The sequence below is a fragment of the Streptomyces sp. NBC_01257 genome (assembly GCF_035917255.1).
In the GTDB taxonomy this organism is placed as follows: domain Bacteria; phylum Actinomycetota; class Actinomycetes; order Streptomycetales; family Streptomycetaceae; genus Streptomyces.
On the sequence record NZ_CP108472.1, the window covers coordinates 6,097,673 to 6,152,372 of the forward strand.

Annotated in this window: 53 protein-coding genes, 3 pseudogenes and 1 riboswitch (2 of these 57 cut by a window edge); of the genes and pseudogenes, 30 read left to right on the plus strand and 26 right to left on the minus strand. The window is 70.9% G+C overall.

Annotated elements, in window-relative coordinates; genetic code table 11:
• A protein-coding gene (def, locus tag OG408_RS26655) for a peptide deformylase (RefSeq protein ID WP_266782684.1) crosses the window boundary here: on the plus strand, window positions 1-202 show its 3' end. Its footprint begins 437 nt before the window's first position; only the last 202 of its 639 coding nucleotides appear in the window; its start codon lies beyond the left edge, outside the window; the stop codon is at window positions 200-202.
• Between the two features lie 166 nt (window positions 203-368).
• Window positions 369-1,100, plus strand: coding sequence for a D-Ala-D-Ala carboxypeptidase family metallohydrolase (locus OG408_RS26660; RefSeq protein WP_266782686.1), 732 nt, complete (start codon window positions 369-371; stop codon window positions 1,098-1,100).
• A gap of 45 nt (window positions 1,101-1,145) precedes the next feature.
• On the opposite strand, the gene OG408_RS26665 is transcribed toward OG408_RS26660, so the two are convergent.
• Window positions 1,146-3,062: a family 20 glycosylhydrolase gene (locus OG408_RS26665; protein WP_326672356.1), complete on the minus strand. Its 1,917-nt coding sequence runs from the start codon at window positions 3,060-3,062 to the stop codon at window positions 1,146-1,148.
• Between the two features lie 92 nt (window positions 3,063-3,154).
• Window positions 3,155-4,129 carry a helix-turn-helix domain-containing protein gene (locus tag OG408_RS26670; protein WP_266782690.1) on the minus strand — a complete coding sequence of 325 codons (975 nt, stop codon included), beginning with the start codon at window positions 4,127-4,129 and terminating at the stop codon, window positions 3,155-3,157.
• Between the two features lie 81 nt (window positions 4,130-4,210).
• Between OG408_RS26670 and OG408_RS26675 the strand changes: the two genes are divergently transcribed.
• Window positions 4,211-4,423 (plus strand): hypothetical protein, encoded by a 213-nt coding sequence (locus OG408_RS26675; protein ID WP_326672358.1) that lies wholly within the window; start codon window positions 4,211-4,213, stop codon window positions 4,421-4,423.
• A 14-nt stretch (window positions 4,424-4,437) separates the two neighbouring features.
• Here OG408_RS26675 and OG408_RS26680 read toward each other — a convergent pair.
• The 6 genes and pseudogenes from OG408_RS26680 to OG408_RS26705 form a co-directional block, all read right to left on the minus strand.
• A pseudogene (locus OG408_RS26680) lies at window positions 4,438-5,454 on the minus strand (ribonucleotide-diphosphate reductase subunit beta); the annotation flags it as partial.
• A complete protein-coding gene (locus OG408_RS26685; RefSeq protein ID WP_266782696.1) occupies window positions 5,454-7,832 on the minus strand; it encodes a ribonucleoside-diphosphate reductase subunit alpha in 2,379 nt (792 codons plus the stop codon). The gene OG408_RS26685 and the pseudogene OG408_RS26680, both read right to left, overlap by 1 nt.
• Before the next feature lie 141 nt (window positions 7,833-7,973).
• Window positions 7,974-8,097: riboswitch (cobalamin riboswitch) on the minus strand.
• Between the two features lie 65 nt (window positions 8,098-8,162).
• Complete coding sequence (locus OG408_RS26690; RefSeq protein ID WP_326672361.1) at window positions 8,163-8,675, minus strand: GNAT family N-acetyltransferase; 513 nt, start codon at window positions 8,673-8,675, stop codon at window positions 8,163-8,165.
• 122 nt (window positions 8,676-8,797) lie between these two features.
• Window positions 8,798-10,432, minus strand: coding sequence for a monocarboxylate uptake permease MctP (gene mctP, locus OG408_RS26695; protein ID WP_266782700.1), 1,635 nt, complete (start codon window positions 10,430-10,432; stop codon window positions 8,798-8,800).
• The gene (locus OG408_RS26700; protein WP_442806068.1) at window positions 10,429-10,641 is read right to left on the minus strand and encodes a DUF3311 domain-containing protein; all 213 of its coding nucleotides are present in this window, start codon (window positions 10,639-10,641) and stop codon (window positions 10,429-10,431) included. The genes mctP and OG408_RS26700 overlap by 4 nt, the downstream gene beginning before the upstream one ends.
• A gap of 299 nt (window positions 10,642-10,940) precedes the next feature.
• The gene (locus OG408_RS26705; RefSeq protein WP_266786426.1) at window positions 10,941-11,711 is read right to left on the minus strand and encodes a GntR family transcriptional regulator; all 771 of its coding nucleotides are present in this window, start codon (window positions 11,709-11,711) and stop codon (window positions 10,941-10,943) included.
• 281 nt (window positions 11,712-11,992) lie between these two features.
• On the opposite strand from OG408_RS26705, the gene OG408_RS26710 reads away from it, so the two are divergent.
• The 4 genes from OG408_RS26710 (at window position 11,993) to OG408_RS26725 (ending at window position 16,738) form a co-directional block, all read left to right on the plus strand.
• Window positions 11,993-13,276: an extracellular solute-binding protein gene (locus tag OG408_RS26710; RefSeq protein WP_266782704.1), complete on the plus strand. Its 1,284-nt coding sequence runs from the start codon at window positions 11,993-11,995 to the stop codon at window positions 13,274-13,276.
• Window positions 13,277-13,374: 98 nt separating this feature from the next.
• Window positions 13,375-14,367, plus strand: coding sequence for a carbohydrate ABC transporter permease (locus OG408_RS26715; protein WP_326672364.1), 993 nt, complete (start codon window positions 13,375-13,377; stop codon window positions 14,365-14,367).
• The gene (locus tag OG408_RS26720) at window positions 14,364-15,194 is read left to right on the plus strand and encodes a carbohydrate ABC transporter permease (protein ID WP_266782708.1); all 831 of its coding nucleotides are present in this window, start codon (window positions 14,364-14,366) and stop codon (window positions 15,192-15,194) included. The genes OG408_RS26715 and OG408_RS26720 overlap by 4 nt, the downstream gene beginning before the upstream one ends.
• 8 nt (window positions 15,195-15,202) lie before the next feature.
• The gene (locus OG408_RS26725) at window positions 15,203-16,738 is read left to right on the plus strand and encodes a glycoside hydrolase family 3 protein (protein WP_326672366.1); all 1,536 of its coding nucleotides are present in this window, start codon (window positions 15,203-15,205) and stop codon (window positions 16,736-16,738) included.
• 221 nt (window positions 16,739-16,959) lie between these two features.
• On the opposite strand, the gene nagB is transcribed toward OG408_RS26725, so the two are convergent.
• A complete protein-coding gene (gene nagB / locus OG408_RS26730) occupies window positions 16,960-17,745 on the minus strand; it encodes a glucosamine-6-phosphate deaminase (protein WP_326674596.1) in 786 nt (261 codons plus the stop codon).
• A 220-nt stretch (window positions 17,746-17,965) separates the two neighbouring features.
• On the opposite strand from nagB, the gene OG408_RS26735 reads away from it, so the two are divergent.
• Both OG408_RS26735 and OG408_RS26740 read left to right on the plus strand, forming a co-directional pair.
• Complete coding sequence (locus OG408_RS26735) at window positions 17,966-19,036, plus strand: SIS domain-containing protein (protein WP_326672368.1); 1,071 nt, start codon at window positions 17,966-17,968, stop codon at window positions 19,034-19,036.
• Window positions 19,037-19,397: 361 nt separating this feature from the next.
• Complete coding sequence (locus tag OG408_RS26740; protein ID WP_266786430.1) at window positions 19,398-20,864, plus strand: sensor histidine kinase; 1,467 nt, start codon at window positions 19,398-19,400, stop codon at window positions 20,862-20,864.
• Window positions 20,865-21,043: 179 nt separating this feature from the next.
• On the opposite strand, the gene OG408_RS26745 is transcribed toward OG408_RS26740, so the two are convergent.
• Together OG408_RS26745 and OG408_RS26750 are read right to left on the minus strand one after the other, a co-directional pair.
• Window positions 21,044-21,301, minus strand: coding sequence for a WhiB family transcriptional regulator (locus OG408_RS26745; protein WP_003953983.1), 258 nt, complete (start codon window positions 21,299-21,301; stop codon window positions 21,044-21,046).
• Between the two features lie 320 nt (window positions 21,302-21,621).
• A complete protein-coding gene (locus OG408_RS26750) occupies window positions 21,622-22,590 on the minus strand; it encodes a diacylglycerol/lipid kinase family protein (protein WP_266782714.1) in 969 nt (322 codons plus the stop codon).
• Between the two features lie 234 nt (window positions 22,591-22,824).
• Between OG408_RS26750 and OG408_RS26755 the strand changes: the two genes are divergently transcribed.
• Window positions 22,825-23,217: a hypothetical protein gene (locus OG408_RS26755; RefSeq protein ID WP_326674597.1), complete on the plus strand. Its 393-nt coding sequence runs from the start codon at window positions 22,825-22,827 to the stop codon at window positions 23,215-23,217.
• A 36-nt stretch (window positions 23,218-23,253) separates the two neighbouring features.
• On the opposite strand, the gene OG408_RS26760 is transcribed toward OG408_RS26755, so the two are convergent.
• The 3 genes from OG408_RS26760 to OG408_RS26770 all read right to left on the minus strand — a co-directional run bounded on the left by OG408_RS26760 (window position 23,254) and on the right by OG408_RS26770 (window position 25,138).
• Window positions 23,254-24,207 carry an RNA polymerase sigma factor SigF gene (locus tag OG408_RS26760; protein WP_266786434.1) on the minus strand — a complete coding sequence of 318 codons (954 nt, stop codon included), beginning with the start codon at window positions 24,205-24,207 and terminating at the stop codon, window positions 23,254-23,256.
• 23 nt (window positions 24,208-24,230) lie between these two features.
• Window positions 24,231-24,644, minus strand: coding sequence for an anti-sigma regulatory factor (locus OG408_RS26765; RefSeq protein ID WP_067163834.1), 414 nt, complete (start codon window positions 24,642-24,644; stop codon window positions 24,231-24,233).
• 233 nt (window positions 24,645-24,877) lie between these two features.
• Window positions 24,878-25,138 carry a UBP-type zinc finger domain-containing protein gene (locus OG408_RS26770; protein ID WP_266782717.1) on the minus strand — a complete coding sequence of 87 codons (261 nt, stop codon included), beginning with the start codon at window positions 25,136-25,138 and terminating at the stop codon, window positions 24,878-24,880.
• A gap of 35 nt (window positions 25,139-25,173) precedes the next feature.
• Here OG408_RS26770 and OG408_RS26775 point away from each other — a divergent pair, with 35 nt between their 5' ends.
• Window positions 25,174-26,772 (plus strand): Na+/H+ antiporter, encoded by a 1,599-nt coding sequence (locus tag OG408_RS26775; RefSeq protein ID WP_266782719.1) that lies wholly within the window; start codon window positions 25,174-25,176, stop codon window positions 26,770-26,772.
• Here OG408_RS26775 and OG408_RS26780 read toward each other — a convergent pair.
• From OG408_RS26780 to OG408_RS40195, 3 genes and pseudogenes are all read right to left on the minus strand, one after another.
• Entirely contained in the window at window positions 26,751-27,677 is a 927-nt protein-coding gene (locus tag OG408_RS26780; protein WP_266782721.1) for a 1-aminocyclopropane-1-carboxylate deaminase/D-cysteine desulfhydrase, read from the minus strand. The genes OG408_RS26775 and OG408_RS26780 overlap by 22 nt on opposite strands.
• A gap of 42 nt (window positions 27,678-27,719) precedes the next feature.
• Entirely contained in the window at window positions 27,720-28,310 is a 591-nt protein-coding gene (locus tag OG408_RS26785; protein ID WP_266782723.1) for an N-acetylmuramoyl-L-alanine amidase, read from the minus strand.
• A gap of 158 nt (window positions 28,311-28,468) precedes the next feature.
• Window positions 28,469-28,593: pseudogene (locus OG408_RS40195) on the minus strand (hemin transporter); the annotation flags it as partial.
• Between the two features lie 123 nt (window positions 28,594-28,716).
• Between OG408_RS40195 and OG408_RS26790 the strand changes: the two are divergent.
• From OG408_RS26790 to OG408_RS26810, 5 genes are all read left to right on the plus strand, one after another.
• Window positions 28,717-30,123, plus strand: coding sequence for a family 2B encapsulin nanocompartment shell protein (locus OG408_RS26790; RefSeq protein ID WP_266782725.1), 1,407 nt, complete (start codon window positions 28,717-28,719; stop codon window positions 30,121-30,123).
• A 137-nt stretch (window positions 30,124-30,260) separates the two neighbouring features.
• On the plus strand, window positions 30,261-31,307 hold the full coding sequence (locus OG408_RS26795; RefSeq protein WP_285564629.1) for a family 2 encapsulin nanocompartment cargo protein polyprenyl transferase: 1,047 nt from the start codon (window positions 30,261-30,263) through the stop codon (window positions 31,305-31,307).
• Window positions 31,308-31,815: 508 nt separating this feature from the next.
• The gene (locus OG408_RS26800; RefSeq protein ID WP_266782729.1) at window positions 31,816-32,484 is read left to right on the plus strand and encodes a DUF6304 family protein; all 669 of its coding nucleotides are present in this window, start codon (window positions 31,816-31,818) and stop codon (window positions 32,482-32,484) included.
• Window positions 32,485-32,695: 211 nt separating this feature from the next.
• Window positions 32,696-33,694 (plus strand): DUF1648 domain-containing protein, encoded by a 999-nt coding sequence (locus OG408_RS26805; protein ID WP_326672375.1) that lies wholly within the window; start codon window positions 32,696-32,698, stop codon window positions 33,692-33,694.
• 2 nt (window positions 33,695-33,696) lie between these two features.
• Window positions 33,697-34,056: a GntR family transcriptional regulator gene (locus OG408_RS26810; RefSeq protein WP_266782733.1), complete on the plus strand. Its 360-nt coding sequence runs from the start codon at window positions 33,697-33,699 to the stop codon at window positions 34,054-34,056.
• A gap of 79 nt (window positions 34,057-34,135) precedes the next feature.
• Here the strand turns inward: OG408_RS26810 and snpA are convergent, their stop codons facing one another.
• On the minus strand, window positions 34,136-34,810 hold the full coding sequence (snpA, locus tag OG408_RS26815) for a snapalysin (protein WP_266782735.1): 675 nt from the start codon (window positions 34,808-34,810) through the stop codon (window positions 34,136-34,138).
• Window positions 34,811-35,068: 258 nt separating this feature from the next.
• Between snpA and OG408_RS26820 the strand changes: the two genes are divergently transcribed.
• The 6 genes from OG408_RS26820 to OG408_RS26845 all read left to right on the plus strand — a co-directional run bounded on the left by OG408_RS26820 (window position 35,069) and on the right by OG408_RS26845 (window position 40,487).
• The gene (locus OG408_RS26820; protein ID WP_326672377.1) at window positions 35,069-36,019 is read left to right on the plus strand and encodes a LysR family transcriptional regulator; all 951 of its coding nucleotides are present in this window, start codon (window positions 35,069-35,071) and stop codon (window positions 36,017-36,019) included.
• A 90-nt stretch (window positions 36,020-36,109) separates the two neighbouring features.
• Window positions 36,110-37,123, plus strand: coding sequence for an NAD-dependent epimerase/dehydratase family protein (locus OG408_RS26825; RefSeq protein ID WP_326672379.1), 1,014 nt, complete (start codon window positions 36,110-36,112; stop codon window positions 37,121-37,123).
• A gap of 128 nt (window positions 37,124-37,251) precedes the next feature.
• Window positions 37,252-38,571 (plus strand): choice-of-anchor A family protein, encoded by a 1,320-nt coding sequence (locus tag OG408_RS26830; protein ID WP_266782739.1) that lies wholly within the window; start codon window positions 37,252-37,254, stop codon window positions 38,569-38,571.
• 9 nt (window positions 38,572-38,580) lie between these two features.
• Window positions 38,581-38,937 (plus strand): DUF952 domain-containing protein, encoded by a 357-nt coding sequence (locus OG408_RS26835; protein ID WP_285564633.1) that lies wholly within the window; start codon window positions 38,581-38,583, stop codon window positions 38,935-38,937.
• Window positions 38,934-39,866 carry an SDR family oxidoreductase gene (locus tag OG408_RS26840; protein WP_266782743.1) on the plus strand — a complete coding sequence of 311 codons (933 nt, stop codon included), beginning with the start codon at window positions 38,934-38,936 and terminating at the stop codon, window positions 39,864-39,866. Before OG408_RS26835 ends, OG408_RS26840 begins: the two co-directional genes overlap by 4 nt.
• A gap of 6 nt (window positions 39,867-39,872) precedes the next feature.
• The gene (locus tag OG408_RS26845) at window positions 39,873-40,487 is read left to right on the plus strand and encodes a nucleotidyltransferase domain-containing protein (RefSeq protein ID WP_266782745.1); all 615 of its coding nucleotides are present in this window, start codon (window positions 39,873-39,875) and stop codon (window positions 40,485-40,487) included.
• 58 nt (window positions 40,488-40,545) lie between these two features.
• Here the strand turns inward: OG408_RS26845 and OG408_RS26850 are convergent, their stop codons facing one another.
• A complete protein-coding gene (locus tag OG408_RS26850; RefSeq protein WP_326672383.1) occupies window positions 40,546-41,166 on the minus strand; it encodes a TetR/AcrR family transcriptional regulator in 621 nt (206 codons plus the stop codon).
• Between the two features lie 101 nt (window positions 41,167-41,267).
• Between OG408_RS26850 and OG408_RS26855 the strand changes: the two genes are divergently transcribed.
• Window positions 41,268-42,737, plus strand: coding sequence for an MFS transporter (locus OG408_RS26855; RefSeq protein ID WP_326672385.1), 1,470 nt, complete (start codon window positions 41,268-41,270; stop codon window positions 42,735-42,737).
• Between the two features lie 88 nt (window positions 42,738-42,825).
• Here OG408_RS26855 and OG408_RS26860 read toward each other — a convergent pair whose 3' ends face one another.
• A complete protein-coding gene (locus OG408_RS26860; protein ID WP_326672387.1) occupies window positions 42,826-44,001 on the minus strand; it encodes a serine hydrolase domain-containing protein in 1,176 nt (391 codons plus the stop codon).
• Between the two features lie 265 nt (window positions 44,002-44,266).
• Here OG408_RS26860 and OG408_RS26865 point away from each other — a divergent pair, with 265 nt between their 5' ends.
• The gene (locus tag OG408_RS26865; RefSeq protein WP_266782753.1) at window positions 44,267-45,073 is read left to right on the plus strand and encodes an alpha/beta fold hydrolase; all 807 of its coding nucleotides are present in this window, start codon (window positions 44,267-44,269) and stop codon (window positions 45,071-45,073) included.
• A gap of 58 nt (window positions 45,074-45,131) precedes the next feature.
• Here the strand turns inward: OG408_RS26865 and OG408_RS26870 are convergent.
• Window positions 45,132-45,314 (minus strand): annotated as a pseudogene (locus OG408_RS26870) (NUDIX domain-containing protein); the annotation flags it as partial.
• Between the two features lie 144 nt (window positions 45,315-45,458).
• Window positions 45,459-45,854, minus strand: a complete 396-nt coding sequence (sodN, locus tag OG408_RS26875) for a superoxide dismutase, Ni (protein ID WP_219567071.1) — start codon at window positions 45,852-45,854, stop codon at window positions 45,459-45,461.
• A 181-nt stretch (window positions 45,855-46,035) separates the two neighbouring features.
• On the opposite strand from sodN, the gene sodX reads away from it, so the two are divergent.
• The gene (gene sodX, locus OG408_RS26880; RefSeq protein WP_266782759.1) at window positions 46,036-46,494 is read left to right on the plus strand and encodes a nickel-type superoxide dismutase maturation protease; all 459 of its coding nucleotides are present in this window, start codon (window positions 46,036-46,038) and stop codon (window positions 46,492-46,494) included.
• Here sodX and OG408_RS26885 read toward each other — a convergent pair.
• On the minus strand, window positions 46,398-47,027 hold the full coding sequence (locus OG408_RS26885; RefSeq protein ID WP_266782761.1) for a CGNR zinc finger domain-containing protein: 630 nt from the start codon (window positions 47,025-47,027) through the stop codon (window positions 46,398-46,400). The genes sodX and OG408_RS26885 overlap by 97 nt on opposite strands.
• 209 nt (window positions 47,028-47,236) lie before the next feature.
• Here OG408_RS26885 and OG408_RS26890 point away from each other — a divergent pair, with 209 nt between their 5' ends.
• The 3 genes from OG408_RS26890 to OG408_RS26900 all read left to right on the plus strand — a co-directional run bounded on the left by OG408_RS26890 (window position 47,237) and on the right by OG408_RS26900 (window position 49,335).
• Window positions 47,237-47,926 (plus strand): class I SAM-dependent methyltransferase, encoded by a 690-nt coding sequence (locus OG408_RS26890; protein WP_285564696.1) that lies wholly within the window; start codon window positions 47,237-47,239, stop codon window positions 47,924-47,926.
• Between the two features lie 147 nt (window positions 47,927-48,073).
• Window positions 48,074-48,562, plus strand: a complete 489-nt coding sequence (locus OG408_RS26895) for a SigE family RNA polymerase sigma factor (protein ID WP_266782763.1) — start codon at window positions 48,074-48,076, stop codon at window positions 48,560-48,562.
• On the plus strand, window positions 48,559-49,335 hold the full coding sequence (locus tag OG408_RS26900; RefSeq protein ID WP_326672390.1) for a hypothetical protein: 777 nt from the start codon (window positions 48,559-48,561) through the stop codon (window positions 49,333-49,335). Before OG408_RS26895 ends, OG408_RS26900 begins: the two co-directional genes overlap by 4 nt.
• Before the next feature lie 67 nt (window positions 49,336-49,402).
• On the opposite strand, the gene OG408_RS26905 is transcribed toward OG408_RS26900, so the two are convergent.
• From OG408_RS26905 to OG408_RS26915, 3 genes are read right to left on the minus strand one after another with little or no spacing between them, the layout of a single operon-like run.
• Window positions 49,403-50,164, minus strand: coding sequence for an amino acid ABC transporter ATP-binding protein (locus tag OG408_RS26905; RefSeq protein ID WP_285564637.1), 762 nt, complete (start codon window positions 50,162-50,164; stop codon window positions 49,403-49,405).
• Window positions 50,161-51,111 carry an amino acid ABC transporter permease gene (locus tag OG408_RS26910; RefSeq protein WP_266782767.1) on the minus strand — a complete coding sequence of 317 codons (951 nt, stop codon included), beginning with the start codon at window positions 51,109-51,111 and terminating at the stop codon, window positions 50,161-50,163. The genes OG408_RS26905 and OG408_RS26910 overlap by 4 nt, the downstream gene beginning before the upstream one ends.
• Window positions 51,112-51,139: 28 nt before the next feature.
• On the minus strand, window positions 51,140-52,108 hold the full coding sequence (locus tag OG408_RS26915; RefSeq protein ID WP_266782769.1) for an ABC transporter substrate-binding protein: 969 nt from the start codon (window positions 52,106-52,108) through the stop codon (window positions 51,140-51,142).
• Between the two features lie 523 nt (window positions 52,109-52,631).
• On the opposite strand from OG408_RS26915, the gene OG408_RS26920 reads away from it, so the two are divergent.
• Window positions 52,632-53,843 carry an NAD(P)-dependent malic enzyme gene (locus OG408_RS26920; protein WP_266782771.1) on the plus strand — a complete coding sequence of 404 codons (1,212 nt, stop codon included), beginning with the start codon at window positions 52,632-52,634 and terminating at the stop codon, window positions 53,841-53,843.
• A 159-nt stretch (window positions 53,844-54,002) separates the two neighbouring features.
• Window positions 54,003-54,700, plus strand: the 5' portion of a protein-coding gene (locus tag OG408_RS26925) for a zinc-binding dehydrogenase (protein WP_266782773.1). It continues 268 nt past the right edge of the window; the window shows 698 of its 966 coding nt (coding positions 1-698); it begins with the start codon at window positions 54,003-54,005; its stop codon lies beyond the right edge, outside the window.

A 54,700-nucleotide genomic window follows, 5' to 3' on the forward strand; every position in this document is an offset into this window, starting at 1 on the left:
CGCGGTGGTGCGCGGCCAGGACGCCGCGGGCAAGCCGGTCAAGGTGCGGGGCAACGGCTACTTCGCCCGCTGCCTCCAGCACGAGACCGACCACCTGTACGGCTACCTGTACATCGACCGGCTGTCCAAGCGCGACCGCAAGGACGCGCTGCGGCAGATGGAGGAGAACACCCCGCGCTACGAGGTCGTCCCGAACGACTGATCCGGCCGGGCACGCGCAGCCGCCAGGGGCCCGTCCCGGTACGCCGGGGCGGGCCCCTGGCGCGTCTTGTGACCGTCAACAGGCTTTCTTCAACGCGTAGTTGACGCGCGTCGACCCGTCCGACAGGCTCTCACTCCACACCTTCACTCGCGGTAGGGAGCCCCCCATGCTCAGACGTTCCGCACGACTCCTGCTCGGCCTTGTCATGACCATGGCATTCGCCTTGGGCGGGGCGGTGGTGACCGCAGGCACCGCCCAGGCCGACGGCTGCTACACCTGGTCGCGCACCCTGGCCCCGGGCGCCACCGGCAACGATGTCGTCCAGCTCCAGATCCGGGTGGCCGGCTACCCGGGGTACAACTCCGTGCTCGCCGTCGACGGCTCCTACGGCCCGGCCACCACCGCGGCGGTCAAGCGCTTCCAGGCCGCCTACGGACTGGCCGCCGACGGTGTCGCCGGCCCCGCCACGCAGTCGAAGCTGTACGCCCTCCAGGACAACGACTGCACGCCCGTCCACTTCACCTACGCCGAGCTCAACCACTGCAACAGCACCTGGGCGGGTGGTGCCGTCGCGGCGGGCACGGCCAAGGCCAACGCGCTGAGCACCATGTGGAAGCTGGAGGCGCTGCGGCACGCGCTCGGCGACCGCCCCATCACCGTCAACAGCGGCTTCCGCTCCACGTCCTGCAACAGCGCGGCCGGCGGGGCCTCCAACAGCCGCCATCTGTACGGTGACGCGGCCGACCTGGGCGGGATCGCCTTCTGCACCCTGGCCCAGCAGGCCCGCAACCACGGGTTCAACGGGATCCTCGGCCCGGGCTACCCGGACCACAACGACCACGTCCACGTGAACCAGGGCCCCAGCCACTACTGGTCGGCGCCCAACTGCGGCATCTGACACGACTGTGGGGCCCGCCGGTGCCGGCGGGCCCCACAGCCTCGATCAGGCGGACTTCGCTGTCAGGCGCGCCCCGCCCGTCGTCTGCACCGCGGCCCCGTCCGAGGTCCGCTCCGTCAGCCCGAGCTGCGAGACGGCGTTGCGCAGGACCAGGGCCCCGGCTCCGGCGTCCAGCTGCCAGCGCTGTGTGCGCGTGCCCGCAGCGCAGGTCCCGAGCGACAGCTCGGCACCCACCTCCAGCGGGGCACCCAGGTACTTCTTCCCACGCACCGCGTCCAGACACAGGCCGCTCTCCGCGGACTTCACGGTGTAGTACCCGTCGGCGGTCGCCGTCAGCGTCCAGGCGGCCTTCGCACCCCGGGTCAGCGCGACCCCGGCGTCCGCGCCGGGCGCCAGCGCCTTCGCGCCCGCCGTCAGCCGGTAGGTGCCGTCGGCCAGCGGGGCGCGGTCGGTGTTGTCCCAGCCGGGAGCGTGCCCGATCCGCCGGGCCAGCGCCTCGAAACCGGCGTACGTCCCGCTCGGCTTCGGGCCGCCCCAGGTGGCCTGCGCGATGAAGCGCAGCGGCATGAAGACCTTCGCCTCGACCTCGTTCTCGGTCTCGGCCGCCGCGCTGTCCGGCCACAGGCTGATCTTCGCGCCGGTCAGGTTCGCCGCAGTGGCCGGCAGCGTCTGGCCCTCGAAGCGCAGGGGCGTCCAGTCGCTCTCGTACAGCTCCTGGGTCTTCATGGTGTAGCCGCCGCGCACCAGGTAGAGCGCGTAGGCGGAGTTCATCACCGGGCGGCCCTCGGCCAGCAGTGCGGACGGCTGCTGGATGGCGCCGCCGCCCAGCCAGTGCTCGACGGTGATGTCACGGTCCAGCGGCACGAGGCCGTTGTGGCCGGCCAGTCCGTCGTTCCAGATCCGCAGCGACCGGCCGCCGGCCTTCACATGCGCGTTGACCTGGTTGATGAAGTCGACGAAGAGGTCGTCGGGGGTGGCCGGGGCGCCGAACTTCGCGGTCGCCGCCGCCTGGAGCTGCGGGTAGTCCGGGTACGAGGAGCCGATCATGTACTCGTCGGCGCCCATGTGCCAGGTGCGGGTGCCCCACACCTCCAGGGCCTCGTCCACCATCGAGGTGTAGTACGCCAGTGCCTCGGGCCGCGAGATGTCCAGCCGGGGCGGGGAGGCGACGCCGTCCTTGTCCTTGAGCTGGAGCTCCGGGTGGTTCTCCAGGTAGGTGTCCATGTGTCCGGGGGAGTTGATCTCCGGCACCAGGTCGATGTGGTACTTCTTCGCCATCGCGACCAGCGCACGGACCTGCGGCTTGGTGTAGTAGCCCCAGAACGCGGACGCCGGGTCGGTGTCGCTCCGCACCTTCGCCTCGATCCAGAGCTGGTTGAGCTTCTGGGAGGCCATGTCCTTCATCAGCCGCTCGAACCAGGGGAGCGAGACGTTGATGTAGCAGGCGCACACCCCGACCCCGCGCTCGCGGTACGCGGGCACGTCGGTCGCCGAACCGCGCGCGGCCCGGCCGTCGTCGTTCAGCAGCTGGAGCACCGTGCGCGAACCGTAGAACACGCCCGTCGACGTCGCCGCGGTGACCGTGACCCGGTCCCCGACGTCGAGGCGGTAGCCCTCCGCACCCAGCGAGCCCTTCAGGGACGGGTCCTGGCGCAGCACGATGTCGCCGGACCGGGCCCGGCCCCGCGACACCGGCGCCTTCCCGGCCAGTTCGCCGGCGAACCGCGCCGCGTCGGCCGCCGTGCGCTGCTCCCGCACCCCGTCCAGCACGATCCTGGCCCGGTCGGTGAGCGTGAACTCCCCCTCGCCGGGCTGCCACTGCCGCAGGGAGGGCAGCACCTCGGGCGGCGGCGCGGCGGCGGCCGTGTCCTGTGCCGTGGCGCTCTGCAGGGGCAGCAGAGTGGCGGCGAGCGCGGCCACCACGGCCCCGATGGTCCTTCGTCCAGTCTTCCGGATGTCCATGCGCCCGACCCTGACGCGCCGACGGCGGCCGGGTCCATGGACAGGTGAAGGAATCGGTTGGACGAATGATCCGACGTAAGACCTGTGGGTGGTCAGGCGACCTCGGTCAAATCGGTCGGGCCGCGGAAGGTCCGGCGGTAGGCGTTCGGCGTGGTTCCCAGGGAACGTACGAACTGGTGGCGGAGTGCCGCGGCATTACCGAAACCTGTCCGGCCGGCGATCGTGTCCATTGTTTCATCGGATGTCTCCAGGAGGTGCTGGGCCAGCAGCACTCGCTGACGCAGCAGCCAGCGGTACGGCGTGGTGCCCGTCTCCTGCTGGAAACGGCGGGCGAAGGTGCGCGGTGACATGTGCGTCTGGGCGGCCAGCTGCTCGACGGTCATCTCCTGGTCGAGATTGCGCTCCATCCAGGCGAGCGTGTCGCCGACCGTGTCGCAGCGGGTACGGGGCAGCGGGCGCTGGATGTACTGCGCCTGCCCGCCGTCGCGGTGCGGCGGCACCACCATGCGGCGGGCGATGGTGTTGGCGGCGGCCGTCCCGTACTCCTGGCGCACCAGGTGCAGACAGGCGTCGATCCCCGCTGCCGTGCCCGCCGATGTGATGACGGAGCCCTCGTCCACGTACAGCACGTCCGGCTCGACGGCCGCGCGCGGGAAGCGGCGGGCCAGCTCGTCCGCGTGGCGCCAGTGGGTGGTGCAGCGGCGGCCGTCCAGCAGGCCGGCCGCGCCCAGCACGAACGCCCCGGAGCAGACGCTGAGGACCCGGGCGCCGCGCTCCACGGCCCGGCGCAGGGCGTCCAGGACCTCTTCCGGGTACTCCCGGTCGATGAAGTGGCTGCCGGCCGGGACCGCGATGAGGTCGGCCTCCTCCAGGCGGTCGAGGCCGTAGGGGGTGCTGATGGTGAACCCGGCGTGGGTCTGCAGGACCGGTCCCTCGGCGGAGACCGCGGCGAAATCGAGCACCGGCAGCCCCTCCTCGCTGCGGTCGAGTCCGAACACCTCGCAGAGCACGCCGAGTTCGAAGGGGTTGACCTCGTCGAGCAACAGGGCGGCGACATTCTTCAGCATGACCCCAGTGTGGCAGTAATTCGATGCTCTATGACAGTCCTGCCACTGCCCGGATCGGCCGGAACCGACGACAGTAGAGGCATGAACACATTCCAGAACGTCCTGGGCATATCAGCCGTTTTCGCTCTCGTCCTGCTGCCGGCCCTGATCGGCATCGCCCGCGAACGCCGTATCGACCGCCGGCTGCGGGAGGCGGAACGGGCCCGGAGCACCGAACCCCCGCGGACGGCGGACGCCGCACGGCCGGTGAGGGCCGCACGGCGTCCGTACGTCAGGAGCTGGGCGAGGATCTAGCGGATCCGCAGGGCCTAGAAGTCGTCGTCGAAGCCGACCGTGCCCTCGACGGCCACCTGGTAGGCGGACGGGCGGCGCTCGAAGAAGTTCGTCAGCTCCTGGACGCCCTGCAGCTCCATGAACGAGAACGGGTTCTCCGAGCCGTACACCGCCGGGAAGCCCAGCCGGGTGAGCCGCTGGTCGGCGACGCACTCCAGGTACTGGCGCATCGACTCCGTGTTCATGCCGGGCAGGCCCTCGCCGCACAGGTCACGGCCGAACTGCAGCTCCGCCTCGACGGCCTCCTTCAGCATGTCGGTGACCTGCTGCTGGAGGGCGTCGTCGAAGAGCTCCGGCTCCTCCTTGCGGACGGTGTCCACGACCTCGAACGCGAAGTTCATGTGCATGGTCTCGTCCCGGAAGACCCAGTTGGTCCCGGTGGCGAGGCCGTGCAGCAGACCGCGCGAGCGGAACCAGTACACGTAGGCGAAGGCGCCGTAGAAGAACAGCCCCTCGATGCACGCCGCGAAGCAGATCAGGTTCAGCAGGAAGCGGCGGCGGTCGGCCTTCGTCTCCAGCCGGTCGATCTTCTCGACCGAATCCATCCACTTGAAGCAGAACTGCGCCTTCTCACGGATCGACGGAATCTCCTCGACCGCGTCGAACGCCGCCGCCCGGTCGTCCGGATCGGGCAGATAGGTGTCCAGCAGCGTCAGATAGAACTGGACGTGCACGGCCTCCTCGAAGAGCTGCCGCGAGAGGTACAGCCGCGCCTCGGGGGAGTTGATGTGCTTGTACAGCGTCAGCACGAGGTTGTTGGAGACGATCGAGTCACCCGTCGCGAAGAACGCGACCAGCCGGCCGATCATGTGCTGCTCGCCCGGCGAGAGCTTGGCGAGGTCCGCGACGTCGGAGTGGAGGTCGACCTCCTCCACCGTCCAGGTGTTCTTGATCGCGTCCCGGTAGCGCTCGTAGAAGTCCGGGTAGCGCATCGGCCGCAGGGTCAGTTCGAAGCCCGGGTCCAGCAGGTTCTTGTCGTCGTTGGTGCTCATTACTGGCAGGCCTCGCAGGACTCGGGGTTTTCGAGCGAGCAGGCGATGGCGTCCGCGTCGGGCGCGGGTGCCTGCTCGGGAATGGGTGCCGCGGACGCCGCGCGGGCGATCCGGGTCGCCGGGCGGGAGCGCAGGTAGTACGTCGTCTTCAGCCCCTGCTTCCAGGCGTACGCGTACATCGAGGAGAGCTTGCCGATCGTCGGCGTCTCCAGGAACAGGTTCAGCGACTGGCTCTGGTCGAGGAACGGCGTACGGGCCGCCGCCATGTCGATCAGTCCGCGCTGCGGGATCTCCCACGCCGTGCGGTAGAGCGCCCGCACCTCCTCGGGGATCCAGGCGAAGCCCTGCACCGAGCCGCTCGCCTCGCGCAGCGCCTCACGGGTCCGCGCGTCCCACACGCCGAGCCGCTTCAGCTCGTCCACCAGATAGCCGTTGACCTGGAGGAACTCACCGCTGAGCGTCTCGCGCTTGAAGAGGTTGGAGACCTGCGGCTCGATGCACTCGTACACGCCCGCGATCGAGGCGATCGTCGCCGTCGGCGCGATGGCCAGCAGCAGCGAGTTGCGCATGCCGGTCTTCGCGACCCGGGCCCGCAGCGCGTCCCAGCGCTCCGGCCAGTTCAGCTCGGTGTCGTAGTGGTCCGGGTGCAGCACACCGCGGGCGGCACGCGTCTCGGACCAGGCGGGAAGGGGACCCGAGCGCTCGGCGAGCTCGCAGGACGCCTCGTACGCCGCGAGCATGATGCGCTCGGAGATCTTCGTCGACAGGGCGCGGGCCCCGGGGGAGTCGAACGGCAGCCGCAGCTGGAAGAAGACGTCCTGGAGCCCCATCGCGCCCAGGCCCACCGGCCGCCAGCGGGCGTTGGACCGGCCGGCCTGCTCGGTCGGGTAGAAGTTGATGTCGACGACCCGGTCGAGGAAGGTCACGGCGGTACGCACGGTGGCGTCCAGCCGCTCCCAGTCGATGGTGCCGTCGGCGACGAACGCGCCGAGGTTGACCGAACCCAGGTTGCAGACGGCCGTCTCGCCGTCGTCGGTGACTTCGAGGATCTCGGTGCACAGGTTCGAGGAGTGCACGACCCGGCCCGGCTCGGCCGTCTGGTTCGCGGTCCGGTTGGAGGCGTCCTTGAACGTCATCCAGCCCTGGCCGGTCTGCGCCAGCGTGCGCATCATGCGGCCGTACAGCTCACGGGCCGGCATGGTCTTGCGGGCCAGGCCCTTGGCCTCGGCCGCCCGGTACGCGGCGTCGAACGCGTCGCCCCACAGGTCGACCAGCTCGGGCACGTCGGCCGGGGAGAACAGCGACCAGGCGGAGTCCGCGTCGACCCGGCGCATGAACTCGTCCGGGATCCAGTGCGCCAGGTTGAGGTTGTGCGTGCGCCGCTGGTCCTCGCCCGTGTTGTCGCGCAGCTCCAGGAACTCCTCGATGTCCGCGTGCCAGGTCTCCAGGTAGACGGCGGCGGCGCCCTTGCGCCGGCCGCCCTGGTTGACCGCGGCGACGGAGGCGTCGAGCGTCTTAAGGAACGGCACGATGCCGTTGGAGTGCCCGTTGGTGCCGCGGATCAGCGAACCGCGGGCGCGGATGCGGGAGTACGAGAGGCCGATGCCGCCCGCGTGCTTCGAGAGGCGCGCCACCTGGTGGTAGCGGTCGTAGATCGAGTCCAGCTCGTCCAGCGGCGAGTCCAGCAGGTAGCAGGAGGACATCTGCGGGTGGCGGGTGCCGGAGTTGAAGAGCGTGGGGGAGGACGGCAGGTAGTCCAGCCGGCTCATCAGCCCGTACAGCGCGGCGACCTCGCCGAGCGCGCGCTCGGAGGTGTCCTCGGCGAGCCCGGCGGCCACGCGCAGCATGAAGTGCTGCGGGGTCTCGACGACCTGGCGGGTGATCGGGTGGCGCAGCAGGTAGCGGCTGTGCAGGGTGCGAAGGCCGAAGTAGCCGAAGCGGTCGTCGGCGCCGTCGGCGAGCGCCTGCTCCACCAGTGCGTCGAGCGCGGCCGCGTGGAGCGTCACGAACTCGGCGGTGCGGTCCGCGATCAGGCCCTCGCGGTGCCCGACGGCGACCGACGCGGAGAACGACGTCGCGCCCTGCCCGGCCGCCTCGTCCGCGATGGTGCGGGTGAGGAGACGGGCGGCGAGCCGGGAGTAGGCGGGGTCCTCGGAGATCAGACCCGCGGCGGCCTCGGTGGCCAGCGAGCGCAGCTCCGCCTCGTCCGACCGGGCGTTGCGGCCGCGCAGCGCGGCGGCGGCGACACGGCCGGGGTCGGTGTCGGGCAGATCGGCGGTGAGGTCGGTCAGGGTCCGCAGCAGTGCGGTCCCGGGCCCGTCGCTCGTGGTTCCCGTTGATTCGGCCGCTGTCACCGGATGGGCTGGCGCGATGGTCACCTGGTGCTCTCCCTCGCTCGGCTCGGGGCCGGCGGAGGGGCGGGGGCAGCCGGGCGGAGGGGCGCCCGGGCAGGGCAGCTCTCCGTGCGGCGTCCACCGGCCCATCCACGAGGCCCGGACGTCTGGGCATCCGGTTCGGTCGAGCCGGATGCGCTGTCGGCAGGTCCTCGGACTTGGGGGTGCGCAAAAGCACACCGAACACACCGTTGCGGGACAGTTCCGGATTCGCACCGGATTTCCCTGCGGCGACAGCGAGCACGAGCATACATGTGGGGGCCGCCGCTTGCGGCAGCCCCCACATGTTGTGTCGCGCGAGATATCGGTACGCCCTTACGCCCCGGGCCGGAGCTCCAGACGGTACGTCAGCAGCCTGAGGTCGCCGATGGGATTCCAGTCCCGCTCGGGGGTCCGCACGAAGCCGAGGCGCCCGTAGATCCGGTGGGCCCCGTGCATGGCCGGCTGGGTCGACAGGACGATCCCCGTGACCCCCGCGGTGGCCCGTGCGCGCTCGATACAGGCCCGCACGAGCGCCTCGCCCGCCCCGGCCCCACGAGCCTGACGGGAGACCGCCAGCATCCGGAACTCGGCCTCGTCGGCCGCCGCTATGTCGGCCCACGGATTGCCCGGGGGCGCGTAGGTGACCCCGCCCAGGACGTGGCCCCGGGCGTCCGTCGCCACCAGCACCTCGGCCTCGGCGGCCCGGCGGGGGACGTCGCGCAGCTGCACCAGATAGGGGTCGTCGGCGCCGAAGTCCAGCAGTCCGTCGCCGAGGTAGGCCTCGGCGGTGATCTCGCCGAGCGCGGCGTACTCGGCGGGCTCGGCCGGCCGGATCGTCATGTCCATACCCGGCAGTCTGCCGCACGCGCGGGCCGTGGCCGCAAGGGGTTTTCCGCCGGACGCACGGACGGGCCGCCGCACCCTCCGGGGAGGATGCGGCGGCCCGTGCCCGGTGCCCGTGTCTGCGGTCAGTGGCCGCCCGGCGCCCCGGCCGTGGCCGGCGGGAGCTCCGTCTTGACGCCCGGGTCGCCCGCGTCCGCGGTGTAGTCGCCCGGAGCGGTCTCGTCGATCCCGGCGGGGGCCTTCACGGCGTTCAGGACGAAGGTCAGGACAATCGTGACCACGACGTTCAGCACGAAGGCCGTCAGACCGATGTAGCCGATCTCGCCGAGGCCGGGGATCTCCTTGGAGGACCCGCCGAAGTGCTTCTGCGTCGGGCTCGCGACCCCGTACGCGGCGAGCGTCCCGTAGAGCATGCCGACCGCCCAGCCGGCCAGCAGTGCCCAGCGGTGGAACCACCGGGTGAACAGACCGCCGACCAGGGCCGGCATCGTCTGGAGGATCCAGATCCCGCCGAGCAGCTGGAAGTTGATCGCGACCGTCTTGTCCATGGTGAGGACGAAGGCGAGCGCGCCGACCTTCACCAGCAGCGACACCAGCTTGGAGACCTTGGTCTCCTGCGCGGGCGTCGCGTCGGGCTTGATGAAGTCCTTGTAGATGTTGCGGGTGAACAGGTTGGCCGCGGCGATCGACATGATCGCGGCGGGCACCAGGGCGCCGATGCCGATGGCGGCGAACGCCACGCCCGCGAACCAGTCGGGGAACATGTTCTCGAACAGCTGCGGGATCGCCAGCTGGCCGTTGTCCACCTTGACGCCGGCGGCGATCGCCATGAAGCCGAGCAGTGCGAGCAGGCCCAGCATCAGCGAGTACAGCGGCAGGATCGTCGTGTTGCGGCGGATCACGTTGCGGCTGCGGCTGGAGAGCGTCGCCGTGATCGAGTGCGGGTACATGAAGAGCGCCAGCGCCGAGCCCAGGGCCAGGGTGGCGTAACCCCACTGTCCCGCCTCGCCTGGCGCGAGTCCGGCCACCGGTTTGCCGGCTGCCTCGTTCTTCGCGGAGAACGCCTCGCCAGCCTTGGCGAAGATGTCGTCGAAGCCGCCGAGCTTGATCGGGATGTAGATGATCGCCACGGCGATGACCAGGTAGATCAGGCCGTCCTTGACGAACGCGATCAGCGCGGGGGCGCGCAGGCCGGAGGAGTACGTGTAGGCGGCGAGCACCGCGAACGCGATCAGCAGCGGCAGGTCCTTGATGAACCAGTGGGTGTTCTCGCCGCCGCCGACGCCCATCACGTCCAGCACCGCCTGGATGCCGACGAGTTGGAGCGCGATGTACGGCATGGTGGCGAGGATGCCGGTGACGGCGACCGCCAGCGACAGCCCCTTCGAGCCGAAGCGGCCGCGGACGAAGTCCGAGGTGGTGACGTAGCCGTGCTTGTGCGACACCGACCACAGCCGCGGCAGGAAGGTGAAGATCAGCGGGTACACCAGGATGGTGTAGGGCACCGCGAAGAAGCCGGCCGCGCCGGCCGCGTAGATCGCCGCGGGTACGGCGACGAAGGTGTACGCGGTGTAGAGGTCGCCGCCGAGCAGGAACCAGGTCACCCAGGTGCCGAACGACCGTCCGCCCAGGCCCCATTCGTCGAGGCTGGCCTCGTTCTCGGCCTTGCGCCAGCGGGCGGCCATGAAGCCGATGACCGTGACGGCCAGGAAGAAGAAGATGAAGACGCCGAGTGCGACGCCGTTCACGCCGTCCTTCATGCCGACGCACCCCCCTTGCGGGCGCGCTGGTCACGCTGCCACAGCTTGTACGCGATCATCGTGAGCGCGGTGGAGATCAGCACCCAGAGCATCTGGTACCAGTAGAAGAACGGGATTCCGATGAAGGTCGGGTCGACCTTGGCGTACGAACTCACCCAGAGCATCGCCACGAACGGCGCGATGAGGCAGAGAGCGATGACCACGCGCATCGGTGTGACGATGGGTGGTTTTCCTTCTGGTTCTTCCGGCATGGCGGCGACTCCGTCCCCTCACTGATCACCTGGTGTAATGCGCAGGAAATCTAGGCGAGGGTTCCGCCCACCGTCACCCCCTGTCCGCATTGCGGTCCGGCAACGGTCCTGTGGGGTCGTACGTCTGGCCGAAATGGCAGCAAACGTCGGGCGGTTGGTCCAGGCCAATGCCGGATTCCGGGTGCTCGGGACAGCGGACAGCCCCCGTGGGAAGGCTCCCACGGGGGCTGTCCGGGCGTCCGGCCGGCGTGGCCGGATCAGTCCAGCGGCCGCTTCAGGCGGGCCACGAACTTGTAGCGGTCGCCGCGGTAGACCGAGCGCACCCACTCGACCGGCTCGCCCTGTCCGTCCAGCGAGTGCCGGGACAGCATCAGCATCGGCAGGCCCACGTCCGTGCCGAGCAGTCCGGCCTCGCGCGGGGTGGCGAGGGAGGTCTCGATGGTCTCCTCGGCCTCGGCCAGCCGCACGTCGTACACCTCGGCCAGGGCCGTGTAGAGGGAGGTGTACTTCACCAGGGACCGCCGCAGCGCGGGAAAGCGCTTGGCCGACAGGTGCGTGGTCTCGATCGCCATCGGCTCGCCGCTCGCCAGCCGCAGCCGCTCGATCCGCAGCACCCGCCCGCCCGCGCTGATGTCGAGCAGTCCGGCGAGCGTGTCATCGGCCGTCACATAGCCGATGTCCAGGAGCTGGGACGTCGGTTCCAGTCCCTGGGCGCGCATGTCCTCGGTGTACGAGGTGAGCTGCAGGGCCTGCGAGACCTTCGGCTTGGCGACGAAGGTGCCCTTGCCCTGGATGCGCTCCAACCGGCCCTCGACGACCAGCTCCTGGAGCGCCTGGCGCACGGTGGTGCGCGAGGTGTCGAACTCGGCGGCCAGGGTCCGTTCCGGGGGGACGGGGGTGCCGGGCGGCATCGTGTCCGTCATGTCGAGGAGATGTCGCTTCAGCCGGTAGTACTTCGGGACGCGCGCGGTGCGCGTGCCCGCGCCCGCGCCCGTCTCGTTCTCCGCACTGCCCCCGTCGGCACCCATGGCCCGCCTTCCCGACTGCTGCGTTGCTGCCGTCACCGGCTCCTCCGTCTGTCGCGGCTCACATGGTGGCACGGTCCGGTCACGGCTCGTCGCCCTCCCTCAGGTGTCGGTCCTATAACGGACGCGAGTGCACTTCTTATACACCCTTGACACCCCTAAAGGTCTAGGCCAAGCTCCCGGTACTGGTCTAAACCATTAAAGACCAGGTTCCAGCCCCAGCAGTACTCGTCGACGTTCTTCGCGCGGTGGGCGGGGGTTGCAGCATCCCTGAGGAGGGTGGCGTGAAGCGCAAGCTCATCGCGGCGATCGGCGTCGCGGGCATGGTTTTCGGCATGGCGGCCTGTGGTTCTGACGACGACAGCGGCGACGGCAAGAAGGCCGGTGCGGAAGGATACGCGGGCCAGACCCTGACGGTCTGGACGATGTCCGGCTCGAACCCGCCCGGTTGGACCAAGACGGTCACCGAGGAGTTCGAGAAGAAGACCAAGGCCAAGCTGAAGATCGAAGTCCAGGAATGGAACGGCATTCAGCAGAAGGTCACCACTGCCCTCTCCGAGTCCAACCCGCCCGACGTGCTGGAGATCGGTAACACCCAGACTCCGGCGTACGCCAAGACCGGCGGCCTCGCCGAACTCGCGGACGTGAAGAAGGAGATCGGCGGCGCCTGGCCCGACTCGGTCAACGCCCCCTCCGTCTTCGAGGGCAAGCAGTACGCCCTGCCGTGGTACTTCGGCAACCGCGTCGTCATGTACAACAAGAAGGTCTTCAAGGACGCCGGTATCACCGAGACGCCGAAGACCCGCGCGGACCTCTTCAAGGCCTTCGACGCCATCAAGAAGAAGGGCGACGCCGAGCCGATCTACCTGCCCGGCCAGAACTGGTACTTCTTCGACGGTCTGCTCGTCGGCAAGGGTGTCGAGCCGGTCAAGAAGGAAGGCGACAAGTACGTCTCCAACCTGGCCGACCCGAAGGTCGCCGAGGCCATGGACGTCTACAAGCAGTACCAGTCCTACTCCAAGGCCCCCAAGGACAAGGACGAGGCCACCCCGCAGCAGGCCGAGGTCTTCGCCAAGGGCAAGACCGGCGCGATCATCGCGATGGGTTACGAGGCCGGCACGGCCATCAAGGCCAACCCGAAGCTGGAGAAGGACATCGGCTTCTTCACCATCCCCGGTGAGACCGCCGACAAGCCCGAGGGCGTCTTCCTCGGTGGCTCCAACTTCGCGGTCGCCGCGGGCAGCAAGAAGCAGGACCTCGCCAAGGAGTTCCTGCGGATCGCCCTCAGCGAGGCGAACGACGGCGCTCTCGTCAAGGAGGCCGGCTGGACCCCGAAGTCCGACGCCATGCAGAAGTTCGCGGTGGGCCAGCCCGCCGCCGAGGCCGCCGGTCCCGCCGCCGCCAAGTCCGGTGGCACGACGCCGCTGATCCCGGAATGGGCGCCCGTCGAGAACCCCCCGAACCCGATCAAGACCTACATGACACTGGTCCTGCAGGGTAAGTCGTCCGCAGACGCCGCCAAGCAGGTCGAGGGCGAGCTCAACAAGCGCCTCAGCCAGCAGCAGTAGTAGCAGCAGCGCGACACACTCCGGGGCGGCGGGCATCCACCCGCCGCCCCGGCTGTACGCACCGTTCCTGTAGGGCTCTGTTGGAAGTGATGACGAGCATGGCAGTAGAGACCAATCCGTCGGACGTGGCTAAGACAGCCGCAGGCCGGGGGCACGGCGGGCAGCCACCCGCCGGACCGCGCGCGGGGCGCAAGCGGAAGCCGGGCGCGGGGGCCGTGGCCTATCTGCTGCTCCTCCCCGCTCTCGCCGTGACGGCGATCCTCCTCGGCTATCCCCTGGTGAAGAACGGCATGCTGTCGTTCCAGAACCTCAACATGGGACAGCTGATCCAGCACGTCACCGAATGGAACGGGTTCAAGAACTACCAGGAGATCCTCGGCGGTGAGGACTTCTGGCGCGTCACCGTCCGCACCATCGTCTTCACCTGCGTCAACGTCGCGCTGATCATGCTGCTCGGCACGCTGATCGGACTGCTGCTCGCCCGCCTCGGCAAGAGGATGCGGCTCACGCTGCTGCTCGGCCTCGTGCTCGCCTGGGCCATGCCCGTCGTCGCCGCGTCCACCGTCTACCAGTGGCTCTTCGCCTCCCGGTTCGGCGTCGTGAACTACGTGCTCGACAAAATCGGCTTCCACTCCATGGCCGAGTACAACTGGACCGGCTCGCAGCTCTCCACCTTCTTCGTGGTCACCCTGCTGATCGTCTGGCAGTCGATCCCCTTCGTGGCGATCAACCTCTACGCCGCCACCACGACGATCCCCAAGGAACTGTACGAAGCCGCCGCGCTCGACGGGGCCGGCGTCTGGAAGAGCTTCACCCAGGTGACGTTCCCGTTCATGCGGCCCTTCCTCTACGCCACGACCTTCCTCGAGGTCATCTGGGTGTTCAAGGCGTTCCCGCAGCTCTTCACGATCAACGAGGGCGGCCCCAACCGCCTCACCGAGACCCTGCCGATCTACGCCTTCGTCGAAGGGGTCGGAAACCAGCACTACGGCATGGGCGCCGCCATCTCGCTGCTCACCATCCTGATCATGCTGGGGCTGACCTCGTACTACCTCCGCATCGTTCTCAAGCAAGAGGAGGACGAGCTGTGAAGCGCTCACTGCTCGGCCGCATCTGGCCCAACGCAACGGCGATCTTCCTCTTCGCCGCCTTCGTCTTCCCCGTCTACTGGATGTTCAGCACGGCGTTCAAGCCGACCGGTGACATCATCACCGAGACGCCGGTCTGGTTCCCGACCGACGTCACGTTCGAACACTTCAAGACGGCGTACCACGCGCCCGACTTCCTCACGCTGGTCAGGAACTCGCTGACCGTCACGATCCTCGCGGTCGTCTTCTCGCTGATCATCGCGCTCTTCGCGTCGTTCGCCCTGGCGCGCATGCGGTTCAAGGGCCGCAAGAGCATGATCCTGGTCTTCATGATCGCGCAGATGGCCCCGTGGGAAGTCATGGTCATCGCGATCTACATGCTGGTCCGCGACGCGGACATGCTCAACAGCCTGGTCCCGCTGACCCTCTTCTACATGGTCATGGTGCTGCCCTTCACCATCCTGACGCTGCGCGGCTACGTCGCCGCCGTGCCCAAGGAGCTGGAGGAGTCCGCCATGGTCGACGGATGCAGCCGCCCGCAGGCGTTCATCAAGGTGATCCTGCCGCTGCTCGCCCCCGGTCTGATGGCGACCTCGCTCTTCGGCTTCATCACCGCGTGGAACGAGTTCCCGCTCGTCCTCATCCTCAACAAGGACCCCGAGTCCAAGACGCTGCCGCTGTGGCTCTCCCAGTTCCAGAGCCAGTTCGGCGACGACTGGGGCGCCACCATGGCGGCGGCCTCGATCTTCGCGATCCCGATCCTGATCCTCTTCGTCTTCCTGCAGCGTAAGGCCGTCAGCGGTCTCACCGACGGCGCCGTGAAGGGATAACGCACCTCATGACCACCCTCGTATCCACCACGGACACCGTCACCCGCGACGCCCTCGCCGTCCTGCAGCCGGGGTTCACCGGCACCACCGCACCGGACTGGCTGCTGCGCCGGATCGGCGAAGGCCTCTCCTCCGTCGGCCTGTTCGGCCGCAACATCCAGACGCCCGGACAGCTCGCCGCGCTCACCGCCCAGCTCCGGGCCGAACGCGACGACGTGCTCGTCGCGATCGACGAGGAGGGCGGTGACGTCACCCGGCTGGAGGTGCGCCACGGCTCCTCCTTCCCCGGCAACCTGGCGCTCGGCTCCGTCGACGACACCGAGCTGACCCGCGACGTCGCCCAGGAGCTGGGCCGCCGGCTTGCCGCCTGCGGCGTCAACCTCAACTGGGCGCCCTCCGCGGACGTCAACTCCAACCCCGGCAACCCGGTCATCGGCGTACGGTCCTTCGGCGCCGACCCCCACCTGGTCGCCCGGCACACCGCCGCGTACATCGAGGGCCTCCAGGCCGCCGGCGTCGCCGCCTGCACCAAGCACTTCCCGGGCCACGGCGACACCGCGGTCGACTCGCACCACGCGCTGCCGCGCATCGACGTGGACCTGGAGACCCTGCACGCCCGTGAACTGGTGCCTTTCCGGGCGGCCATCGCAGCGGGTTCCAAATCAGTGATGAGCGCGCATATCCTGCTGCCCGCGCTCGATCCGCACCGCCCGGCCACCCTGAGCCCGCAGATCCTGACCGGTCTGCTGCGCGAGGAACTGGGTTACGACGGCCTGATCGTCACCGACGCCGTGGAGATGCAGGCCATCGCCTCGACGTACGGGATCGAGCGCGGCTCGGTCCTCGCGATCGCGGCGGGCGCCGACGCGCTCTGCGTCGGCGGCGGTCTCGACGACGACAGCACGGTCCTGCGACTGCGCGACGCGCTGGTCGCGGCGGTCCGGTCCGGCGAACTGCCCGAGGAGCGGCTCGCCGACGCCGCCGCCCGGGTACGGTCCCTCGCGTCCTGGACGCGGCGGGCCAGGGGGGCTGTCTCGGAGCCGGGCGCGGCAGTGCAGGAGGGGACCGCGCCCGGCACCGGACACAGCCAGGGCATCGGTGCCGACGTCGGCCTGGTCGCCGCCCGCCGCGCGGTGAAGGTGACCGGCACGGCCGCGCCGCTCACCGGGCCCGCCTACGTCGCCGCGTTCACCCCGGTCGCGAACATCGCGGTCGGCGAGGAGACCCCGTGGGGTGTCGCCGCCGAGCTGACCCGGCTGCTGCCGGGCACCGAGACCGGCACGTACAGCGGCGAGACCGAGGCGCCCGGGGCCGGCGTGCTGCGGGCCGCGGGGGAGCGGCGCATCGTCGCGGTCGTCCGCGACGCGCACCGCCACCCGTGGATGACCGAGGCCCTGGACGCGGTCCTGGCGGAGCGCCCGGACACGATCGTGGTCGAGATGGGCGTCCCCCAGGCCGCCCCCCGGGGCGACTTCCACATCGCCACGCACGGCGCGGCAAGAGTCTGCGGCCTGGCAGCGGCAGAAGTAATCACGGCGAACTGACGCACCGGCGCCACCAAGCCAATCCCACCGGGGCAAACTCAATCCCGCCCAGGCACACTCAAGCCCGTCCGGCGATTGAGGACGGACCTCGCACCGGTGGGCGGCGCCCGCAAAATCAAGCCCGTCCGGCGACTGAGGACAAGGCGTCCAGCGGGACGCACCGCGCGCAAGAGGGCCGGGACACCACACGGTGCCCCGGCCCTCCCGCGTACGGACAGCGACTAAATGCCCTGCCACAGCGGCTTCGCCGCATACGTGGCGCGGAAGTACTCCGCCAGCTTCAGCTTCGACGCCGCCGCCTCGTCGACCACGATCGTCGCGTGCGGGTGCAGCTGGAGCGCCGACGCGGGCACGATCGAGGCGACCGGGCCCTCCACCGTCTGCGCCACGGCGTCCGCCTTGCCCTCGCCCGTCGCGAGCAGGATCGGGTGGCGCGACTCCAGGATCGTGCCGATGCCCTGGGTGATGACGTGGTGCGGCACCTGCTCGATGTCGTCGTCGAAGAAGCGCGCGTTGTCGACCCGGGTCTGCTCGGTGAGCGTCTTGATCCGGGTGCGGGAGGCGAGCGAGGAGCACGGCTCGTTGAAGCCGATGTGCCCGTCGGTGCCGATGCCGAGCAGCTGGAGGTCCACCCCGCCGGCCTCGGCGAGCGCCTTGTCGTACGCCTCGCATGCGGCCTGGACGTCCTCGGCGGAGCCGTCGGGGCCCATGAAGGACGCCTCGGAGAGGCCGAGCGGTTCGACGACCTCGCGCAGCACCACGGAGCGGTACGACTCCGGGTGGCCCACCGGCAGCCCCACGTACTCGTCGAGCTGGCAGATGCGGGCGCGCGACGCGTTCACCGCGCCGGAGCGAACCTTCTCCGCCAGCGCCTGGTAGATGGGCAGCGGGGTCGAGCCGGTGGCAACGCCGAGAAGGGCGTCGGGCTTACGGCTGAGCAGGGCGCCGATGGCCCCCGCGATCAGTTCGCCGCCTGCCTTGGCGTCCGGGACGATGACAACTTCCACGCGGGGCCTGCCGATCTGGAGTGAAGACATGTGGTATAGACCAATCAAAGTCCTAATCTAGCAGACCGCACGCCCCCGGACACGGCTCCCCCGGCCCTGTCGGGCGAACAGCGGGGGACCTTCCGGTGCGCCGCCGCGGCGGGCCGTCCGCTGGCGGGCCCGCGGTGCCCCGTGTTCGACTTGACCGACGCATCGCGACACCCCCCGGGAGGCACCAGACATGTCCGCCACGTACCCGGCCGACGAGGGCGAGCAGCCGGGCCGGATCATGTCCGGCGAGATGGCCGAGCAGCCCGGGATGCTCCGCCGCATCCTGGACCGCGGCGCGCCCGCCATCCGGGCGGTGGCCGCCGAGATCGCGGCCAGGAAGCCCCGCTTCGTCCTGCTCACCGCCCGCGGCACCTCGGACAACGCCGCGCTCTACGCGAAGTACCTGCTGGAGATCACGCTCGGCATGCCCTGCGGCCTGGCGTCGATGTCCACGACCACCGCGTACGGCGCGAGGCCTGACCTGAGGGACGTCCTGGTCATCACCGTGAGCCAGTCCGGCGGCTCCCCCGACCTGGTGGCGTCGACGAAGGCGGCCCGGGAGGCCGGCGCCGTCACGCTGGCGGTGACCAACAGCCCGGACTCGCCGCTGGCCGCGGTCTCCGAGTACCACATCGACATCCTGGCGGGCCCGGAGAAGGCCCTGCCGGCCACCAAGACGTACACCGCCTCCCTGCTGTCCCTGTACCTCTTCGTGGAGGGCCTGCGCGGCGGCGACGGTTCGGCGGCGGCGATCCTGCCGGAACTCGCCGAGGCGATCCTGGCCCGCAAGGACGAGGTGAAGGCCCTGGCCTCGCGCTACCGCTTCGCCGAGCGCATGGTCATCACCTCGCGCGGCTACGGCTATCCGACCGCCAAGGAGGCCGCCCTGAAGCTCATGGAGACCAGCTACATCCCGGCTCTGTCCTACTCCGGCGCGGATCTGCTGCACGGCCCGCTCGCCATGGTCGACAACATCTCCCCGGTGATCGCCGTGGTCACCGACGGCCGGGGCGGCGAGGCCCTCCAGCCCGTGCTCGACCGGCTGCGCGGCCGGGGCGCCGACCTCTTCGTGGTCGGCCCGAAGGCCCAGGTGGAAGCGGCCTCCGCGGGCTTCGTGCTGCCGATGGCGGGGGTCGCCGAGGAGGTGCAGCCGATCCTGGAGATCCTGCCGCTGCAGATGCTGGCCTACGAGGTGACGATCGCCCGCGGTCAGGACCCGGACGCGCCGCGCGCGCTCGCGAAGGTCACCGAGACCCGCTGACCCGCCGGAACCGGGCCCGGGAACACCCGCGGGCCGCGGCGCCGGGCCGGGACCCTCAGCCCGACCAGCACCGCAGCCCGGAGTAGGACCGCCCCCGAAGGGCGATCGGCTCGGCCGGCGGTGTGCGGTGCCCCCGGCCGGGGAGAGGCACCTGCGCAGTCAGGGCAGAGAGCGCGGGTACCTCGTCCGCTCTCCTGTGCGGGGAGAGCGGAGGTTCTTCTCCTGCATTGTGGACTAGACCATTCGCCCCTGTCCATCCGTGGGACGCGGCTATTTCCGGCCCCTCTTCCAGCACGTACGGACGGGCCTTCCGGTTCGGAACCTGTGCACCTCCACAGGTACGCTCGCACACGTGCCCTCCATGAACGACCTCGTCCGCCAGCACACCGCCCTGAGTGACACCGACCTCGAGTGGCTCCATCTGCTGGTCTCGGAGTGGCAGCTGCTCTCCGACCTCTCCTTCGCCGACCTCGTGCTCTGGGTCCCCACCCGGGACGGCACCCGTTATGTGTCCGTCGCCCAGATGCGGCCCAACACCGGCCCCACCTCCTACCAGGACGACATGGTCGGCCACTTGGTCCCGCGCGGCCGCCGGCCGCTGCTGGACGCGGCGCTGGACGAGGGCCGGATCGTGCGCGAGGGCGACCCGGAGTGGCGCGAGGAGGTGCCCGTACGGGTCGAGTCGATCCCCGTACGCAGGGAGGGCCGCGTGCTGGGGGTGATCGCCCGCAACACCAACCTCCTCACCGTCCGCACCCCGTCCCGGCTGGAGCTGACCTACCTCCAGTCGGCCTCCGACCTGGCCCAGATGATCGCCGCCGGGTCCTTCCCGTTCCCCGGCCAGCAGGTCGACATGGACGCCTCGCCCCGGGTCGGCGACGGGCTGGTCCGGCTCGACGCGGACGGCGTCGTCCAGTACGCCAGCCCCAACGGCCTCTCCGCGTACCACCGCCTCGGCCTCGCGTCCGACCTGGTCGGACAGCACCTCGGCGGGATCACCGCGGAACTGGCGCCCTCCCGCGGCCCGGTGGACGAGGCACTCGTCAAACTCGCCAGCGGCTACGCCCCCCGTGAGTTCGAGGTGGAGTGCGCGGGCGGGGTGATCCAGCTCCGGGCGATCCCGCTGAAGCCCAAGGGCGTCCGCATCGGCTCGCTGGTCCTGCTGCGTGACGTCACGGAACTGCGCCGCCGGGAGCGCGAGTTGATCACCAAGGACGCCACCATCCGGGAGATCCACCACCGGGTGAAGAACAACCTCCAGACGGTGGCAGCCCTGTTGCGCCTCCAGGCCCGCCGGATGGACTCCCCGCAGGGCCGCGAGGCGCTCAACGAGGCGGTGCGGCGCGTCGGTTCGATCGCCATCGTCCATGAGACGCTGTCCCAGAATCTGGACGAGCGGGTGGAGTTCGACGAGATCGCCGACCGGGTGATCGCGATGGTCGCCGAGATCTCACCGGGCAAGGTCACCTGCCGCCGGACGGGGCGCTTCGGCATCCTCGACGCCGAGGTGGCCACCCCGCTGGCGATGGTCCTCACCGAGGTCCTGCAGAACGCCCTGGAACACGCCTTCTCGGTCGCCGAGTCCGGAACGGTCGAGGTCTCCGCGGTGCGGGGCGGCTCGCCCACCGAGGGCCGGCTCCTGATCACCGTTCAGGACGACGGCTGCGGTCTGCCCGAGGGATTCGACCCGCAGCGCGCCGGCAATCTGGGGCTCCAGATCGTGCGGACGCTGGTGGAGGGCGAGTTGAGCGGGACGTTCGGCATGGTGCCCGCACCCGAGCGCGGTACGCAGGTCGTCCTCGACATCCCGGTCAGCGCCGACAAGTAGCACGAGGGCGCGGCCAAGTAGCACGTCCGCACAGCAGAGAGCCCGGACCGTGGGTGAACGGTCCGGGCTCTCTGGTCAAGCATGCGCTTCGGGGGTACTGCGCGCTGCGACTCGGGGGGCGGGGTGATGCGTACGCTCTGTACGCGCCGCCTGGCTGAGGTTCGTAGCGGTGGCGTCGGTCAGGCGCTGGCGTTACGCGCCCGGTTGCGAGCGGCGCGGCGCTTCATTGCGCGGCGCTCGTCCTCGCTGAGGCCACCCCAGACGCCGGAGTCCTGGCCGGACTCGAGCGCCCACTGCAGGCACTGCTCCATGACGGGGCAGCGACGGCAGACGGCCTTGGCTTCCTCGATCTGCAGCAGCGCAGGACCGGTGTTGCCGATGGGGAAGAACAGCTCCGGGTCTTCCTCACGACAAACGGCGTTGTGACGCCAGTCCATGGCTGCTACCTCTCCTTGGTATTACGTACCTGTTGCTTGTGAATGTGAACGCTTTCACGAATCCCCCCGTACGAGTCGGGCCGACGCCCAGATGAACTGGTTGTGGTCCTGTGCGGTGAGGAGGGGTTCTGGCTTTCAGTGGAGGCCGTTGTTGCGGGCCGTCCCGATCGCCATGTAGAGATTCGCAAACCTCGGCGACGGATACAACCCCTTCCGGAAAGTTTTTTTTGATTCCTCGGTGTCGGCTAGGTCACAGCCGTACTTCTAGAGGGTGGAAGCCAGTCCAAACGTTCGAGTTAAAGGACTTTGGTCCCTTCCGCTCACACAATCACACGCAGTGCACGGCGTACGCCTGTGAACGTCACACTCGTACGCAGCCCCAGGTGGTCACCGTCCATCTGGAAGGGCAGTGGAGCCTTTGAATGCAAGGTGAAGTCCGTGAGGTCATGCAGTGAAACCGCGTGCTTGCCGTGTGGACCCTTTTCCGGGCTCGAAGTGAGCAGCTGGGTGGCATACCGGGTGACGGCCGCGGTCGACAGTCGTTGCAGGCCGAGGACGTCCAGGGCGGTGTCGAACGACGCCTTCGGGGAGGCGTACATCGGCCGGTTCCCCAGATAGGTCCAGGGGGCGGTGTTGCAGATTATGGACAGCGCGAGATCGGTGACCGGGTCCTGGCCCGGCACCTCCAGCGTGATCGTGCCGTGCCGCCGGTGCGGTTCCTCCAGGAACTGGCGGAGCACCTGGCGTACGTACAGGGCATGGGTCGACCGCTTGCCGCGCTCGCGCCGCTGTTCGACCCGGCCGATCACTCCGGCGTCGAATCCCAGTCCGGCACAGAAGGTGAACCAGCGCTCCGGGACGGATTCGTCCTCCGTGCCGGGGGTGCCGGCCGCCAGGCCGAGGCCCACGGTGCGCTCCGTGCGGTTGGCCAGCGCGTCCAGAATGGCGCCGGTCGCCTCCACCGCGTCATTGGGCAGGCCGAGGGCGCGCGCGAAGACGTTGGTGGAGCCGCCGGGCACCACGGCGAGTTTCGGCAGGTTGTCGATGTCGGGGCCGCGGTGGAGCAGCCCGTTCACGACCTCGTTGACCGTGCCGTCGCCGCCGAGCGCCACCACGAGATCGATGTCGTCGCTGTCGGCCGCCCGTCGTCCCAGGTCGCGGGCGTGTCCGCGGTACTCCGTGGTGACGGCCTCGATCTTCATCTCGCTGGCCAGTGCGTGAATGAGCACGTCACGGGTCCGCGCGCTGGTGGTGGTGGCAGCTGGATTGACCACAAGAAGTGCGCGCATGACCGCCAGACTACCTACCGCGAGGTATCGGCCTGAAGTCCTGCCCGGTGACCCTCACGGTGAGTGACGGGGCGGGCGCGATACGGCGCCCCGGCGGGGGCGGTCCGACGGTGTTCCGACCCCGGCTTCGCTTTCGGGTGCCGGGGATGCCAACCTGCAAGGGTGAGTACTCAGCAGAACGCGCCCTCGTCGATGCCCTCGGCCGAACCGCCGAAGCCGGCCAGGATCACGCTCGTGGCCGGACTCAACGCCCTCGAAGCTGCGGCCCTCGTCATCGGCGGTGTCTACATGCTGGTCATGGGGCTGCTCGGCCGCCCCGACAGCCCGACGCAGGCGGAGATGGGCGGTCTGACGGTGATCGCGCTCGGCCTGATCCCGCTGTTCGCCGCCCGCGGCCTGCTGCTGCGGCGCAGCTGGAGCCGCGGACCGGCGCTCATCACCCAGATCATCGCGCTGCCGGTCGCCTGGACGCTGCTGCGGTCCCACGGCGCGCTGATCCCGGCCGGGATCGTCCTCGCGGTGGTGTCCCTGACCGCGCTCTACCAGCTGGCCAGGCCGGCGACCATCGAGGCCCTCGGCATCCGCAGGCCGGGCACGACGTCGCCCGACGCGGACACCGAGGCCTGAGCCCGCCGGGTCCTCACCACTCCTCCTGGCGCCCGCTCACTCCTCGACGAGCAGCCGCTCGCGCAGCTGGGCCAGGGTGCGGGCCAGCAGCCGCGAGACGTGCATCTGCGAGATGCCGACCTCCTGCGCGATCTGCGACTGGGTCATGTTCCCGAAGAACCGCAGCAGCAGGATCCGCTTCTCCCGCGGCGGCAGGTCCTCCAGCAGCGGCTTGAGCGACTCGCGGTACTCGACGCCCTCCAGCGCCTCGTCCTCCGAGCCGAGCGTGTCCGCGACCGCCGGGGACTCGTCGTCCGTGTCCGGCACGTCCAGCGAGAGCGTGCTGTACGCATTGGCCGATTCCAGGCCCTCAAGGACCTCTTCCTCGGAGATGCCGAGCCGCTCCGCCAGCTCGTGCACCGTGGGCGAGCGGCCGTGCTGCTGGGACAGCTCCGCAGTCGCCGTGGTCAGCGAGAGGCGCAGCTCCTGGAGCCGGCGCGGCACCCGCACCGCCCAGCCCTTGTCGCGGAAGTGCCGCTTGATCTCACCGACGACCGTGGGTGTCGCGTACGTCGAGAACTCGACGCCGCGCTCGGGGTCGAACCGGTCCACCGACTTGATCAGACCGATCGTGGCGACCTGGGTCAGATCGTCGAGCGGCTCTCCGCGGTTGCGGAAGCGCCGCGCCAGGTGCTCCACCAGCGGCAGGTGCATCCGCACCAGCCGGTTGCGCAGCTCCGCCTTCTCGGGCGAGCCGTCCGGGAGCTTGCCCAGCTCGATGAACAACGCCCGCGCCCCGCTGCGGTCGTGTGGATCGTGGTGCCCGTGCTCGCTCATCTGGCCTGCCCGCTCCGCCTGCGACTGCTCCACCGCGACCGTAATGCCGGCGGGCCCGTCCGTCCCGTCCACCGCACGGGGCTGGTCCGCCCCGTCCACCGGATGAGGCAGGGCCTGCTGTTCCGGGATGCCTGCTGTGCGCACCACCCCTGGTCGGATCGTCTCGTCCCGCACAGGACCGTCCCCGTTCCCGTTGCTCACGCCGGCCCGGGTCCCGCGCCGCGCTGTTTGTACAGGCTGATGCTGACCGTACGGTCATCGGCGACCGAGGAGTCGACCTTTCCGGCCAGTGCGGAGAGCACCGTCCAGGCGAAGGTGTCGCGCTCCGGCGCCCGGCCGTCCGTCGTCGGGGCCGAGACCGTCACCTCGAGAGAATCGTCGACGAGACGGAACACGCAGCTGAGGACGGAGCCGGGCACGGCCTGCTGAAGCAGGATCGCGCAGGCCTCGTCGACCGCGATGCGAAGATCCTCGATCTCGTCGAGAGTGAAGTCCAAACGCGCTGCGAGACCGGCCGTGGCCGTACGCAGCACCGACAGGTAGGCACCCGCAGCGGGCAGCCGGACCTCTACGAAGTCCTGATTCCCGGGCTCGCCTGCGATCTGGGACACCCTCACCTCCAAGGTGGCACAAACTCATTCGAGGATCCGGGGACGGATGCCCCGGAGCCGTGCGGTACGTCTTCGGTTCTTGGTCCGGCGACGCTATCGCGATCCATGATGCCGTGTCGCCGGGACCCCATCCCATGACTGTCACTCATGGTAAGCCCATGAGTACACACAGTGGCTAGAGGTCTGCGGCGGTCAATTACGAACAACAGGCGCCGGTTTGACGTACCCAGACGTCAGACGATCGAACCGTCCTCGAAGCACCAGCGCCAGCTCTCGCCGGCCTCGAAACTCCGCATCAACGGATGACCCGTCTCCTTGAAGTGTCCGGTGGCGTGCTGGTGCGGCGACGAATCGCAGCAGCCGACATGGCCGCAGATCAGGCACAGTCGCAGTTGCACGGGGTGGGTACCCGCTGCCCGGCATTCGAGACAGGTCTCGGAGAGGGGTGCGGGCTCGGGGCGCGGCAGGTCCAGTACATGCGGGCACTCACTCATGATGGCCAGGTTACGACGGATGCGAGGACCGTGAGATGGACGCATTGCCACTGGTGGCACTGGTAGCGGCCAGTGCGGCGATGGCGGGGCTCGCCCGCCGCACGCCGGTGCCGGCCCCCCTCCTGCTGGTGGCCCTCGGGCTGATCGGCTCGTACGTGCCCGGGGTGCCGACGTACACCCTGGACGCGCACATCGTGCTGCCGCTCCTGCTGCCGCCGCTGCTCTACACGGCCGCGGTGGACAGTTCGTACCTGGACCTGCGGGCCAATCTCCGTCCCGTCGCCCTGCTGTCCGTCGGCTACGTGCTGTTCGCGACCGTCGCGGTGGGCTGGCTGGCGTACCGGCTGGTGCCCGATCTGCCGCTGACCGCCGCCCTGGTGCTCGGCGCCGTGATCGCCCCGCCGGACGCCGTCACCGCCGCCGCGATCGCGCGCCGGGTCGGGCTGCCCGCCCGGGTCACCACGATCCTGCAGGGCGAGTCCCTGGTGAACGACGCCACGGCCATCACCGCCTACAAGGTGGCGCTCGCCGCCGCAGTGGGCGAGGGGATGAGCTGGGGCGCCGGGATCGGCGAGTTCCTGCTGGCCTCGGTCGGAGGTGTCGGCGTCGGCCTGGTGCTCATGGTCCCGCTGCACTGGCTCCGCACGCACCTGAAGGAGCCCCTGCTCCAGAACACCCTGTCGCTCCTGATCCCCTTCGTGGCCTACGCCGCCGCCGAACGCGTGCACGCCTCCGGGGTGCTCGCCGTGGTCGTCGTCGCGCTCTATCTGGGCCACCGCTCCTGGCAGGTCGACTTCGCCACCCGGCTCCAGGAGGCCGCGGTCTGGAAGATGGTCGCGTTCATCCTGGAGTCCGCCGTCTTCGCGCTGATCGGCCTCCAGCTGCCGTTCGTGCTGAAGGGGCTCGGCACGTACGCCGTCGCCGACGCCCTCTGGTACGCGGTGGCGGTGTTCCTGGCGGTCGTCGTCGTCCGCTTCATCTGGGTCTATCCGGCGACCTATCTGCCGCGCCTGCTGTCGAAACGCATCAGACGACGCGAACCCGAGACCAACTGGACCTCGCCGCTGATCGTCGGCTGGGCCGGGATGCGCGGGGTCGTCTCGCTCGCCATCGCGTTCTCCATCCCGATGCTCACCTCGGACGGGGAGGACTTCCCGGCCCGCAACCTGGTGCTCTTCCTGACGTTCACCACGGTCATCGGCACCCTCGTCATCCAGGGGCTCACGCTGCCGCTCCTGGTCCGGGTCCTGAGGCTCCCGGGCCGCGACCAGCAGGCCGAGACCCTCGCCGAGGCGCAGGCCCAGAGCGAGGCGTCCACGGCCGCCGAGACGCGGCTGGAGGACCTGCTCACCGACGAGCGCAACAGCCTGCCCCAGCCGCTCACCGACCGGCTGCGCACGGTCCTGGAGCGCCGCCGCAACGCCGTCTGGGAGCGGCTCGGTGCGGCCAATCCGGTGACGGGGGAGTCGGCCGACGACACCTACCGGCGTCTCGCCGGCGAGATGATCGAGGCCGAGCGCGAGGTCTTCGTCCGGCTGCGGGACGAGCGCCGCATCGACGACGAGATGATGCGGACCCTGCTCAGGCGCCTCGACCTGGAGGAGGCCGCCGCCTACCGGGAGGACGCGGACTGATCGTCCGGACGCCCGGTGATCACGGCCGCGACCGTGCTGCCCGCGGGGAACGCGCCCTCCGCGGCCAGTGCCGTGAGCGCGTACAGGACCTTGGCCACATAGAGGCGCTCGACCGGCAGCCCGTGGCGGTCCTCGAAGTCGTCCGCGAAGGCGTGCAGTTCGGGGGTGGTACGGGCGTAGCCGCCGAAGTGGAAGCGGTCGTCGAGCGACCAGGTGCCGGCCGGACCGCCGAACGCCTCCCGCTGGAGCTCCCGCACCGCGTCCGCCAGGAAGCCGCCGCGCAGGACCGGGATGCCGAGGGCGCGCTGCCCCGGCGCGAGTCCGGCCGCGAGTCCGGCGAGGGTGCCGCCGGTGCCGCAGGCGACCGCCGCCACGTCGGCCGCCCCGCGCAGCTCGCGGCCGAGCTCTGTGCAGCCCTGTGCGGCCAGGGCGTTGCTGCCGCCCTCCGGGATGACCTCGCACTCCCCGTGGGCCCGCAGCAGCCCCGCCAGGACCTGCGGATCGGTCTTCTCGCGGTAGGTCCGGCGGTCCACGAAGTGAAGTTGCATGCCGTCGGCCGCGCACCGGGCCAGCGAGGGGTTCAGCGGGCGGTGGGCGAGCTCGTCGCCCCGGACGACGCCGACGGTGCGGAACCCCAGCAGCCGGCCCGCCGCGGCCGTGGCGCGCAGATGGCTGGAGTACGCCCCGCCGAACGTGAGCACGGGGCGGCCGGCGGCGGCGAGGAGGTTGGGGGCCAGCTTGCGCCACTTGTTGCCCGGCAGGTCCGGATGGATCAGATCGTCGCGCTTGAGGAGCAGCGTCACGCCGTGCCGGGCGAAGCGCTCGTCCTCGGCCGGCCGCAGGGGTGACGGGAGCACCGGCTGCAGCCGGGAGAGGCCTGGCGGGCCGGCGGGCGTGGAGGGCATGCCTCCATTGTGGCCGGGCCCCGGCCGCGACGGGCGTCCGGCCTACTTCAGCCGGTCGTGGATCCGGGCCCGCATGCCGGTCATCGAGAAGCCGCGCGGGTCGACCTTCCCGGGCTGCCACTCCCGGTGACCGATGACCGACCGGGAGGTCCAGTCGTGGTGGCGGCAGACCGCGGCGGCGGCCTTCTCGATGGCTTCGAGCTGGACGGCGGGCCAGGGGTCCTTGCCGTCGCCGAGGTTCTCGCACTCGAAACCGTAGAAGTGCCGGTTCCCGTCGGTGTTGGCCTCGTTGTCCGCCGGCAGGCCCTTCTCGGCGATGACGGCGCGCAGGACGTCGTCGTCGCCGAGCCCGGCGTGGTTGGCCCGTCCGTAGCCGACCAGGTGAACCCGGCCGTCCTTGGCGATGACGCCGTGGCACAGCGGCCCCGGCAGCGCGGCGTAGCCGTCGCGGCAGATCCGGACGGTGGCGTCGGTGCCCTTGGTGACGGTGTGATGGATCATCACGCCGTTGACCGGGCCCCAGGCGCCCTTGTGGTTGCGGTTGTGGGTGCGCCAGTCACCGACCTGGACGACGGTGAGGCCTTCGTTCTTGAGGGCTGCGAGAAAGGTGCTCGCGGACATGGGAGAAGACATGACCGACTCCTTCGTGCGTGGGGGAGTGCGTCCGTACAGGGCTTGTACCCGATGTACCCGACTGACGCGGTCCCGGACCAGTTACGGGGAGATTGCGGGGCCCTGTTCGGGCGTTGTGCGAGCCGATCCGGTCAATTCCGGGCGCGCCGCAGGGTGGTTCAGCCCTGGGCGAGCCACGGCGCGGGGCCGGACACCGCGTGGTGGATGCCGGCCACCGGGACCCCCTGGGGAGCAACTGGGTCCGCACGGCCCGCATGAAGGGCAGCGGGCCGCAGAGGCGGGCATCGCGCAGCGTTGTGCCCAGCCCAAAGCCCGATTAGTCACACTCTTTTGTGTAATGGCGTGCCGAGTCTCCATGCTGAAAGGCTTCTTCTGCAGGTCAGCCGATGAATCGAGAGGACGACAGATGTCCGTTGGTGAAGAGGTTCAGAACGCGCAGGTGCCGCCGCAGCAGAGTCTGGGCACGGCAGCCGCGCGGAACCTCGCGACGACCACCAAGTCCGCTCCGCAGATGCAGGAGATCACCTCACGGTGGCTGCTGAAGATGCTGCCGTGGGTCCAGGTGCAGGGCGGCACATACCGGGTGAACCGCAGGCTGAGCTACTCGGTCGGGGACGGCCGGGTGACCTTCGTACAGACGGGGGACCGGGTCTCGGTCATCCCCGCCGAGCTCGGTGAGCTTCCGGCCTTGAGGGACTTCGGGGACGAGGAGGCCCTCGCCGAACTCGCCAGGCGGTGCGAGCAGCGCGACATCTCCGCCGGACAGCTACTGGCCACGGCCGGGGAGGCGGCGGACCGGGTCTTCCTGCTGGCGCACGGCAAGGTCGAGAAGATCGGCACCGGGCAGTACGGGGACGAGACGGTGCTCGGCGTCCATGCGGACGGGGCCTACTTCGGCGACCACTCCCTCATCGAGGGCGACGCCGTCTGGGAGTACACGGCCCGCGCCGTCACGGCGTGCACGGTCCTCACCCTGCGGCGGGCCGACGTGCTCAACCTCGCCGAGCGGTCCGAGCCGTTGCGCACGCACCTCGCGGGGCTGCTCACCATCCCGCACCAGCGCACCAACAACTACGGCGAGGCGGAGATCGACCTCTCCGCGGGCCACGTCGGCGAGGCCGTCGTCCCGCACACGTACGTGGACTACGAGTCGGCGCCCCGCGAGTACGAACTGAGCGTCGCGCAGACCGTTCTGAAGGTCCACAGCAGGGTCGCCGACCTCTACAACCAGCCGATGAACCAGACCGAGCAGCAGTTGCGGCTCACGGTCGAGGCGCTGCGCGAGCGCCAGGAGCACGAGCTCATCAACAACCGGGAGTTCGGCCTGCTCAACAACTGCGACTACGGGCAGCGGCTCCAGCCGCACGACGGGGCCCCCAGCCCCGACGACATGGACGAACTGCTCTCGCGCCGCCGCGGATCCAAGCTGTTCCTCGCCCACCCGAGGGCCATCGCCGCCTTCGGCCGCGAGTGCAACAAGCGCGGCCTGGTGCCGGAGAGCGTGGACGTCGGCGGCCAGCACGTGCCGGCCTGGCGCGGGGTCCCGATCTTCCCGTCCAACAAGATCCCGGTCACGGACGCCCGCACCACGTCGATCATCTGCATGAGGACCGGCGAGGCCGAACAGGGCGTCATCGGGCTCCAGCAGACGGGCATCCCGGACGAGATCGAACCCAGCCTCTCGGTCCGCTTCATGGGGATCGACGAGCAGGCGATCATCTCCTACCTCGTGACGGCCTACTACTCGGCGGCCGTTCTGGTCCCGGACGCCCTCGGCGTCCTGGAGAACGTCGAGGTCAGCCGCTGGCGGTGAGTCCACGGGGCCCGGACCTGCCGGGTCCGGGCCCCGTCGGCCGCAGCCGGCGCACCACAGTGACCACCCACGTCCCCGGCCCCGGGGCGACAGCCACCGGGGCCGGGGACGGCAACGACCGGGGTGACCGATTGACCATGACCCGTACCGACGCCGCCGCCACCGAGGGCAACGATGCCGCGGCGCTCCTGGAGTACACCCGGACCCTCGTCGATCCGCACCTGCGGGCCGCGGTCGCCTCACTGCCGGGCTCGATCCGGCGCGTCGCGATGTACCACTTCGGCTGGGAGCACGCCGACGGCAGCCCGGCCGCGGGCGGCGCCGGCAAGGCGATCAGACCCGCGCTCGTCCTGGCCGCCACCCGGGCGCTCGGCGGTGACCCGCGAGAAGCCGTGCGGGCGGCCGTCGCGGTCGAACTGGCCCACAACTTCACCCTGCTGCACGACGACGTCATCGACGAGGACCGCACCCGCCGCCACCGGGCCACGGCCTGGACGGTCTTCGGCATCCCGGACGCCGTCATCGCGGGCGACGCCATGCTCGCCCTGGCCCAGCGGCTCCTCGCCGAGGACGCCCGGTCCGTGTCGGCCCGCGCCTCGGCCCGCCTCTCCACCTGCGTCATCGAGCTCTGCGCCGGCCAGCAGGCCGACTGCGCCTTCGAGGAGCGCGGACCTGACGAGGTCTCGCTGGACGAGTGCCTCACCATGGCCACGGCCAAGACGGGAGCCCTGCTCGGCTGTGCGTGCGCGCTGGGCGCGCTCTACGCGGGCGTGGAGGAACGTGCCGTCGGCGCGATGGACGGCTTCGGCCGGGAGGCCGGACTGGCGTTCCAGCTCATCGACGACCTGATCGGCATCTGGGGCGACCCCTCCCAGACCGGGAAGCCGGTCGGGGCGGACCTCTCCGCCCACAAGAAGTCGCTGCCCGTGGTGGCCGCGCTGACCTCGGGCACCCCGGCGGCGGCGGAGCTCGCCGCGCTCTACCGGGGCCCGATGAACACGGCCGCCGAGGTGAGCCGCGCATCCGACGCCGTGGACCGGGCGGGCGGCCGTGACTGGGCGCAGATCTGCGCCGCGGACCGGATGGCCCGCGCGGTGCACCACCTGTCCCGGGCCGTCCCCGACCTTTCGGCGGCGGGCGATCTGCTGGCCCTGGCGGAGTTCGTCACCCGCCGGACGCACTGACCGGCGTACGGAGGGGAGGCGGCGGACACACCGGCTGCCCGGCCGTACACGCATGCGGTCGCGGCGAGACGAAGGGAGGGGCGAGGGAGAGCTGAGCTGACGGCCGACGCGACGGCTGCCCCGGCGCGGGGGCGCCGAGGAGGGAGCGAGCGGCCCCTGCGGAACCCGTACGCCCTCAACACCAACAGGAAGTACGCCGGTTGAGGGCGGACGGCGGACGCGGGGGCCCCGCGGATGCCCCGCGGATGCCCCGCGGACGCCCTGCGGGCGGACCGGGGCGGGCGCAAGGAACGGGGGAGCGGATGAGGGAAAGGGGTTGGGAAGGGAGCAAGGAGATCCGGACGAGAGCCGGACGAATGCGGGACGAGAACGGGGCGTGCGGGCGTCGAGGATCAAGGGAAGGGAGCGGGGCGAGGTGCCGTGAGGATCAACCGAGGTCACAGGGGCCGGGCGAGGAAGCGGAGGGCGGCACGGGGAGTGTCCGCGGCACGGGCTACAGTCCCTGCCCATGACAGATGAGTCGTGGGCAGGGTGGTACCGGGACCGACAGGGCTCCGATGCCGTCATCCTCACCACCGACGGACAGCAACTCCGCCTCCGCGTCCGGGGAGTCGATTTCGAGGGCGAGAGCTTCGGCGCCCTGTGCCCGGTCGCGGGCATGCCGCCGGAGAGCGGGATGTTCGCCCTCGCGGACGGTGTGCTGAACGACTGCGTCCTGGAATGGGACCTGCCGTTCCCGGTCACCGCGGACGGTGAGGTCCACCAGGCCACGCTGAGCTGCCTGTTGTCGCTGCGCAGGCCCGATCCGTATCTCTATCTGGAGCTGCGGTACGGCGGAGCGGCCTTCCGGTCGCACCGGGCCGAGAGCGACTTCGGGGCCGCGCTCGCCACCATCCAGCGGGCGCTGCCGCCCGGGATCCGGCTCCGGACCTGTATCGCGTGCGCCTTCTCGGACTACTTCCCGGCGCCCGGCCGCGGGCTGTCCGGCGGTCTCGCCTGCTTCCGGGGCGCGAAGGAGGCCTACCGCGGGGCGGACGGTGAGGACGACGTCCTCGACCTGTGGGACCGGCGCAGCGGATTCGTCCAGGAGGTCTGGAGCTGCCGGGAGTTCGAGCCGCGCCCGGTCGCGGGCGCGGGCACCGGCCACCGGGGCGCGTTCCCGCTCGAAACGGCCTGACCCCACCCCCTTCCGCCCTTCCGGCTTTCCCCACCTCTTACGCACCCCTTCCTCCCCGCCTCTTCCGCTCTCCTCGCTCCTCCGGACCGGCCCGACGGCATGACACCGTCGGGCCGGTCCGTCGTTTCCGCGCGGATAACCGAGCAGCCGTATCCACACAGCCATTGCACTCTCTCATTGTTCTACTAGTATGCGAACAATGGAGGTTAAGATGAACCGGAAGAACGCAGGCCGCGCCGCCCTCGCCGCGTTGCCGTTCCTGCTCGCCCTCGCCGTCGACCTGATCCTCTTCGCGACCCGTCGAGACCGGCTGCCCGCGCAGCTGGCCAGCCATTTCGTGGGCAACGGCAGGGCTGACGACCATGCCGGCCGGACCGAGTACGTGGTCGTCACCACGGTGCTGCTCATCAGCATGGGGGCGCTGTGGACGCTGATGGCCGCCGGCGGGAAGTTCCGGGGGCGGGCCCACCGCGGGGTGATCGCCTCCGGCTGGGCGGTCGCCGGATTCCTGGGCTACGTGATGGCGGTGGTCCTGCTGATCAACGTGGACGCCGCCGTGGACGCGCGGGGCCGCGCCCAGGACGTCTCGTTCCCCCTGTGGCACCTGGCCGCGGCGCTGGGAGCCGGCGCGCTCGCCTTCGGGCTCGGCCTGCTGCTCGCCGCCCTCCTTCCCGTACCGGAAGAGCCGGCCGGAGAGATTCCGGACGGGGACGGCGGGGCCGGGGGCGGGGAGCGGATCACGCTGGCGACCGGGGAGGTGGCGGGGTGGGCGCGCAGTGCCGGGTCCTGGTGGCTGCCGCCCGTCGCGTTCGTGACGTGCGCCGCAGGCGTCGCGCTGCTCTTCACCGCGGGCTGGGCCGCCGCGATTCCGGCCCTGCTCTTCGGGCTGCTCCTGGCGGCCTTCGCCCGCCCGTACGTGACCGTGGACCGGCGGGGGATCACCGTTTCCGGGATGCTGCCGTGGCCACGCGTCCGGGTACCGCTCGACCGGATAGAGACGGCGGTCAGCCGGGACATCAACCCGCTGGCCGAGTACGGCGGCTGGGGGTACCGGATCCGGCCGGGACGCACCGGCGTCATGATCCGCTCCGGTGAGGGGATCGTGGCACGCCTGGCCGGCGGCCGGGACTTCGCGGTGACCGTCGACGACTCGGCCACCGGTGCTGCTCTCCTCAACACCCTGATCGACCAGCGCCGAACGGACCACTGACCATGCTCTTCCGGGTCGACCCCACCTCCACCGTGCCGCTCGGCGACCAGATCGCGGCCTGTGTGCGCCGTGCCGTCGCCGACGGGGCGGTGGCTCCCGGCGAGCGGCTGCCCGCCGCCCGGGTCCTCGCCGAATCACTCGGCGTGAATGTGCACACCGTCCTGCGCGGCTACCAGCGGCTGCGCGAGGAAGGGCTGATCGAACTGCGCCGGGGTCGCGGCGCCGTCGTCGCCCAGAACGCCTCCCCGCACCGCGCCAGACTCCTGGACCGGGTGCGCGAGATGGTCGGCGAGGCCCGCGAGCTCGGCATGACGGAGGACGAACTGCTGGCCCTCGTCCGTACCGAGCTCGCCGCCGGATGACCCCCGGCGCGGCCGGGGCCCCGTCACGCGAAGGGGGCCACCCCGTCCTGCGAGGTGGCCCCGTCGGCGCGGTCGGGAATCAGGAACCGGCGCGGGCGAGAGCAGCCGCGAAGCCGTTCTGCCAGAGGTAGTTCACCTGGCTGCGCTCATTGGAGTCCGGATACGGGTTGGTGCAGGACGGGCCGGGGCCCCCGCCCGACATCAGCTCGCTGCACGGGCCCGAGTAGTGGTCCGGCAGGCCGAGGACGTGCCCGGTCTCGTGGGTCGTGACCCGGGTCGAGTCGTACTGCTGGTTCTGCGCGTAGTCGAGGAAGATGTAGCCGTTGCCGTGACCGTCGGTGCTCGCGTACGAGCCGCTCGGGTCATTGCCCTCGTAGTACGTGAAGTCGGCGTTGGAGCCTTCCTGCAGCCGGACGTTGGAGACCGAGCTGTTCCAGATCTGCGCGCTGTTGGCTATCTGCGTGCGGAAGCTGGGCGCGTTGGCGGTGCTGTAGACGATGGTGACGGCCTGGACGCCCGGCTGGGCGGCCCGCTTCTCGGCCACCGACTTCGCCACCGCTTCGAAGAACGCCTTGTTGGCGGCGGCGCTCTCGTGCGATCCGGCGGTGGACGTGTACGCGGACTGGACGGTGGAGGTGGGGGGAGCGGCGGGAGCCGGGGAGGCGGAGGCGATCGCGGGGGCGGTGCCCAGCGCGGCGGCGAGGCCGAAGCCGAGGCCGAGCACGGCCGACATGACGGTCCTGGGGTGTCTCATGGGGGGTGTCTCCTACCAGTTACCTGTCAGAGGAACCCGTCCGGTCATCGGACATGGACGGGGGCGGTACGCAGCGAGTGTCAGGGAGCCGGAGCCCGTGCGGATGATGCCAACCGGTGATAACGCCGCCCTATCGCCCGCCCGGACCCCGCAGTCGCACACCCGGTGTCGGACACACCAACAGTCGTGGAATTAACGGGATTTGATGGGGTTGCGGCGTCTGGTGCGGCACGGCCGCGCCGCCCTACCCTCGGCAGCATGGAGCTTGAGGTGAGGCACCTCAGGGCGCTGTGCGCCATCGCCGACACCGGGAGCCTGCACCGGGCGGCCCGCAGACTGGGCGTCAGCCAGCCCTCGCTCACCACTCAGCTGCGCCGGATCGAGAACGCGCTGGGCGCCGAACTGTTCAGCCGCGGACGCACCGGCTGCCGGCCCACGCTGCTGGGCCGCGCCGTCCTCAGCCGGGCCCGTCCCCTCGTCGACGGCATGAGCGCACTGGTCACCGACGCACGGGCGGAGGCGGACGCCGCCCGGGCCGGCGGACCGCGGCTGCGGATCGGCTGCACCGCGAGCCGGGTGATCGGCGACTGGCTGCGCGGACTGCGGCTCCGGCTGCCCGGCACGGACATCTCGCTGCGGGTCGACGTCTCCGCCCACGCGCTGCTGCGCGCGGTCGGGGAGGGCCGGCTCGACGTGGCCTTCGTCCACGAGGTGGAGGGCTGCCCGCTGTCCGTTCCGGACGGCCTGGATCAGCGGGTGCTGGTGGACCGCGAACCGCAGTTCATCTCCATGGCCCGCGACCACCCGGCGGCCTCGATGTCCGTCGTCGACCTCGCCGACCTGGCCGCCGACCGATGGATGGTCGACCCCACGGTGGACGGCGAATGGGACGGCCTGCGACGGGTGTTCGGTGCGGCCGGCGTCGCGCCGACCGTGCTGCACGGCGACTACCTCACCGCCGCCTCGCTCGTCGTCCTCGGTGAGGCGGTGGCGCCGTGCCAGCCCACCTCGGGCCCGCGCGACGACATGGCGATCCGCCCGCTGCGCGACGACCCGCTCGCCGTGCGCCTGCTGCTGGTCTCCCGGCCGGGCGCCGACATGACGGCGGTGTACGGCGAACTGGAGACCGCCTACCGGAAAGCGGCCCGGCGGGCGGCCGGGTATCACCAGTGGCTCCTGCGCAACCGCAGCCCGCTCGCCCTCTCCTGAGCGTTCCGGCACCTCATGGGCCACGGCGGGTGATTCAGCCGAGAGCGAGGTCCGGTCCGGAGCGGGCCGCGGCCGGGCAGGGTCGGGGACATGAGGCTTCTGATACTGGGTGGTACGGAGTTCGTCGGCAGAGCCGTCACCGAGTCCGCGCTCGCACGCGGCTGGGAGGTCACGGTGTTCCACCGCGGCCGCCACGCACCCCCGCCGGGCGTGGCCGAACTGCTCGGCGACCGTACCGAGGAGGGCGGTCTGGCCGCGCTCGCCGCCGTCGCACCGCCCGGGGACGGCACGCACACGTGGGACGTGGTCGTCGACACCTGGAGCGGTGCGCCCTCGGCCGTACGGGACGCGGCGCGGCTGCTGTCGGGCCGGGCCGCACGTTATGTGTACGTCTCCAGCCGGTCCGTGTACGACTACCCGGCACCGGCCGGCCTGGACGAGGACGGGCCGCTGGTGGAGGGCGCCTCGCCGGACGCCGGTGACGACGTCCCGTACGCCCTGGCCAAGCGCGGCGGCGAACTGGCCGTGCTGGACGCCTTCGGCGACCGGGCCGTCCTGGCCCGCGCGGGGCTGGTCATCGGCCCCTGGGAGAACGTCGGCAGGCTGCCGTGGTGGCTGACACGGATCGCCCGCGGCGGCCCCGTGCTCGCGCCCGGGAGGCCGGACGCCGCCCTGCAGTACATCGACGCGCGCGACCTCGCCGCATGGATGCTGGACGCCGCGGAAGCGGGACTGCACGGCCCGTACAACCTGGTCAGCCGCCCCGGGCACACCACGATGGGCGAGCTGCTGAACGCGTGCGTGCGCGCCACCGGTTCCGATGCCGAGCTGCGCTGGACCGACACCGGCCGGATCCTGGCGGCGGGCGTCGAGCCCTGGACCGACCTGCCGGTCTGGCTGCCGCCGGGGGAGCTGTACGACACCCTCCACCAGGGCGATGTCGGCCGTGCCCATGCCGCGGGGCTGCGCTGCCGGCCGGTCGAGGAGACGGTCGCGGACACCTGGGCGTGGCTGTGCGACATCGGCGGTACGGCACCGCAGCGCGCCGACCGCCCGCCGACCGGCCTCGACCCGGCGACCGAGGCGAAGCTGCTGGCGGGCTGACGGCACTCGGCGTACGTGGGCCGCCGCCCGGCGTGGCATGCCCGATGAATCCGCAGTAAAGCTTCATATTGCGCTGTATGGGAACAAAAAAGCGCAGAAGCGGCAGAAACCACCGCGTGGCGGTGACGGTGGCAGCAGCGGCAGTCATGGTGGGGGCGTTCGCTCCCACCGCTGCCGCCGACCCGCTGCCCGGCGGGCTCGGTCCCTGCCTGGGGGACGACTGCCCTCCCGTCTGGCCGGATCCGAACAGTGACCCCGTCGTCCACCACGACAGCAACATCAACATCTTCGTCGGCGGCGACTTCCTGGTCAGGGAAGCCGCGGCGGAGGCCGAGGGCAAGGTCGTCGGCCTCGGCCGGTTCGACATGAACAAGCGGGCAGGGGTCTCGCAGATCTACAACGTCGGTGTCGCCGGCGGGGGATCCCGGGTGCCGCCGCCCAACGACTCGGACTACCTGACGGTGGGCGGCGACCTGACCGTCGTCAGCGGGCAGCGCCTCCTCGCGGAGGAGGGGCCGAACCACGGCGTGGTGCGCTACGCCCAGGGACTCAGCGGCACGGTGAGCCCCACCACCGTCCACGACCCCGACGCCACAGATCCGTACAGCGCGCTGCGCGACCAGCTGACGGCGGCCAGCCACTGCTACGCGTACGACGACAACGAGGACCACAGGCGCCCGGCGAACGGCACGGTGCGGACGGACGGTTCGGAGACCTCCTTCACCGGCGACGGCACCTCCGCCCTCCAGGTCTTCGCGGTCGACGCCGATCTGACCACGGCGGCGGGCGGCCAGGGGGGCATCACCTTCAGTGACATCCCGGACGGCGCGACCGTGCTGGTCAACGTCTACGGCACCACCCGCAACATCAGCACCTACATGGGCTCGCTCCCGCAGTCGGGGCTCCGCGAGCACCTGCTGTGGAACTTCCCGGACGCGACCGCGATCGGGCTGAAGGGCACCGGACAGTTCCAGGGCAGCGTGCTGATCGGCCAGCAGTCCAGTCTGGCGACCGTCGCGATCAGCGGCACCAACGGCCGCTTCTACAGCGCCGGTTCGCTGACCCACACGTCGGAGGGGGAGTCGGGCGGCCAGGAGCTGCACGCCTACCCGTTCGAGGGTGATCTGCCGGACTGCGGAGAGGATCCGTCGCCGTCACCGACCCCGACCGACTCCCCGACGCCCACACCGACCCCGACCCCGACGGACTCGCCCACACCCACGCCCACTCCGACCGACACCCCGGGACCGTCCCCCTCGGAGTCGACGCCGGGTCCGCAGCCGACCCCGACGCACAGCTGGTCCCACCGGCCGCCCCACCCCGGGGGAGAACTCCCGGACACCGGTGCGCGCGGCGGTGAATGGGTGATCGGCGGAATCGCCGCGGCCCTGCTGGTCGCCGGATCGGCGGCCACGCTGGTGGCCCGGAGGTCGCGCCGGCGCGGCTAGTTTTGGCCCATGGCCGAACTGCTGCACCTCACCGAAGGCCCTCTGTGGGAGGCGGCCCGCGGGATCGGGACGTACGAGATGTCCACCCGCGGCCGCACCCTGCACGAAGAGGGCTTCATCCACTGCTCGCTGCCGCACCAGCTCGCCGCTGTGGCCGAGATGCTGTACGGCGCCGGAAGCCGGGCCGGAGCCGGTGACCAGGACCTCGTGGTCCTCGTCATCGACACCGAACGGCTGCCGGCGCCCGTGCGGTACGAGCCGGCCGCACCCGGCGGCGAGGAGTTCCCGCACATCTACGGACCGCTGCCGGTCGAGGCGGTCGTGGAGGTGCGCCCCTGGCCACGCAAGGAAGGCAACCCGGCATGAACCCCACTGACCGCACACAGGATTCCGGCGCTGTCACGCACGGTCCCCTCACCGCCGTCACCGGCGCGAGCGGAGCGCTCGGCGGCCGGGTCGCGCAGCGGCTGACCCGGGCCGGCGTCCCCGTACGGCTCCTCGGCCGCGACCCGTCCCGGCTGCCCGAACTGCCCGGCGCCGACACCGCGCCACCCGCGCCCTACGGGGACGGGGAGGCCATGCGCCGGGCCCTGGCCGGGGCGCACACGCTGTTCCTGGTGTCGGCGCACGAGAGCCCGGACCGGGTGCGCGAACACATGACGGCGGTGGACGCGGCCGTCGCGGCGGGTGTCGAACGGATCGTGTACGTCTCCTTCCTGGGCGCCGCGCCCGACGCGACGTTCACCTTCGCCCGGGACCACTGGGACACCGAGGCACACATCCGCGCCTCCGGCGTCCGGCACACCTTCCTGCGCGACAGCTGGTACCTGGCCGGCCTCCCGGCGATGACCGGCACCGACGGCGTGCTGCGCGGACCGGGCGGCGAGGGCAGGGTGGCGGCGGTCTCCCACGAGGACATCGCCGACTCCGCGACAGCGGTCCTGCTGGCCGGCACCGACCCCGCCGGCCCGTCCCACGACGGGGAGACGTACGACCTGACAGGTCCCGAGGCGTTCACCCTCGCCGAGGCGGCCGATGAGCTGAGCCGGGTCACCGGACGGGCCGTCACCTATGTCCCGGAGACCCGTGAGGAGGCCTACGCCTCGCGGTCCCGCTACGGAGCTCCGGACTGGGAGCTGGCCGGCTGGGTGACGTCGTACGAGGCCATCGCGGCCGGGGAGATGGCCACGGTCTCGGACGCCGTGCCGAGGCTCACCGGCAGGCCCGCGACGAGCCTGGCCACGTACCTGCGGGAACACCCGAACAGCTACCGCCACCTCCTCACCCCGGGCTGACGGCCGGTGCGCACGGAGACCCCCTGGGGCCCCTGGGACCCGATGCCGCTCACGGACGCCGTACGGCTGCTCGCCCCGCTGCGCACCCCGTGGTGGATCGCGGGCGGGTACGCGGTCGAACTGGCCGTGGGCCGCGCCTACCGGGACCACGGCGACGTCGACGTACTCCTGCTGCGCCGCGACCAGTCGGCCGTCCAGCGCGTCCTGCCGGACTGGCAGTGGTGGGCCGCCGACCCGCCGGGCACGCTGCGGCCCTGGCTCCCGGGCGAGACGCTGCCGCCGCAGGTCCACGACATCTGGTGCCGGCCGGGTCCGGACGAGCCGTGGCGGGTGCAGTTCATGCTCGACGACACGGAGGACGGCGACTGGGTGTTCCGCCGCGACCCGCGGATCCGGCTCCCGCTGGACCGGCTCGGCAGGGTGTCGGACGACGGTGTCCCCTACCTCGCGCCCGAGGTCCAGCTCCTCTACAAGTCGCGGTCCCGGCGGCCCAAGGACGAGCAGGACTTCGAGGCCGTACTGCCCGTACTCGGCGACGACCGGCGCGCCTGGCTGACCGAGACGATCACGCTGGCCGAGGGCGCCGGCCACCCGTGGGCGGCCCGGCTGCGGGCGGTCTGACCGCGGGCGGCCTGGCCGCGGATCGCGTACGCGCGGCGGTCCGAAGACTTCGCCCGGGTCACCTCACATACGTACCGGCCTTCGCCGCCACGACCGCCGCCTCGGCCGCGCGGTCGGCGGCCGCCTCGTCGAGCGGGTCGCCGCTGGCCAGCAGGCGGTAGTAGAGGGGGGCCGAGACGGCGCGGATCACCTCGTCCGGATCGGTGCCCGCGGGGAGTTCGCCGCGTTCGACGGCCTCGGTGACACAGCCCGACCACTCCTTGATGCGGACCGCGTAGAACCGGTGCAGGGCCTGTGCCGTGCGCGGGTCGCAGGTGGCCGCCGCGATCACGGACCGGAACAGGGCGCCCTGGCGGGGATCGGTCAGCGTGCGGAGCACGAGCCGGGCGTTGGCCCTGAGGTCCTCGGCCAGAGAGCCGGTCCGGGTGCGCGGCGAGGACTGCTCGGCCATGTCGTCGAGCAGGTCCGCGATCAGACCGGTGGTGGTGGACCAGCGCCGGTAGACGGTCGTCTTGCCGACCTCCGCGCGGCGCGCGACATCGGCGAGGTCGAGCCGGTCGAAGCCCTGCTCGGCCAGCGCGTCACCGGCCGCGCGCAGGACGGACTCGCGGACCCGGGCGGTGCGCCCGCCGGGCCGGACCGTGCCGGGTTCCATGATCTCCGAGCTCTCCGACGTCATAACGGGTCTCCAGTTCCATTAATGGCAGTTCCTCTGCTACGGTCATCCCATCTTAACGGAACCGCAGAACCGTTAAAACTCCCGTCCGAGGAAGGGCGACCATGTCCGCACCCAGCCAGACCCCGTCACGCACCACCACAGCCAAGGCCGCGGCCCCGCCGGCCGCCCCCCGGATGACCGGACGGCAGAAGCTCGTCCTCGCCCTCCTCCTCGGCGCCCAGTTCATGATCGCCGTGGACTTCTCGATCCTGAACGTCGCTCTGCCGGTCGTCGGCGAAGGCCTCGGCTTCTCCCTCCCGAACCTCCAGTGGATCGCCACCTCCTTCGCCCTGGCCGCCGCCGGCTTCACGCTCCTGTTCGGCCGCATCGCCGACCTCGTCGGCCGTAAGCGCCTCTTCGTGGGCGGCATGGTCGTCCTCGGCCTCTCCTCGGCGCTCGGCGGCCTCGCGACCTCCCCCGAGGTCCTGCTCACCGCACGGGTCCTCCAGGGTCTCGCCACCGCGGCCGTCACCCCGGCCGGACTCGCCCTGCTGACCACGGCGTTCAAGGAGGGCCCGCTGCGCGAACGCGCCCTCGGCCTCAACGGGGCCCTGATGTCCGCCGGCTTCACCGCGGGCGCCATCCTCGGCGGCCTCCTCACCGATCTGCTCTCCTGGCGCTGGGCCTTCTTCGTCAACGTCCCCGTCGCCGCCCTCGTCGTAGCCCTCGCCCCGTCCGTCATCACCGACTCGCGCCCCGCCGCCCGCCCCCGTCTCGACGTCCCCGGCGCCGCGACCGTCACCGGCGGCCTGCTGCTCCTCGTCTACGGACTGACGCAGGCCGGTGCGACCGGCTGGACCACCCCCACCACCCTGGTCGCGCTGCTCGCCGGCGTCGCGCTGCTCATCGCCTTCTGGTTCGTCGAGAAGAAGGCGGCCGCCCCGCTCGTCCCCGTACGCATCCTCAAGCGCCGCAGCGTCATCTGGGGCAACGCCACCGGTCTGATCGCCTTCGTCACCGAGACCTCGCTGGTCTTCCTGCTGACGCTCTACCTCCAGGAGGTCCTCGGCTACTCGCCGCTGGCCACCGGTCTCGCGTTCGGTGTCCTGGGCATCGGCACCGTGATCGGCGGCACGCTCGGCGGCCGGGCCGTGGGCCGCTTCGGCAACCGGACGACCATCGTCGCCGGCGGCGTCGTCCAGGCGGTCGCCACGCTCTCGCTGGTGGCGCTCGGCACCTCCGGAGCCTGGATCTGGCTCCTGCTGGCGGCCACGTTCATCGGGGGCGTCGGCAACATGCTGATGATCGTCGGCTTCATGGTCACCGCGACGTCCGGCCTCCCCGACGACGAACAGGGCCTGGCCACCGGCCTCGCCACGATGACCCAGCAGGTCGGCATCACCCTCGGCATCCCGGTCATGAGCGCGATCGCCACGGCCCGGATGTCCGCGCTCGGCGACCCGGGACCCGAGGGCGTCCTCTCCGGGGTCTCGGTCGCGATCCTGGCCAACTCCGCGCTGGTCCTGGCCGGCGCGCTGCTCGCCGGAGCGTTCCTGGCCCCGCGGCGCGCGAGGAGCGGCGCCCGGGTGTGACGGGGTGGAGCGAAGCCCGGCCGCGAGGAGCGGCCGGGCTTCGCTGCGTTTCGGCGGGACCGGCGGCTCTCCCGCGGCTCTCCTGTGGCTAGCGGGAGTGCGCGGACGGCTTCGCGCAGAGCGCCGTACGGATGGCCCGCTGCATGTCGTCGCTCTGCGCGTCCGAACCACCCGGGTCGAGATTCACCATGACCGTCGCCTGCCTGCCGTCGACCGTGGCGCCGCTCGCCGTCTCGAATCCGAAGACGTCGCCGGTGTGCCCCCAGGCGAGGCCGCCGCAGCGCAGCCGCCTGCTCTCCAGGCCGAGGCCGTACGCCCGGCCCGGGTCGCCGGTCCGCCGGGTCGTCATCATCTCCCGGAGCTGTGCCGGGCGCAGCAGCCTGCCGCCCAGGAGCGCGTCCAGGAACGTGTTCACGTCGTCGCCGCTGGAGATCATCCCGCCCGCCGCACCCGCGACCGACGGGTTGAACGCGGTGAGGTCCACCAACGGGGCGCCCTCGCCCGGCCGGACGTAGCCGCGCGGATGCGGACCGGGGATCGCGGGGGAGTCACCCGGCGCGGAGGTCGCGGCCAGCCCGAGGGGGGCGATGATGCGCCGGTGGATCTCCTCGCCGTACGTACGGCCGGTCACTTTCTCGATGATCATCCCGGCCAGCAGGTAGTTCGTGTTGGAGTAGCGCCACTCCTTGCCCGGATCGAACTCGGAGGGGTGGGCGAGCGCGACGTCGACCAGCTCGCGGGTGTCGCGGTGGGCCAGCGGATGCTCCAAAATCTCCTGCGGATTGAGGTGTTCGAGGTAGTCGGGCAGCCCGCTGGTGTGCTGGAGCAGCTGACGGACGGTGATCACCCTCCCGTCGCTGCCGCCCTCCACGGCGTCCCCGTGGCCGCGGACGAGACCGGGCAGGTAGCGCTCGATCGGCGCGTCGAGGTCGACGCGGTGCTTTCCGGCCAGTTGGAGCATGACGGTCGCCACGAACGGCTTGGTCATGCTGCCGATCCTGAATCTGCTCCGGGGGTCGACCGGAGCCCGGCTCACGATGTCCGAGACGCCGCTGGTCAGTACGGTGCTGCCGCGCCGGTTCCGTACGTCGACGAGCGCTCCGGGTCCGCCGTCGACCGTCGTCAACCGGTCCATGACCGTACGCAGTCGAGCGTCGTCGTGCGCGCCGGCGGCGACCGCGGAGGTGGCCGGCCCGGCCGCCGCGACAACGGCCGCCATCGTCAGGGTGAGTGCGCCGGCCAGTACGCGGGTGCGCTTGATCATGTGTGCCTCCTGGATCGTGAGGGGCGTGTGCGGCGGGAATCGCACCGGGCGGCCATCGCGGAAGCGGTGAACGCCTGTGCACGCAGCCCAGGATGTCGGTGAGGCGTGACCCCGTGCGATGGGGCGGTCATCCGGAAGAACACGGGGGATACCCCGACCCTCGCCCCTCCGCCCGTCTTCCCTTCATCGGCGTTCTGTCGGCGCCGTGTCGGGGGGCTGCCGGAGAGGTCGGCGCGGTGTCGGCGGGCTGGGGCAGGCTCGCACCATGACTGAACTTCTCGCAGTATCCGGTGACGGTCACCCCGTCACCGCCCTGGACGAGGGCACCGGGCCCACCCTGCTGGTGGTCCACCCGGGCGGCAGCGACGCCACGACATGGGCCGCCGTCGCGGGCCGCCTGACCGACGACTTCCGCGTCGTCAGGATCCACCGGCGGATCTACGCCCCCGGGGCGGACGTCGTGCTGCCCCATTCGATGGCCCTCGACGCGGCCGACATCGTCGCCGTACGGGAGCTCCTCGACTCCCCGGTGCTGCTCGTCGGACACTCCTCGGGCGCCGTAGCGGCGCTGGAGGCCGCACTGATCGCTCCGGACGCCTTCGCCGGCCTCCTCCTCTACGAACCCCCGATGCCCACCCGCGGGTTGCTCGCGGGGGAGGCCGGGGCACGCGCCCGGGCCGCCCTGGACGCGGGCGACCCCGTCGAGGCGATGCGGATCCACATGCGCGACATCGTCCGGATGCCCGCGAGCACGGTGGACGAGATGTTCGCCGATGTACGCGTGCAGGCGGCGTTCGCGGCCTACGCGCCGGCGCAGATCGCCGAGGACGAGGCACTCGACGCGCTCGGCGTCGGCATCGACCGGTTCGCGGCCCTCGGCACACCGACGACCCTGATCGAGGGAGACCTCAGCCCGGCCCACCTGCGCGAACGCGTCTCCGACCTGGCGGCGACCCTGCCCGACGCACACGTCGTCACACTCCAGGGCCAGGGACACATCGCCCACCTCACGGCCCCGGGCGCCCTGGCCGACGTCGTCAGGGAGACGGCGGAACGCGTGCTGCGCGGCTGAACCGGGCAAACCGCACCCGGGCACGTACACCTTTCCGACGAGTAGCGGCGAGCCTCTGTCACCAGCCGTGGAGGGAGACGTCCGGGCCGCCCCCGAGGTATCGGTGCAGGGCGTTTGAGGTGGCGTCCACGAAGTCCGCGGGGATGGAGTCGACGTTGATCCAGCGGACCTGGGAGTGCTTGTGAGGTTCGCGGTTCTCGGGTTCGCCGGTCCATTCGTGGGTGGCGAAGACGACGGCGATGCTGCACATACGCGCACCCGTGGCCGGACGAAAAAGACCGCACCCGGTCCGCGATGGACGCCGTTCTCGGCGTCCGGCAGACCGGGTGCGGACAGGTAGCCGACATGACCAGCGCAAACGCAGGTCAGACGGCCCAACCGTGGATCAGGCCTTCTTGGTCTCCCAGAAGATCTTGTCGATCTCGGCGATCAGGTCGAGCGCCTTCTGGCCCGTGGCCGGGTCCGTGGAGCCCTTCGCGGCCGACAGCGCCTTGAGGGCGTCGTTGACCAGCTGGTGCAGCTCCGGGTACTTCTCGAAGTGCGGGGGCTTGAAGTAGTCGCTCCACAGCACCGAGACGTGGTGCTTGGCGAGCTCGGCGCGCTGCTCCTTGATGACCACCGCGCGAGCCCGGAAGTGCGGGTCCTCGTTGGCCTGGTACTTCTCCTGGACGGCCTTGACGGACTCCGCCTCGATGCGGGCCTGGGCCGGGTCGTACACGCCGCAGGGGAGGTCGCAGTGGGCGCTGACCTTCACCTTGGGGGCAAACAGGCGGGAAAGCATGGGGCTGTCCTTCCTCGTGATCGTCTTCTCAGGTGGGACATTACTCCGTGAGAAGCCCTAATTTGCGGGTGCCCCCATGGGCTTAGGCCAAAAGTCCAGGGTGACTATGGGACCAGTGGCCGAATGTACGGAACCCTGTTGGGGGACGGTGTACTGGACGGACCGGGGAGGTGCCGGAGAGATGCGGGAGGTGCCGGAGGTGCCGGAGCTGACCGATGAGCAGGCCGGACGGGGGCCGGCGGCGCGGCTGCCGTTCCAGGTGGTGGAGGTGACGGGTCCTTCCATGGTGCCCACGCTCCACCACGGGGACTGGCTGCTCGTGCAGTACGGGGCGCCGGTGCGCCCCGGTGACGTGGTGATCCTGCGGCATCCGTTCCAGCAGGACCTGCTGGTGGTCAAGCGGGCGGTGGAGCGGCGGGCCGGCGGCTGGTGGGTGCTGGGTGACAACAGCTTCGCGGGCGGGGACAGCACGGACTACGGGACCGTGCCCGAGGAGCTCGTGCTGGCCAGGGTCCGGGCCCGCTACCGGCCGCTGACGAAGGATCAGCGCTCGGTGCGCGGCGTCGTGGGCTGGGCGGTGTCCGCGCTGCGGCCGGTGTCGGCGGCGCGCTCTGTCTCCAGGCGCTTCCGGGCCCGGTAGGCGGCGACGTTGGCGCGGGTCGCGCAGCGGTCCGAGCAGTAGCGGCGGGAGCGGTTGGTCGAGGTGTCGAGGTAGGCGTTGCGGCACGGCGCCGCCTCGCACAGCCCGAGCCGGTCCACGCCGTACGACGTCAGGTGGAAGGCGAGGCCCATCGCGGCGATCGCGGTGTAGCCCGCCGTGGCGTTGGACGGGTGGTCGGCGAGATGCATGTGCCAGTCCGGCTTCCCGTCCGCGTCCCGGAAGTCGTGGCCGGAGATCTGCGGGCTGACCGGGAACTCCAGCAGCAGTGAGTTGAGCAGGTCGACCGCGAGCGTCTCGTCGCCGCCGTCGGCCGCCTCGAAGACCGCGCGCAGCCGGGCCCGTACGGAACGGAAGCGGGTCACGTCCGCGTCGGTGGCCCGCCGCGCGGCCTGTCCGTTGTCGCCGAAGAGCTCGCGCACCGCGTCGACCGAGGTGAGGGCGTCCTTGTTGCGGGCCGGCTCCTCGGTGTTGACCAGGCGCAGGGCGTAGTCCGAGTAATAGGCCAGTTCCACTTGTAGTCCTTACGGCGTCGGTCTAGAGTCGGTGCGACGGTGATGTAATGGGCTGTTGTGGCCCCAGGGTATTACATGTGTGGCGTGGAGGGTTTCGGGTGACGGAGACGGCGAAGGCGGCGCGAACGGTGGAGACAGGGGCGGGTGCGGGTACGGGTGCCGACTGGCAGGCCTGGCAGGAGAGCTGGGACCGGCAGCAGGAGTGGTACATGCCCGACCGCGAGGAACGCTTCCGGGTGATGCTCGACATGGTCGAGGCCCTCACGGGCCCCGAACCGCGGGTGCTCGACCTCGCGTGCGGTACGGGAAGTATTACGGACAGGCTGCTGCGGCGGTTCCCGAACGCCACCAGCACCGGCGTCGACCTCGACCCCGCGCTGCTCGCCATCGCCCGCGGCTCCTTCGCGGGCGACGAGCGCGTCACCTTCGTGACCGCGGACCTCAAGGACCCGCGGTGGACGGACCGGCTGCCCCACGACTCGTACGACGCCGTCCTCACCGCCACCGCGCTGCACTGGCTGCACAGCGGACCGCTCACCACGCTCTACGAGCAGCTCGGCGGCCTCGTCCGCGACGGCGGGGTGTTCATGAACGCCGACCACATGATCGATACGGACACCCCCCGGATCAACGCCGCCGAGCGCGCCCACCGGCACGCCGCCATGGACCGGGCCAGGGCCGCCGGAGCCCTGGACTGGGCGGACTGGTGGGCCCTGGCCGCGAAGGACCCGGTGCTCGCCGGGCCCACCGCCGAGCGGTTCGCGATCTACGGCGAGCACGCCGACGGCGACATGCCGTCCCCCGCGTGGCACGCCGCCACCCTGCGCGCCGCCGGGTTCGCCGAGGCCCGCGCCGTCTGGTCCTCGCCGTCCGACAGCCTGGTGCTCGCGGTGAAGTGACGGCAGCATGCCTCCAGGGGCGGCCCGGACGACGGTCCGGGCCGCCCCTTCATGTTTGTCCGCCCTTCGCCGCAACCCGCCGCGGGTCCCACCGCACTGGAAGGGTGAGACGGTCCGCGCCCGCGGACCCGGAGAGGGGCGCTGACGATGCGGAGCGATGACGACGCCGCACTGCACGCCTTCGTCGAGAGCAGACGCACCGCACTCTTCCGCAGCGCTTACCTGCTCTGCGGCGACCGGCACGAGGCCGAGGACCTGGTCCAGGCGACGTTGGTCAAGGTGGTGCTCGGCGGACGGCGGCACGGGCGGCTCGACAACATCGAGGCGTACGCGCGCAAGACCCTGGTCAACACCTTCATCGCGGCCCGCCGGCGCTTCTGGCGGCGCGAGCAGTCGTACGGCGAACTGCCCGAACGGGCGGCCCACGCACCCGACACGGACACCGGCCTCGCGGTCCGGGCGGCGCTCGCCCGGCTCACGCCCAGGCAGCGGGCCGTCCTGGTGCTGCGCTACTGGGAGGACCTGAGCGTCGAGGCCACGGCCGGACTGCTCGGGATGCGGGAGAACACGGTCAAGAGCCACGCGGCTCGGGGGTTGGCGGCGCTGCGCGCCGAGATGGCGGAGGAATTGGTATGAACGACGTGCGTGAGCTGCTGGGGCGGGCCGCGGAGGACGCGGGGCCGCCGGTCATCAGCACGGAAGCGGTCTACGCCAGGGCGGCCCGGGTGCGGTGGCGCCGCCGGGCCGCGGTGTCGGCGACGGCGGTGTGCGCGGTGGCGGCCGGTGCGTTCGTGGTGCCGGGGCTCTCCGGGGGACAGGAACAGAGCCCGCGGACCTCGTCGGTGGCGGCCCCGGCCAAGCCCGGCGCCACCGGCGAGCGGGCCCGCCAACTGACCGAGCTGCTGCCCCGGGGCGTCGGCTCGGTGGAGCAGGTGTCGCTGGCCGTCATCATCAAGCACGCGACACCGGAACAGGCCGCGGAGCATCCGTACGGGCCGCTGGACGGGCAGTACGCGGTCCGCCGCGACGGCGGGGTCGGCTATCTGACCGTCGATGTCCGCAACGCCGCGGCGCTGGCGAAGAAGTTCGGGGACCGCCCCCGGGAAACCGACCTCTGCAAGGTGGGGGCGGGGGAGCCGGCCCGTACCGACTGCGTCCGTGAGGTACTCCCCGACGGGCGGGTGCTCACCATGTGGAGCGACGCCATGGACTACGGGGACGGCACGCCCCAGTGGGGTCCGGAGCTGGTGGGCCGGCTGACGCTGAAGGGCGGCGGGCAGCTGGCCGTACGCGACAGCACCGGCTTCGAGGCGGGCACCGCGCTCGGGCCGCTGCTGAAGACCCCGCCGCTGACGCGGGCGCAGCTGCGGACGCTGATGCTCAGTCCGGAGCTGCTGCCGGAGAAGTAGGGCCCACGCACGCGAGGGCGGTACGGACCGGCATGGTCCGTACCGCCCTCGCGGCGTGGTGCGGCAGCTACAGGACCTTGGACAGGAACGACTTCGTCCGGTCGTGCTGCGGGTTGGTCAGGACGTCGCGCGGGTGGCCCGACTCGACCACCACGCCGTCGTCCATGAAGACCAGCGCGTCGCCGACCTCACGGGCGAAGCCCATCTCATGGGTGACGACGATCATCGTCATGCCGTCCTCGGCGAGACCGCGCATGACGTCGAGGACGTCGCCGACCAGCTCCGGGTCGAGCGCCGACGTGGGCTCGTCGAAGAGCATCAGCTTCGGCTCCATGGCCAGCGCCCGGGCGATGGCCACACGCTGCTGCTGTCCGCCGGAGAGCTGCGAGGGGTAGTTCTTCGCCTTGTCGGACAGGCCGACACGGTCCAGGAGACGTTCCGCGCGGGCCCGGGCGACCGCCTTGGACTCGCCCTTGACCTGGACCGGCGCCTCCATGACGTTCTCGATGGCCGTCATGTGCGGGAACAGGTTGAAGCGCTGGAAGACCATGCCGATGTCCCGGCGCTTCAGCGCGACCTCGCTGTCCTTGAGCTCGTAGAGCTTGTCGCCCTTCTGGCGGTAGCCCACCAGCTCTCCGTCGACGGACAGCCGCCCGGCGCTGATCTGCTCCAGGTGGTTGATGCACCGCAGGAACGTCGACTTGCCGGAGCCGGACGGGCCGATCAGACAGAAGACCTCGCGCGGGGCGACCTCCAGGTCGATGCCCTTGAGGATGTGTGCGGCGCCGAAGGACTTGTGGACGCCCTCGGCCTTCACCATGGCGGTCATGCCATGCCTCCCTTCGGGCGGCCCAGCGACAGCATGTTGGCCTTGATCTTCTGCATCGGGGTGGCCGGCAGACTCCGGCTGGAGCCGCGGGCGTAGTACCGCTCCAGGTAGTACTGCCCGACGCTCAGCACCGAGGTCATGATCAGGTACCAGGCCGCGGCGAGGAAGTACATCTCCACCGGGGCCCCGGATGTCTGCCCGATGTCCTGGGCGTATTTGAAGAGTTCGTAGAACTGCACGGCCGCCACCAGCGACGTGGTCTTCAGCATGTTGATGACCTCGTTGCCCGTGGGGGGCACGATCACCCGCATCGCCTGGGGGATGACGACGCGGCGCAGCGTCTTGCTGTGGCTCATGCCGAGCGCGTGCGAGGCCTCCGTCTGGCCCTCGTCGACCGAGAGCAGACCGGCGCGGCAGATCTCCGCCATGTACGCGGCCTCGTTGAGGCCGAGGCCCAGCAGCGCCGTCAGGAGCGGCGTCATGAAGCTCGACCAGTAGTCCTTGTAGATCGGCCCGAGGTTGATGTACTCGAAGACCAGACCCAGGTTGAACCAGACGAAGAGCTGCACCAGGACCGGCGTGCCGCGGAAGAACCAGATGTAGGACCACGCGATCGACGAGGTCACCGGGTTCTTCGACAGGCGCATCACGGCCAGCAGGATGCCGCCGACCACGCCGATCACCATCGACAGGACGGTCAGCAGCAGGGTCTGGCCGACCCCCTTGATGATGCGGTCGTCGAAGAAGTAGTCCGGGACCGCGCCCCAGTTGATCTTGCCCTGGCTGAAGGCGTAGATGATCGCGACGAGCGCGGCGATGGCGATGACCGCCGAGACGTACCGGCCGTAGTGCCGGACCGGGATGGCCTTGATCGCCTCCGGTCCCGCGGACGGTGTGGGGGGTGCGGGCAGCCGGTCGGCCTGGCCCGTCTTCTCGATGTCAGTCACGGCTGATGCCTTTCAGCGCCGGATCCGGTCAGGATCCGCCGTTCAGCTTGGCCTCGGTGACCGCGCCGGCCTCCACGCCCCACTTGGCGATGATCTTCTCGTACTCGCCGTTCTTGATGATCGCCTCCAGCGCCGCCTGGACGGCCTTGGTGAGCTGGTCGTTGCCCTTGGCGATGGCGATGCCGTACGGCGCCGCCTCGACCTGGTCGCCGACGATCTGGAAGTCCTTGCCGCCGCCCGAGGTCTTCACCGCGTACGCGGCGACCGGGAAGTCCGAGGAGCCGGCGTCGGCCCCGCCGGAGCGCAGCCGGGTCTGGGCCTGCAGGTCGTTGTCGTACGGCTCGATGGCGATCTTCTTGCCGCCGGTGCACTTCTTGGACTCGGCCTTGGCCAGGTCGTGCGAGACGGTGTTCCGCTGGACGGCGATCTTCTTGCCGCAGAGGTCGGCCCAGGTCTTGATCCCCTGGTCGTCGCCCTTCTTGGTGTAGATCGAGACACCGGCGGTGAAGTAGTCGACGAAGTCGACGCCCTCGCCGACCTTCTTCTTCGTCTCGGGGTCGATGCCCTCCTGGCGGTCCTTGGTGTCGGTCATCGCCGACATCGCCAGGTCGTAGCGCTTGGCGCGCAGACCGGTGACCAGGGTGTCGAAGGTGCCGTTCTCGAACTGGAACTCCACACCCAGTTCCTTGCCCAGCGCGTCCGCGAGGTCGGGGTCGATGCCGACCGTCTTGCCGGACTTGTCCTTGAACTCGACCGGCGGGTACGCGATGTCCGAACCGACCTTGATGACGCCCTTGGACTTGATGTCCGCGGGGAGCAGGTCGGCGGGGGAGGAGGCGGAAGCGCCGTCGCTCGCCTTCGCCGAGGCGGAGTCTCCGGAGTCGTTCTTCGTCTGGTCGCCACAGGCGGTCAGCAGCATGGTGCCGGCGACCGCGATGGCGCCGACCGCGGCAATCCGGGACTTCGCGGTCGTACGACGAGTGGTGCGTGCGGTCATGATCGGGTTCCTCCGGCAGGTGAGGGTGGTGTCGCCAGGCGGTATGGCACACGGCGTCGGGTGTCGCCGCCTTGTGTGATTACGGCATCTTGCCATTCGGACTAGCCCAATCAGGGGGCGCCGCATGTCAAAATCGGGTAACGGGACACCCCCGAACCCAGCGGGCCGGCACATCAAGGCCGGACCTATCACTGGAATCGCTTCTTCCTGCCGGAAGATCGCCTGCCCCGGACCTGCTCTGGGCGGGTTTCATGTCGGCTGGCCGACTTGTCTGTATGCCCCACTATGAGTCACGTCACCGTGGGCATATCGACTCGTCCGCGATGCCGCCTGTCCGGTAAGAAGGACGTTTACACCCCTCATCCGGGGCTCAGGGCGCGTGTGCGGCGCGCCCGCGCGTATGTACCTCCCCCTGCCGGGGCGGGCCAATCGCCCAGCGCAGGGAACGTACGCGGTGCCCGCCCACCCCTCCTCAACCAGGAGTGGCCACCCTCAAACGATGAATACCTAAGGGGTCAACACCATGGCAGCGGAGATCGTCAATCCTCGCAGCGACAGCAACACGGGCAGCGCGACCGACGAGCCGTTCGATCCGGCCTTCGCGCTTCACCGGGGCGGGAAGATGGCCGTGCGGGCCACCGTCCCGATCCGGGACAAGGACGACCTGTCCCTCGCGTACACCCCCGGCGTCGCGAAGGTGTGCAGCGCCATCGCGGAGAATCCCGAGCTGGTCCACGACTACACGTGGAAGTCACAGGTGGTCGCCGTCGTGACGGACGGCACCTCGGTGCTCGGGCTCGGCGACATCGGACCGGAGGCCTCCCTTCCAGTGATGGAGGGCAAGGCGATCCTGTTCAAGCAGTTCGGCGGCGTCGACGCGGTGCCGATCGCGCTCGCGACCACCGACACGGACGAGATCATCGAGACCGTCGTCCGGCTCGCCCCGTCCTTCGGCGGTGTGAACCTGGAGGACATCTCGGCACCGCGGTGCTTCGAGATCGAGCGCAGGCTCCAGGAGCGGCTCGACATCCCGGTCTTCCACGACGACCAGCACGGCACCGCCGTGGTCACGCTCGCCGCTCTGCGCAACGCCGCGAAGCTGTCCGGGCGGGGCCTCGGCGAGCTGCGCGCCGTCATCTCGGGCGCGGGCGCGGCCGGGGTGGCCATCGCGAAGTTCCTGCTGGAGGCGGGGCTCGGTGACGTCGCCGTCACCGACCGCAAGGGCATCGTCAGCCGGGACCGCGAGGACCTCACGGACGTCAAGCGGGAGCTGGCCGAGCTGACGAACAAGGCCGGCCTCACCGGAACCCTGGAGTCCGCGCTGGCCGGTGCGGACGTCTACATCGGCGTCTCCGGCGGTACGGTCCCCGAGCCGGCGGTCGCCTCGATGGCGCCCGGCGCGTTCGTCTTCGCCATGGCGAACCCGACGCCCGAGGTGCACCCCGACATCGCGCACAAGTACGCGGCCGTCGTGGCGACCGGGCGGTCGGACTTCCCGAACCAGATCAACAACGTGCTGGCGTTCCCCGGCATCTTCGCGGGTGCGCTGCAGGTGCGGGCCTCGCGGATCACCGAGGGCATGAAGATCGCCGCGGCGAACGCGCTGGCGGACGTGGTGGGCGACGAGCTGGCCGCCGACTACGTGATCCCGTCGCCGTTCGACGAGCGCGTCGCCCCGGCCGTCACGGCCGCGGTGGCCGCGGCCGCGCGGGCCGAGGGCGTGGCCCGGCGCTGAGGCTCTGAAGCGGGGGTCCGGGGCCGGCGCCTTTCCGGGGGCGCCGCCCCGGACCCCCGCTGCTCGATCGCCGGAGGTGCTTGAGCAGCCGTCACGCGCGGTGCGTGTCACACCCGCAGCCGGTTACGCCGGCCCGGCGGCCCGCCTATCGTCGGCCCCATGTTCGCCGCCTACGCATCCCGCCTCGACCGCGACCACCCCCTCAACGGCCTTGAGCTGGGCGAACGCCCCGCTCCCGAGGCGCGTCCCGGGTGGACCACCGTCAACGTCCGGGCCGCCTCCCTCAACCACCACGACCTCTGGTCCCTGCGCGGCGTCGGCCTCGCCGAGGACAGGCTGCCGATGATCCTCGGCTGTGACGCCGCGGGCGTCGACCAGGACGGCAACGAGGTCGTCCTGCACTCCGTCATCGGCCAGACCGGGCACGGTGTCGGTCCGGACGAGCCCCGCTCCATCCTCACCGAGCGCTACCAGGGCACGTTCGCCGAGCAGGTCACCGTCCCCAGCTGGAACGTGCTGCCCAAGCCGAAGGGGCTCACCTTCGCGCAGGCCGCCTGCCTGCCCACGGCCTGGCTGACCGCGTACCGCATGCTCTTCACCAACGCCGGGGTGCGGCCCGGCGACTCCGTGCTCGTCCAGGGCGCCGGCGGCGGTGTCGCGACCGCCGCGATCATGCTCGGCCGGGCGGCCGGGCTGCGGATCTACGCCACCAGCCGGGACGAGGCCAAGCGCAGGCGGGCCGTGGAACTCGGCGCGGCCGAGGCGTTCGAGCCGGGCGCGCGGCTGCCCCACCGGGTCGACGCCGTCATCGAGACCGTCGGCGCCGCCACCTGGTCGCACTCCGTCAAGTCCCTGCG

Excerpts from the sequence above, each read along its gene's own strand:
- OG408_RS26660 (WP_266782686.1), top strand. The coding sequence starts at position 369 with ATGCTCAGACGTTCCGCACGACTCCTGCTCGGCCTTGTCATGACCATG.
- OG408_RS26665 (WP_326672356.1), bottom strand. The coding sequence starts at position 3,062 with ATGGACATCCGGAAGACTGGACGAAGGACCATCGGGGCCGTGGTGGCC.
- OG408_RS26670 (WP_266782690.1), bottom strand. The coding sequence starts at position 4,129 with ATGCTGAAGAATGTCGCCGCCCTGTTGCTCGACGAGGTCAACCCCTTC.
- OG408_RS26675 (WP_326672358.1), top strand. The coding sequence starts at position 4,211 with ATGAACACATTCCAGAACGTCCTGGGCATATCAGCCGTTTTCGCTCTC.
- OG408_RS26690 (WP_326672361.1), bottom strand. The coding sequence starts at position 8,675 with ATGGACATGACGATCCGGCCGGCCGAGCCCGCCGAGTACGCCGCGCTC.
- mctP (WP_266782700.1), bottom strand. The coding sequence starts at position 10,432 with ATGAAGGACGGCGTGAACGGCGTCGCACTCGGCGTCTTCATCTTCTTC.
- OG408_RS26700 (WP_442806068.1), bottom strand. The coding sequence starts at position 10,641 with ATGCGCGTGGTCATCGCTCTCTGCCTCATCGCGCCGTTCGTGGCGATG.
- OG408_RS26705 (WP_266786426.1), bottom strand. The coding sequence starts at position 11,711 with ATGGGTGCCGACGGGGGCAGTGCGGAGAACGAGACGGGCGCGGGCGCG.
- OG408_RS26715 (WP_326672364.1), top strand. The coding sequence starts at position 13,375 with ATGGCAGTAGAGACCAATCCGTCGGACGTGGCTAAGACAGCCGCAGGC.
- OG408_RS26725 (WP_326672366.1), top strand. The coding sequence starts at position 15,203 with ATGACCACCCTCGTATCCACCACGGACACCGTCACCCGCGACGCCCTC.
- OG408_RS26735 (WP_326672368.1), top strand. The coding sequence starts at position 17,966 with ATGTCCGCCACGTACCCGGCCGACGAGGGCGAGCAGCCGGGCCGGATC.
- OG408_RS26740 (WP_266786430.1), top strand. The coding sequence starts at position 19,398 with ATGAACGACCTCGTCCGCCAGCACACCGCCCTGAGTGACACCGACCTC.
- OG408_RS26745 (WP_003953983.1), bottom strand. The coding sequence starts at position 21,301 with ATGGACTGGCGTCACAACGCCGTTTGTCGTGAGGAAGACCCGGAGCTG.
- OG408_RS26750 (WP_266782714.1), bottom strand. The coding sequence starts at position 22,590 with ATGCGCGCACTTCTTGTGGTCAATCCAGCTGCCACCACCACCAGCGCG.
- OG408_RS26770 (WP_266782717.1), bottom strand. The coding sequence starts at position 25,138 with ATGAGTGAGTGCCCGCATGTACTGGACCTGCCGCGCCCCGAGCCCGCA.
- OG408_RS26775 (WP_266782719.1), top strand. The coding sequence starts at position 25,174 with ATGGACGCATTGCCACTGGTGGCACTGGTAGCGGCCAGTGCGGCGATG.
- OG408_RS26780 (WP_266782721.1), bottom strand. The coding sequence starts at position 27,677 with ATGCCCTCCACGCCCGCCGGCCCGCCAGGCCTCTCCCGGCTGCAGCCG.
- OG408_RS26785 (WP_266782723.1), bottom strand. The coding sequence starts at position 28,310 with ATGTCTTCTCCCATGTCCGCGAGCACCTTTCTCGCAGCCCTCAAGAAC.
- OG408_RS26790 (WP_266782725.1), top strand. The coding sequence starts at position 28,717 with ATGTCCGTTGGTGAAGAGGTTCAGAACGCGCAGGTGCCGCCGCAGCAG.
- OG408_RS26795 (WP_285564629.1), top strand. The coding sequence starts at position 30,261 with ATGACCCGTACCGACGCCGCCGCCACCGAGGGCAACGATGCCGCGGCG.
- OG408_RS26800 (WP_266782729.1), top strand. The coding sequence starts at position 31,816 with ATGACAGATGAGTCGTGGGCAGGGTGGTACCGGGACCGACAGGGCTCC.
- OG408_RS26805 (WP_326672375.1), top strand. The coding sequence starts at position 32,696 with ATGAACCGGAAGAACGCAGGCCGCGCCGCCCTCGCCGCGTTGCCGTTC.
- OG408_RS26810 (WP_266782733.1), top strand. The coding sequence starts at position 33,697 with ATGCTCTTCCGGGTCGACCCCACCTCCACCGTGCCGCTCGGCGACCAG.
- snpA (WP_266782735.1), bottom strand. The coding sequence starts at position 34,810 with ATGAGACACCCCAGGACCGTCATGTCGGCCGTGCTCGGCCTCGGCTTC.
- OG408_RS26820 (WP_326672377.1), top strand. The coding sequence starts at position 35,069 with ATGGAGCTTGAGGTGAGGCACCTCAGGGCGCTGTGCGCCATCGCCGAC.
- OG408_RS26825 (WP_326672379.1), top strand. The coding sequence starts at position 36,110 with ATGAGGCTTCTGATACTGGGTGGTACGGAGTTCGTCGGCAGAGCCGTC.
- OG408_RS26835 (WP_285564633.1), top strand. The coding sequence starts at position 38,581 with ATGGCCGAACTGCTGCACCTCACCGAAGGCCCTCTGTGGGAGGCGGCC.
- OG408_RS26840 (WP_266782743.1), top strand. The coding sequence starts at position 38,934 with ATGAACCCCACTGACCGCACACAGGATTCCGGCGCTGTCACGCACGGT.
- OG408_RS26850 (WP_326672383.1), bottom strand. The coding sequence starts at position 41,166 with ATGACGTCGGAGAGCTCGGAGATCATGGAACCCGGCACGGTCCGGCCC.
- OG408_RS26855 (WP_326672385.1), top strand. The coding sequence starts at position 41,268 with ATGTCCGCACCCAGCCAGACCCCGTCACGCACCACCACAGCCAAGGCC.
- OG408_RS26860 (WP_326672387.1), bottom strand. The coding sequence starts at position 44,001 with ATGATCAAGCGCACCCGCGTACTGGCCGGCGCACTCACCCTGACGATG.
- OG408_RS26865 (WP_266782753.1), top strand. The coding sequence starts at position 44,267 with ATGACTGAACTTCTCGCAGTATCCGGTGACGGTCACCCCGTCACCGCC.
- sodN (WP_219567071.1), bottom strand. The coding sequence starts at position 45,854 with ATGCTTTCCCGCCTGTTTGCCCCCAAGGTGAAGGTCAGCGCCCACTGC.
- sodX (WP_266782759.1), top strand. The coding sequence starts at position 46,036 with ATGCGGGAGGTGCCGGAGGTGCCGGAGCTGACCGATGAGCAGGCCGGA.
- OG408_RS26890 (WP_285564696.1), top strand. The coding sequence starts at position 47,237 with ATGCCCGACCGCGAGGAACGCTTCCGGGTGATGCTCGACATGGTCGAG.
- OG408_RS26895 (WP_266782763.1), top strand. The coding sequence starts at position 48,074 with ATGCGGAGCGATGACGACGCCGCACTGCACGCCTTCGTCGAGAGCAGA.
- OG408_RS26900 (WP_326672390.1), top strand. The coding sequence starts at position 48,559 with ATGAACGACGTGCGTGAGCTGCTGGGGCGGGCCGCGGAGGACGCGGGG.
- OG408_RS26905 (WP_285564637.1), bottom strand. The coding sequence starts at position 50,164 with ATGACCGCCATGGTGAAGGCCGAGGGCGTCCACAAGTCCTTCGGCGCC.
- OG408_RS26915 (WP_266782769.1), bottom strand. The coding sequence starts at position 52,108 with ATGACCGCACGCACCACTCGTCGTACGACCGCGAAGTCCCGGATTGCC.
- OG408_RS26920 (WP_266782771.1), top strand. The coding sequence starts at position 52,632 with ATGGCAGCGGAGATCGTCAATCCTCGCAGCGACAGCAACACGGGCAGC.